This window comes from Marinobacter panjinensis (assembly GCF_005298175.1).
Lineage (GTDB): Bacteria > Pseudomonadota > Gammaproteobacteria > Pseudomonadales > Oleiphilaceae > Marinobacter > Marinobacter panjinensis.
Window position 1 is genome coordinate 513,223 of sequence record NZ_SZYH01000002.1, and the last position, 57,671, is coordinate 570,893.

The 57,671-nt window shown below is 58.4% G+C and carries 49 protein-coding genes and 1 tRNA gene (2 of these 50 only partly in view); 39 read left to right on the forward strand and 11 right to left on the reverse strand.

Going from position 1 to position 57,671, the window contains the following annotated elements; translation table 11 throughout:
• Nucleotides 1-1,073 carry the 3' portion of a fumarate hydratase gene (locus tag FDP08_RS18670; RefSeq protein ID WP_137437784.1) on the forward strand. It extends 442 nt beyond the left edge of the window, so only the last 1,073 of its 1,515 coding nucleotides appear in the window; its start codon lies beyond the left edge, outside the window; the stop codon is at nucleotides 1,071-1,073.
• 15 nt (nucleotides 1,074-1,088) lie between these two features.
• On the opposite strand, the gene FDP08_RS18675 is transcribed toward FDP08_RS18670, so the two are convergent.
• Nucleotides 1,089-2,543 carry a protein adenylyltransferase SelO gene (locus tag FDP08_RS18675; protein WP_137437785.1) on the reverse strand — a complete coding sequence of 485 codons (1,455 nt, stop codon included), beginning with the start codon at nucleotides 2,541-2,543 and terminating at the stop codon, nucleotides 1,089-1,091.
• A 119-nt stretch (nucleotides 2,544-2,662) separates the two neighbouring features.
• Here FDP08_RS18675 and FDP08_RS18680 point away from each other — a divergent pair, with 119 nt between their 5' ends.
• From FDP08_RS18680 to FDP08_RS18705, 6 genes are read left to right on the forward strand one after another with little or no spacing between them, the layout of a single operon-like run.
• Nucleotides 2,663-3,610 carry a hypothetical protein gene (locus tag FDP08_RS18680; RefSeq protein WP_228263390.1) on the forward strand — a complete coding sequence of 316 codons (948 nt, stop codon included), beginning with the start codon at nucleotides 2,663-2,665 and terminating at the stop codon, nucleotides 3,608-3,610.
• Nucleotides 3,611-3,621: 11 nt separating this feature from the next.
• Nucleotides 3,622-4,425 carry an HAD-IIB family hydrolase gene (locus FDP08_RS18685; RefSeq protein ID WP_137437786.1) on the forward strand — a complete coding sequence of 268 codons (804 nt, stop codon included), beginning with the start codon at nucleotides 3,622-3,624 and terminating at the stop codon, nucleotides 4,423-4,425.
• A 31-nt stretch (nucleotides 4,426-4,456) separates the two neighbouring features.
• Nucleotides 4,457-5,677 (forward strand): glycosyltransferase family protein, encoded by a 1,221-nt coding sequence (locus FDP08_RS18690; RefSeq protein WP_137437787.1) that lies wholly within the window; start codon nucleotides 4,457-4,459, stop codon nucleotides 5,675-5,677.
• Nucleotides 5,678-5,709: 32 nt separating this feature from the next.
• A complete protein-coding gene (locus tag FDP08_RS18695; RefSeq protein WP_137437925.1) occupies nucleotides 5,710-7,407 on the forward strand; it encodes a sugar phosphorylase in 1,698 nt (565 codons plus the stop codon).
• 15 nt (nucleotides 7,408-7,422) lie between these two features.
• On the forward strand, nucleotides 7,423-8,544 hold the full coding sequence (locus FDP08_RS18700; RefSeq protein WP_137437788.1) for a tRNA-queuosine alpha-mannosyltransferase domain-containing protein: 1,122 nt from the start codon (nucleotides 7,423-7,425) through the stop codon (nucleotides 8,542-8,544).
• Nucleotides 8,545-8,576: 32 nt separating this feature from the next.
• Nucleotides 8,577-9,542 (forward strand): NAD(P)H-quinone oxidoreductase, encoded by a 966-nt coding sequence (locus FDP08_RS18705; RefSeq protein WP_427901863.1) that lies wholly within the window; start codon nucleotides 8,577-8,579, stop codon nucleotides 9,540-9,542.
• A gap of 26 nt (nucleotides 9,543-9,568) precedes the next feature.
• Here the strand turns inward: FDP08_RS18705 and FDP08_RS18710 are convergent, their stop codons facing one another.
• Nucleotides 9,569-10,594 carry an NADP-dependent oxidoreductase gene (locus FDP08_RS18710; protein ID WP_137437790.1) on the reverse strand — a complete coding sequence of 342 codons (1,026 nt, stop codon included), beginning with the start codon at nucleotides 10,592-10,594 and terminating at the stop codon, nucleotides 9,569-9,571.
• A gap of 181 nt (nucleotides 10,595-10,775) precedes the next feature.
• Here FDP08_RS18710 and FDP08_RS18715 point away from each other — a divergent pair, with 181 nt between their 5' ends.
• From FDP08_RS18715 to FDP08_RS20545, 4 genes are read left to right on the forward strand one after another with little or no spacing between them, the layout of a single operon-like run.
• Entirely contained in the window at nucleotides 10,776-12,851 is a 2,076-nt protein-coding gene (locus tag FDP08_RS18715; RefSeq protein ID WP_137437791.1) for a type VI secretion system Vgr family protein, read from the forward strand.
• A complete protein-coding gene (locus FDP08_RS18720) occupies nucleotides 12,848-13,678 on the forward strand; it encodes a DUF4123 domain-containing protein (protein WP_137437792.1) in 831 nt (276 codons plus the stop codon). Before FDP08_RS18715 ends, FDP08_RS18720 begins: the two co-directional genes overlap by 4 nt.
• A complete protein-coding gene (locus FDP08_RS20540) occupies nucleotides 13,675-17,157 on the forward strand; it encodes a toxin VasX (RefSeq protein WP_228263391.1) in 3,483 nt (1,160 codons plus the stop codon). Before FDP08_RS18720 ends, FDP08_RS20540 begins: the two co-directional genes overlap by 4 nt.
• Nucleotides 17,157-18,284 (forward strand): sugar porter family MFS transporter, encoded by a 1,128-nt coding sequence (locus FDP08_RS20545; protein WP_137437793.1) that lies wholly within the window; start codon nucleotides 17,157-17,159, stop codon nucleotides 18,282-18,284. The genes FDP08_RS20540 and FDP08_RS20545 overlap by 1 nt, the downstream gene beginning before the upstream one ends.
• Nucleotides 18,285-18,438: 154 nt before the next feature.
• Here the strand turns inward: FDP08_RS20545 and FDP08_RS18735 are convergent, their stop codons facing one another.
• Nucleotides 18,439-20,337, reverse strand: coding sequence for an MFS transporter (locus FDP08_RS18735; RefSeq protein ID WP_137437794.1), 1,899 nt, complete (start codon nucleotides 20,335-20,337; stop codon nucleotides 18,439-18,441).
• Nucleotides 20,338-20,532: 195 nt separating this feature from the next.
• Between FDP08_RS18735 and FDP08_RS18740 the strand changes: the two genes are divergently transcribed.
• Nucleotides 20,533-21,594, forward strand: a complete 1,062-nt coding sequence (locus tag FDP08_RS18740) for a GGDEF domain-containing protein (protein WP_137437795.1) — start codon at nucleotides 20,533-20,535, stop codon at nucleotides 21,592-21,594.
• On the opposite strand, the gene FDP08_RS18745 is transcribed toward FDP08_RS18740, so the two are convergent.
• Nucleotides 21,591-22,499 carry a DUF1853 family protein gene (locus FDP08_RS18745; protein ID WP_137437796.1) on the reverse strand — a complete coding sequence of 303 codons (909 nt, stop codon included), beginning with the start codon at nucleotides 22,497-22,499 and terminating at the stop codon, nucleotides 21,591-21,593. The genes FDP08_RS18740 and FDP08_RS18745 overlap by 4 nt on opposite strands.
• A gap of 31 nt (nucleotides 22,500-22,530) precedes the next feature.
• On the opposite strand from FDP08_RS18745, the gene FDP08_RS18750 reads away from it, so the two are divergent.
• The 4 genes from FDP08_RS18750 to FDP08_RS18765 all read left to right on the forward strand — a co-directional run bounded on the left by FDP08_RS18750 (nucleotide 22,531) and on the right by FDP08_RS18765 (nucleotide 26,283).
• Entirely contained in the window at nucleotides 22,531-22,971 is a 441-nt protein-coding gene (locus FDP08_RS18750) for a VOC family protein (protein WP_137437797.1), read from the forward strand.
• 98 nt (nucleotides 22,972-23,069) lie between these two features.
• On the forward strand, nucleotides 23,070-24,476 hold the full coding sequence (locus FDP08_RS18755; RefSeq protein ID WP_137437798.1) for a mannose-1-phosphate guanylyltransferase/mannose-6-phosphate isomerase: 1,407 nt from the start codon (nucleotides 23,070-23,072) through the stop codon (nucleotides 24,474-24,476).
• Between the two features lie 48 nt (nucleotides 24,477-24,524).
• The gene (locus tag FDP08_RS18760; protein WP_137437799.1) at nucleotides 24,525-25,934 is read left to right on the forward strand and encodes a Clp protease N-terminal domain-containing protein; all 1,410 of its coding nucleotides are present in this window, start codon (nucleotides 24,525-24,527) and stop codon (nucleotides 25,932-25,934) included.
• Complete coding sequence (locus FDP08_RS18765; RefSeq protein ID WP_137437800.1) at nucleotides 25,906-26,283, forward strand: hypothetical protein; 378 nt, start codon at nucleotides 25,906-25,908, stop codon at nucleotides 26,281-26,283. The genes FDP08_RS18760 and FDP08_RS18765 overlap by 29 nt, the downstream gene beginning before the upstream one ends.
• Nucleotides 26,284-26,344: 61 nt before the next feature.
• Here FDP08_RS18765 and FDP08_RS20610 read toward each other — a convergent pair whose 3' ends face one another.
• Nucleotides 26,345-26,929 carry a cold-shock protein gene (locus FDP08_RS20610; RefSeq protein ID WP_137437801.1) on the reverse strand — a complete coding sequence of 195 codons (585 nt, stop codon included), beginning with the start codon at nucleotides 26,927-26,929 and terminating at the stop codon, nucleotides 26,345-26,347.
• A 186-nt stretch (nucleotides 26,930-27,115) separates the two neighbouring features.
• Here FDP08_RS20610 and FDP08_RS18775 point away from each other — a divergent pair, with 186 nt between their 5' ends.
• Entirely contained in the window at nucleotides 27,116-27,334 is a 219-nt protein-coding gene (locus FDP08_RS18775) for a SlyX family protein (protein ID WP_137437802.1), read from the forward strand.
• A 20-nt stretch (nucleotides 27,335-27,354) separates the two neighbouring features.
• On the opposite strand, the gene dapE is transcribed toward FDP08_RS18775, so the two are convergent.
• Genes dapE through map form a run of 6 tightly spaced genes read right to left on the reverse strand, consistent with a single transcriptional unit; the run spans nucleotide 27,355 to nucleotide 34,480 of the window.
• Nucleotides 27,355-28,491 carry a succinyl-diaminopimelate desuccinylase gene (gene dapE, locus FDP08_RS18780; RefSeq protein WP_137437803.1) on the reverse strand — a complete coding sequence of 379 codons (1,137 nt, stop codon included), beginning with the start codon at nucleotides 28,489-28,491 and terminating at the stop codon, nucleotides 27,355-27,357.
• Nucleotides 28,478-29,506, reverse strand: coding sequence for a 2,3,4,5-tetrahydropyridine-2,6-dicarboxylate N-succinyltransferase (gene dapD, locus FDP08_RS18785; protein WP_137437804.1), 1,029 nt, complete (start codon nucleotides 29,504-29,506; stop codon nucleotides 28,478-28,480). Before dapD ends, dapE begins: the two co-directional genes overlap by 14 nt.
• Nucleotides 29,507-29,523: 17 nt before the next feature.
• Nucleotides 29,524-29,868 (reverse strand): ArsC family reductase, encoded by a 345-nt coding sequence (locus FDP08_RS18790; RefSeq protein ID WP_137437805.1) that lies wholly within the window; start codon nucleotides 29,866-29,868, stop codon nucleotides 29,524-29,526.
• Nucleotides 29,865-31,067, reverse strand: coding sequence for a succinyldiaminopimelate transaminase (gene dapC / locus FDP08_RS18795; RefSeq protein ID WP_137437806.1), 1,203 nt, complete (start codon nucleotides 31,065-31,067; stop codon nucleotides 29,865-29,867). The genes FDP08_RS18790 and dapC overlap by 4 nt, the downstream gene beginning before the upstream one ends.
• The gene (locus FDP08_RS18800) at nucleotides 31,064-33,709 is read right to left on the reverse strand and encodes a [protein-PII] uridylyltransferase (RefSeq protein ID WP_137437807.1); all 2,646 of its coding nucleotides are present in this window, start codon (nucleotides 33,707-33,709) and stop codon (nucleotides 31,064-31,066) included. Before FDP08_RS18800 ends, dapC begins: the two co-directional genes overlap by 4 nt.
• A complete protein-coding gene (map, locus tag FDP08_RS18805; RefSeq protein WP_137437808.1) occupies nucleotides 33,710-34,480 on the reverse strand; it encodes a type I methionyl aminopeptidase in 771 nt (256 codons plus the stop codon).
• Nucleotides 34,481-34,766: 286 nt separating this feature from the next.
• Between map and rpsB the strand changes: the two genes are divergently transcribed.
• The 22 genes from rpsB to FDP08_RS18915 all read left to right on the forward strand — a co-directional run.
• Nucleotides 34,767-35,519, forward strand: a complete 753-nt coding sequence (gene rpsB, locus FDP08_RS18810) for a 30S ribosomal protein S2 (RefSeq protein ID WP_137437809.1) — start codon at nucleotides 34,767-34,769, stop codon at nucleotides 35,517-35,519.
• Between the two features lie 95 nt (nucleotides 35,520-35,614).
• A complete protein-coding gene (tsf, locus tag FDP08_RS18815; protein ID WP_137437810.1) occupies nucleotides 35,615-36,484 on the forward strand; it encodes a translation elongation factor Ts in 870 nt (289 codons plus the stop codon).
• A gap of 185 nt (nucleotides 36,485-36,669) precedes the next feature.
• A complete protein-coding gene (pyrH, locus tag FDP08_RS18820; RefSeq protein WP_137437811.1) occupies nucleotides 36,670-37,398 on the forward strand; it encodes a UMP kinase in 729 nt (242 codons plus the stop codon).
• Between the two features lie 29 nt (nucleotides 37,399-37,427).
• The gene (gene frr / locus FDP08_RS18825) at nucleotides 37,428-37,985 is read left to right on the forward strand and encodes a ribosome recycling factor (RefSeq protein WP_137437812.1); all 558 of its coding nucleotides are present in this window, start codon (nucleotides 37,428-37,430) and stop codon (nucleotides 37,983-37,985) included.
• A 75-nt stretch (nucleotides 37,986-38,060) separates the two neighbouring features.
• The gene (gene uppS, locus FDP08_RS18830; protein ID WP_137437813.1) at nucleotides 38,061-38,831 is read left to right on the forward strand and encodes a polyprenyl diphosphate synthase; all 771 of its coding nucleotides are present in this window, start codon (nucleotides 38,061-38,063) and stop codon (nucleotides 38,829-38,831) included.
• A gap of 22 nt (nucleotides 38,832-38,853) precedes the next feature.
• Nucleotides 38,854-39,693, forward strand: a complete 840-nt coding sequence (locus FDP08_RS18835) for a phosphatidate cytidylyltransferase (RefSeq protein ID WP_137437814.1) — start codon at nucleotides 38,854-38,856, stop codon at nucleotides 39,691-39,693.
• Nucleotides 39,687-40,880 carry a 1-deoxy-D-xylulose-5-phosphate reductoisomerase gene (ispC, locus tag FDP08_RS18840; RefSeq protein ID WP_137437815.1) on the forward strand — a complete coding sequence of 398 codons (1,194 nt, stop codon included), beginning with the start codon at nucleotides 39,687-39,689 and terminating at the stop codon, nucleotides 40,878-40,880. Before FDP08_RS18835 ends, ispC begins: the two co-directional genes overlap by 7 nt.
• 48 nt (nucleotides 40,881-40,928) lie before the next feature.
• A complete protein-coding gene (gene rseP, locus FDP08_RS18845; RefSeq protein ID WP_137437816.1) occupies nucleotides 40,929-42,278 on the forward strand; it encodes an RIP metalloprotease RseP in 1,350 nt (449 codons plus the stop codon).
• A gap of 43 nt (nucleotides 42,279-42,321) precedes the next feature.
• Nucleotides 42,322-44,640, forward strand: a complete 2,319-nt coding sequence (gene bamA / locus FDP08_RS18850; protein WP_137437817.1) for an outer membrane protein assembly factor BamA — start codon at nucleotides 42,322-42,324, stop codon at nucleotides 44,638-44,640.
• Between the two features lie 50 nt (nucleotides 44,641-44,690).
• Entirely contained in the window at nucleotides 44,691-45,188 is a 498-nt protein-coding gene (locus tag FDP08_RS18855; RefSeq protein ID WP_137437818.1) for an OmpH/Skp family outer membrane protein, read from the forward strand.
• Nucleotides 45,189-45,239: 51 nt separating this feature from the next.
• Nucleotides 45,240-46,265, forward strand: a complete 1,026-nt coding sequence (gene lpxD, locus FDP08_RS18860; RefSeq protein ID WP_137437819.1) for a UDP-3-O-(3-hydroxymyristoyl)glucosamine N-acyltransferase — start codon at nucleotides 45,240-45,242, stop codon at nucleotides 46,263-46,265.
• 14 nt (nucleotides 46,266-46,279) lie between these two features.
• Nucleotides 46,280-46,717: a 3-hydroxyacyl-ACP dehydratase FabZ gene (gene fabZ, locus FDP08_RS18865; protein ID WP_137437926.1), complete on the forward strand. Its 438-nt coding sequence runs from the start codon at nucleotides 46,280-46,282 to the stop codon at nucleotides 46,715-46,717.
• Complete coding sequence (lpxA, locus tag FDP08_RS18870; protein ID WP_137437820.1) at nucleotides 46,717-47,508, forward strand: acyl-ACP--UDP-N-acetylglucosamine O-acyltransferase; 792 nt, start codon at nucleotides 46,717-46,719, stop codon at nucleotides 47,506-47,508. The genes fabZ and lpxA overlap by 1 nt, the downstream gene beginning before the upstream one ends.
• A 19-nt stretch (nucleotides 47,509-47,527) precedes the next feature.
• On the forward strand, nucleotides 47,528-48,712 hold the full coding sequence (lpxB, locus tag FDP08_RS18875) for a lipid-A-disaccharide synthase (RefSeq protein ID WP_137437821.1): 1,185 nt from the start codon (nucleotides 47,528-47,530) through the stop codon (nucleotides 48,710-48,712).
• Nucleotides 48,709-49,386, forward strand: a complete 678-nt coding sequence (rnhB, locus tag FDP08_RS18880) for a ribonuclease HII (RefSeq protein WP_137437822.1) — start codon at nucleotides 48,709-48,711, stop codon at nucleotides 49,384-49,386. The genes lpxB and rnhB overlap by 4 nt, the downstream gene beginning before the upstream one ends.
• Before the next feature lie 72 nt (nucleotides 49,387-49,458).
• Nucleotides 49,459-49,535: transfer RNA gene (locus FDP08_RS18885), tRNA-Met, on the forward strand.
• Between the two features lie 84 nt (nucleotides 49,536-49,619).
• Complete coding sequence (locus FDP08_RS18890; RefSeq protein WP_137437823.1) at nucleotides 49,620-51,323, forward strand: protein adenylyltransferase SelO; 1,704 nt, start codon at nucleotides 49,620-49,622, stop codon at nucleotides 51,321-51,323.
• A gap of 218 nt (nucleotides 51,324-51,541) precedes the next feature.
• Nucleotides 51,542-52,759: a polyhydroxyalkanoate depolymerase gene (locus FDP08_RS18895; RefSeq protein ID WP_137437824.1), complete on the forward strand. Its 1,218-nt coding sequence runs from the start codon at nucleotides 51,542-51,544 to the stop codon at nucleotides 52,757-52,759.
• A gap of 101 nt (nucleotides 52,760-52,860) precedes the next feature.
• The gene (locus FDP08_RS18900) at nucleotides 52,861-54,777 is read left to right on the forward strand and encodes a PHA/PHB synthase family protein (protein WP_137437825.1); all 1,917 of its coding nucleotides are present in this window, start codon (nucleotides 52,861-52,863) and stop codon (nucleotides 54,775-54,777) included.
• Between the two features lie 90 nt (nucleotides 54,778-54,867).
• Nucleotides 54,868-55,617, forward strand: a complete 750-nt coding sequence (locus FDP08_RS18905; RefSeq protein ID WP_137437826.1) for a CLCA_X family protein — start codon at nucleotides 54,868-54,870, stop codon at nucleotides 55,615-55,617.
• A gap of 38 nt (nucleotides 55,618-55,655) precedes the next feature.
• Nucleotides 55,656-56,777 carry a metallophosphoesterase family protein gene (locus tag FDP08_RS18910; protein WP_137437827.1) on the forward strand — a complete coding sequence of 374 codons (1,122 nt, stop codon included), beginning with the start codon at nucleotides 55,656-55,658 and terminating at the stop codon, nucleotides 56,775-56,777.
• Nucleotides 56,774-57,671, forward strand: the start of a protein-coding gene (locus FDP08_RS18915) for an AAA family ATPase (protein WP_137437828.1). The gene runs 1,760 nt beyond the window's last position; only the first 898 of its 2,658 coding nucleotides appear in the window; the start codon lies at nucleotides 56,774-56,776; its stop codon lies beyond the right edge, outside the window. The genes FDP08_RS18910 and FDP08_RS18915 overlap by 4 nt, the downstream gene beginning before the upstream one ends.

Sequence of the window (57,671 nt, forward strand, 5' to 3'; positions counted from 1 at the left end):
CGGCTAAAGGCGGCGGCTCCGAAGCCAAGTCCAAGTTTGCCATGCTGAACCCGTCGGACTCGGTGGTGGATTGGGTGCTGAAGATGGTTCCGCAGATGGGCGCTGGCTGGTGCCCGCCCGGCATGCTGGGCATCGGCATTGGTGGTACCGCCGAGAAGGCAATGGAACTGGCGAAAGAATCCCTGCTGGACCCGATTGATATCCACGACCTGCAGGCCCGTGGCGCCTCCAACCGCGCTGAAGAACTGCGCCTCGAACTGTTCGAGAAGGTCAACGACCTGGGCATCGGTGCCCAGGGCCTGGGCGGCCTGACCACAGTTCTGGATGTGAAAGTGAAGGATTACCCCACCCACGCGGCCAACAAGCCGGTGGCGATCATCCCGAACTGTGCCGCCACCCGCCACGCGCACTTTGTGCTGGACGGCTCCGGCCCTTCACTGCAGACTCCGCCGAGCCTGGAAGACTGGCCGGAAATTACCTGGGAAGTGGGTGACAGCGTTCGCCGTGTGAACCTGGATACGGTGACACCGGAAGATGTGAAAGACTGGAAGCCGGGTGAAACTGTCCTCCTGTCCGGCAAGATGCTGACCGGCCGCGACGCTGCCCACAAGAAGATGGTGGACATGATCGAGCGCGGTGAGGAACTGCCGGTAGACCTGAAAGGCCGCTTCATCTATTACGTGGGCCCGGTCGACCCGGTTCGCGAGGAAGTGGTTGGCCCGGCCGGCCCCACCACGGCTACCCGCATGGACAAGTTCACCCGCACCATGCTGGAGAAAACCGGCCTCACCGGCATGATCGGCAAGGCCGAGCGTGGTCAGGTGGCCATCGACGCTATTCGCGAGTTTGGCGCTGTCTACCTGATGGCCGTGGGTGGCTCTGCCTACCTGGTATCCAAGGCCATCAAGCACGCGGAAGTGGTTGCCTTCCCGGAATTGGGTATGGAAGCCATCTACGAGTTTGAAGTGGAAGACATGCCAGTCACCGTGGCGGTGGATTCCAAAGGCTCCTCCGTCCACCAGACCGGCCCGGCCGAGTGGCATGAGAAGATCATTGCCGCCAAAGCGGTCTGAAACTCCTGACCGGAACTACGACGAACAACTGATGTTCAGGTGCTTCCCCCAGTCCGGGGGAGGCGCCGCGTATTCCTCGAATTCGGGCTGTTCATCGAACGGCTTTTTCAGCACCTCCAGCAATTCCTTCATCGGCTTGTAGTCGCCGCCCTGCGCTTCCAGGATCACCTGCTGCGCCAGGTAGTTTCTCAGGATGTACTTCGGGTTCACTCTGCGCATCTGGAATTCCCGCTCGTCATGAGCTCGGGTTTCCGATTGCAGGCGCCGCTCGTAGCGCTCCAGCCACTCATCCGCCACGCTGCGATCCACGAACAGGTCACGAATCGGCGCAGAGCCCTTCGATGTCAGATTGGACAGCCCCCGGAAAAACAGGGTGTAGTCCACATGGTGCTCGTGCAGCATGCTGAAGGTATCCATGATCAGGCTCAGATCGGATTCATCCTCCAGGGCCAGCCCCAGCTTGTCCCGCATGTTCTGCAGAAAACGCTCGTTGTAGGCCACCTCATAACGCCGAAGCCCGCGCCGCACATCGTCTTCGTTCATCACAGGAAGCAGCGCATTGGCCAGGTACTGGCAGTTCACAAAGCCGGTGTTGGGCTGCCGGTTGTAGGCATAACGGCCGCCCTGATCAGTGTGATTGCAGATGTAACCGGCATCAAATTCGTCCAGGAAGGCGTAGGGCCCATAATCAAAAGTGTCGCCGATGATCGACATGTTGTCGCTGTTCATCACCCCATGGCAGAACCCGACGGCCTGCCAGTCGGCAACCAGCCGTCCCGTGCGCTCGACCACCTCCACGAACCAGCGCTGGTAACGCTCGTCCTCCGGCAGGTCAATCAGGTGAGGGAAGTGCAGGGCAATCACATGCTCAACGAGGGTTTTCAACGCTTCCTCGCCCTCATGATGGGCCGCAAACTCGAAATGCCCGAAGCGGATATGGCTTTGCGCCACCCGCATCAGCGCCGCCGCCGTCTCAATCGACTCCCGCCGCACCGGATCCTTCGCACTCACCATAAACAGCGCCCGCGTGGTACGAATCCCCAGCGCCGCCATCGCCTCACTGCACAGATACTCCCGAATGGTCGACCGCAGCACCGCCTTGCCATCGCCAAACCGGGAATAGGGCGTCATCCCCGCCCCCTTCAGATGCCAGTCCCAACGCCGCCCGTCCGGACCAACCGTCTCCCACAACAACAAACCACGGCCATCCCCCAGCTCCGGGTTATACATCCCGAACTGATGCCCCGTGTACTTCATCGCCACCGGATCCATCCCTTCAAGCAGTTCCGTCCCGGCCCCCACACCGGTCCACTCCTCCGGATTCCTCGAATGGAACCCCATTTCCCTGGCCAGATCATGGTTAAAACACACCATCCGCGCGTCCTTCAACGGCGTTGGCTGCACCCGGGTATAGAAACTGTCCGGTAGCTCAAGATAACGATGTTCGACTTTAAAACTGTTGCTGCTCATATAACCCCAGTGTCCCAGATAACTCCCAGCTCCCACAAACAAACCGGGCTCCTACCACCTATACTCCAATTGGTACAAAACCTGCAAAACCAAAAACAAACCAACAGGGAACCCACACAGTGTCCGCACCCGATCTGACAACCACCATCAAAACCCTGGTCAACCAGGAGTCCCTCCCCGATTCCTACGCCGACACCGTCAAAAAGACCATCCTCCCCCTGGCCCAACATATCCAGAGTCTCCGACAGGCCAGAGGCGAGCCAATCATCATCGGCATCCACGGCGCGCAGGGCACCGGCAAATCCACCCTCACCCTGTTCCTGAGAGAATTGCTGACCATGCATTACCGCATACCCACCGCCAGCTTCTCTCTGGACGACCTCTATCTTACCCGCGCCGAACGGGAAAAGCTGGCAGAAGACGTACACCCGCTGTTTATCACCCGCGGTGTTCCCGGCACCCACGACATCGCCCTGGGCCAGCAGGTCATCGAGCAATTGAAAGCCGCCGGCCCGGATACGGAAACCCCCATACCCGCCTTCGACAAATCCCGTGATGACCGCTGCCCGCCTGACCTGTGGCCGGTATTCCGGGGCAGGGCGGAAGTGATCCTGATCGAGGGCTGGTGTATGGGAGCCGTGCCGGCAGCCAGCGAGGCGGAACTGATGGCACCGGTCAACGAACTGGAACGGTCGGAAGACCCGGAAGGTACCTGGCGCCAACATGTCAATCGCTGCCTCAAGGGCGAGTACGGCCAGTTTTTCAATCAGGTGGACAGCCTGATCATGCTGCGGGCGCCTTCCATGGAGTGCGTTCTCCAGTGGCGCACTCTCCAGGAGCACAAGCTGCGGGAGCGAACCATTAGCGCACCAAAAGAGGGCGGCAAGCACAGTGAGCCTGCGCAGCCATCGCGCATCATGAGTGACCAAGAGGTCGTCCGATTCATCATGCATTACGAGCGCATCACCCGCGCCAGCCTGGCGGAAATGCCGGCCCGTGCGGATTGCGTGATCAATGTCGGTGAAGACCACAGTTTCGGTGAACCGCTGATCCGTCAGCGCCAGTAGAGGACGCAGCCATGCCAAAACCCCGCCTGATCCTGTTTTCAGACCTGGATGGCACCCTGCTGGATCATGACAGCTACGACTGGTCTCCCGCGAAGCCGGCACTGGCGCGGTTGGCAGCGGGCGAGATCCCGGTGGTGCTTAACTCCAGCAAAACCGCCGGCGAGATCCGTGCTATCAGGGAAGAACTGGGCAACAGCGCCCCCTTTATCGTGGAAAACGGCGCCGCAGTCATTATCCCCGCGAACTATTTTGGACCGGGCCCGGAGCAGGTGCAGAGTTTTGGGGCATCGCGGGACGAGGTGCTGGCGTTGCTGGCGGAATGTCGGGCAGAGGGGTTCCAGTTTCGTAGCTTTTCGGACATGAGCCCGGCTGAGCTGGCCGGGCACTCCAGCCTCTCGGAGGCGGAAGCAGTAATGGCGAAAGACCGCGCCGGAACAGAGCCACTGTTATGGGAAGGAGACGAAGACTCACTGGCCGAATTCCGCCAGAAACTGAGCGAACATAACTGCCGTCTGGTGCAGGGCGGGCGCTTTCTCCATGCCATGGGCACCTTTGATAAAGCCGATGGGGTCCGGTTCTTGCTGGGAAAATACAGGGAACGCCATCCTGTGGAGAGAGTCATTGCCGTTGCGTTGGGTGATAGCCCCAATGATCAGCACATGCTGGAAGAGGCGGATATAGCAGTGATCGTTCGGGGTGAGCAGTCGGAGAGCGTGTCTCTGCCGTCCCAGAGCCGGGCGATACGGTCTATCAAGACCGGCCCGGCCGGATGGAACGAATGCGTGCTGAATCTGCTGATTGAGTACGGTTACTGAAACCGTGTTTTGAAACAACAGGAGAGCCGCCATGGGCGACTTTTATCAGAACGGCATCATCACCACCCTTCATAACCTTTGCCGCCGGCCGGTGGAGGAGCTGGAACAGGAGCTGATGAGCTTTCGCAAAGCCCGGCCCATGTCACTGGTATTGCCGTCGCTGTATTCGGAACTGGAAGGCCCGGCCCTGAAGAACATCGTGAAGGAACTGGTAAAGGTCCCGTACCTGGAGCAGATCGTCATCGGCCTGGACCGCGCCAACGAACAGGAATATCGCCACGCCCTGGAGTACTTCTCCGAGTTACCCCAGCATGTGCGGGTACTCTGGAATGATGGCCCGAGGCTGAGGGCCCTGGATCTCAAGCTCCGGGAGCAGAACCTGGCGCCAACGGAAATGGGCAAGGGCCGGAACGTCTGGTATTGCTTCGGCTTTGTTCTGGCCTCCGGAATGAGCAAATCGGTCGCTCTGCACGATTGCGATATCCTCACGTACTCCCGTGATCTGGTGGCGCGGCTGATTTACCCGGTGGCCAATCCCAACTTCAACTACATGTTCTGCAAAGGCTATTATGCACGGGTAGCGGACAGCAAAATGAACGGGCGGGTCAGCCGCCTGCTGGTCACCCCGCTGATCCGCGCCCTGAAAAAGGTCTGCGGCCCCAGTGACTTCCTGGATTACCTGGACAGCTATCGCTACCCGCTGGCCGGGGAATTCTCTTTCCGCACCGATGTGATCAACGACCTGCGGATTCCCAGCGACTGGGGGCTCGAGGTGGGCGTGCTCTCGGAGATGAAGCGTAACTACGCTACCAATCGCCTGTGCCAGGTGGATATCGCAGACACCTACGACCACAAGCACCAGGAGCTGTCACCGGAAGACGCCAGCCGCGGCCTTTCCAAGATGAGCACCGACATCAGCAAGGCCCTGTTCCGTAAGCTGGCCACCAACGGTGAGATTTTCTCCAATGAGAAGTTCCGCACCATCAAGGCCGCGTATTTCCGCATCGCCCTGGATTTTGTGGAGACCTACCAGAGCGATGCCGTAATCAACGGGCTGAGTTTTGACCGGCACAAGGAAGAGAAGGCGGTGGAACTGTTTGCACAGAACGTGATGCGGGCAGGGGCCTATTTCCTGGACAACCCCATGGACACGCCGTTTATTCCAAGCTGGAATCGCGTTACCAGTGCCATTCCGGACATCAAGGAACAGCTGCAGGAAGCGGTGGAGCTGGACAACGAGGAATATCGCTAGTGAGCAACACCCTGCACCACAAACTCGCCACCATGCTGGATGTGGTCTATCCGGCCATTGATACCGGATTTCTGGCGGAAAAGCTCCTTGAAACCATGGGGCTGGCGCCGGACACTCCCGCACCCCCGGCTCACCAGAATAACTGGGACGAAGCCGATGTCATGCTGATTACCTACGCAGACACGGTCCAGCGCAGCGACGAGAAGCCCCTCAAGACCCTGTTTCAATTCCTTGAAGACTGCCTGAAGGACACGGTCTCGGCGGTGCATATTCTGCCGTTCTTCCCCTACAGCTCGGACGACGGCTTCTCCGTGATGGACTACCTGGCCGTCAACGAATCCCACGGTGACTGGGACGATATCGAACGCATCGCCGGCCACTACAAACTGATGGCGGACCTGGTGATCAACCACATGTCGGCCCGCAGCCGCTGGTTCGAGAACTTCAAGAAGCAGATTGACCCCGGCAAGGACTATTTCTTCGAGGCCCGGCCCACGGATGATCTCAGCGCCGTGGTCCGGCCCCGGACATCACCGCTGCTCAATGCGGTACAGACTGACGATGGCGAACGCTTCGTATGGTGCACCTTCAGTGAGGATCAGGTAGACCTGAACTTTGCCAACCCGCAGGTGCTGAACGAGTTTGCCGGCATCATCCGTTATTACCTGGAGCGGGGCGTCAGCATCTTCCGGCTGGATGCGGTGGCCTTCCTGTGGAAAGAGGTGGGCACGCCCTCTATCCATCTGCAGCAGACCCACGAGCTGATCAAGATCCTGCGCCTGCTCATCGAGCATCACACCCCCCATGGTGTGGTGATTACCGAAACCAATGTTCCCAACCGGGAAAACCTGACCTACTTCGGCAACGCCAATGAAGCCCATGTGATCTACAACTTTTCACTGCCGCCGCTGCTAATCAACACACTGGTCACCGGCAATTGCCGCCACCTGAAAACCTGGCTGATGAGCATGCCCCCGGCCCAGATGGGCACCACTTACCTCAACTTTATTGCTTCCCACGATGGCGTGGGCCTGCGCCCGACCGACGGCCTGCTTACCGAGGAGGAAAAGCAACGGTTGATCAACACCATGGAATCCTTCGGGGGCAAGGTGTCCTACCGGCGCACGCCGGACGGCAAGGACCAGCCCTATGAAATGAACGTGGCGCTGTTCGATGCGTTGAAGGGGACGGCAGAACGGGGTGCGGACCATTGGCAGCTGCACCGGTTTATCTGTGCCCACACCATAATGCTGGCGTTGGAGGGCATTCCGGCATTCTACATCCACAGCCTGCTGGGTACGGAAAACGACCGCGAACGGGTAGAGCACACCGGTCGTTTGCGCTCCATCAACCGTGGCCAGTGGAACCTGGACAGCCTGGAGGCCGAGCTGGCGGACCCTTTGAGCCATCACCACAAAGTCTTCTCCGAGCTCAAGCGGCTGATCGCCATTCGCCGGCGGCAGACGGCGTTTCATCCCAATGCCACCCAGTTCACCCTGCATCTTGGGCTGCAGTTGTTCGGCTTCTGGCGCCAAAGCATGCGTCGGGATCAGTCCATCTTCTGCATCCACAATATCAGTGATGAGGTCCAGCAGGTCTCTCTGGGAGATATCAATCTGATTGGTACAGACCAGTGGCAGGATCTGATATCGGGCCTGAAAATCGATGATTTGTCCGGAAGCCTGACCCTCAAGCCCTACCAAAGTGTGTGGCTGTCCAACCGGGAATGATGGCAGAATGCGCGGATGTCATCGCACCTTCCATACCACCGGCCCCGCATCCTGCTTCTATCCGCCTACGACGCCGGCAGCCACCAGCGCTGGCGTGAACAACTGGTTGCCAGCCAGCCGGATTTTCACTGGGAGGTGCTGGCCTTGCCACCCCGGTTTTTCCGTTGGCGGATTCGCGGCAATGCATTGACCTGGCTGCAGGAGCCAGCGCTCAAAGCCAGCCATGATCTGCTGATTGCCACTTCCATGGTGGACCTTGCCTCCCTGAAGGGATTTCATCCCCATCTGGCTCTTACCCCCACCATTCTCTACATGCATGAGAATCAGTTTGCCTACCCGGATTCCGGCCGGCAGCATGCCAGCGCTGACCCCAAAATCGTCAACCTGTATAGCGCCGTGGCAGCTGATCTGGTGCTGTTTAACAGTGTCTGGAACCGGGACAGTTTTCTGGAAGGGGCTGGCCAATTCCTGGAGAAGATACCGGATGGGCTTCCCGACGGCCTGATCAGCAGCCTCCGTGAAAAATCCCACGTAGTTCCTGTGCCCATCGAGGACCGGCTGTTTCTGGAGAGGAGCACGGCCTTCAACGTACAATGCCCCCATCTGCTGTGGAATCATCGCTGGGAGTACGATAAGGCACCGGACCGGCTGCTGAGGTTGCTGGACACATTATCAGCCGCAGGCCAGGACTTCCGGCTGAGCGTGGTGGGTGAGCAGTTCCGTAATCAGCCTGACGCTTTTAATCTGATACACGAGCGGTACCGGGAGCGTATTGTGCACTGGGGATTCCTGGAAAGCCGGGCGGACTATGATCGCCTGCTGGCAGAAGCGGATGTGGCTATTTCTACCGCCCTTCATGATTTTCAGGGGCTATCTGTGCTGGAAGCCATGGCGTCTGGCTGCATGGCATTGACGCCGGACAGGCTGGCTTATCCCGAGTATGTGCCGGCCAAGCAACGATACACCAGTTATCCTGATGATCCGGTGGCTGAAGCCGATGCCGCAGCGGGTCTGCTACGCCAGTTGTTGCAGCAGCCTCCAGAGTCTTGCGTGCCGCAAGCCTGGCGACTCAGCGAACTGCAAAAGAAATATTACAAAGTGATCAGTGCAACCCTGGGCCAGCTGACGGTATCCTGAGCCTGACTTAACACATGGAGTAAGCGCAGATGATGAGAGCCATCAAGGTCAGTGGCGACACGTTGAGTTGGGAGGCGTATGACATCCCTTCCGAAGTGCCCGAAAATCATGTGGCTATTGATATTGCGTGGACCGCCATCAACCGTGCGGACCTGATGCAGCGGGCTGGCGTCTATCCGCCACCACCCGGTGCTTCCGATATCCTGGGCCTGGAAGTCAGCGGAACCATCTCCGAAGTGGGTGAGGGTGTGGATCACCTCAAACCCGGTGATGAGGTTTGCGCCCTGCTCACCGGAGGTGGCTATGCCACTCATGTGGTGGTGCCGGCAGTTCAGGTATTGCCGATTCCGAAGGGGTACAGCCTGGAAGAAGCCGCGGCGATTCCTGAAGTGTTTGCCACCGCCTGGCTGAACCTGTATCACGAAGCCGCGCTCAAGCCCGGTGAGAAGGTGCTGGTTCACGCCGCTGCCAGTGGCCTGGGCACGGCGGTCATTCAGTTGGCTACCGCGCTGGGTAACCCGGTGTTCGCCACCGCCGGGGATAACGACAAGCTCGAAATCTGCAAAAAACTCGGCGCCAGTGGCGTCTGGAATCGCAAGGACGGTTCGTTTGTCGATGCCGTAAAGTCCTGGGGTGGTGTGGACATGGTGCTCGACCCGGTCGGCGGTAACTATATCGCGGACGACCAGAAAGTGCTGAACATGGATGGCCGGATCATACTCATTGGCCTGATGGGTGGCCGCATGGCGGAAGTGGATCTGGGGCTGATGCTGATGAAGCGCCATCGCCTGATTGGTTCAACCTTGCGGTCACGGCCAGTGGCCGACAAGGGCGACGTAATGAGCGCCCTGTACAAGCACGTCTGGCCGCTGCTCAGCGCCAGGCAGATTGATCCGGTGATCGACAGTTCCTGGCCCATCGAAAAGGCCGGTGAAGCCATGGCCTATGTGGCGGAAAACCGCAATATCGGAAAGGTGTTGCTGCAGGTTGCCGGGTAAACCTCCTTCCCTGGAGGTTCAAGGCATCAGTCGGCGATACGCACCAGCTGTTTGCCGAAGTTCTTGCCTTTGAGCATGCCTTTGAAGGCTTCCGGCGCGTTTTCCAGACCTTCGGCGATGGTCTCGCGGTATTTGAGTTCACCGGAGGCGATGCGGTCCGTCAGGATATTGGTGATCTCCTGGTGCTTGTCCTGCCATTCCGTTACCAGGAAGAAGCGGTGCTCCGGCACCGGGTCCAGCGCCTTCAGCACGTGGAAGGGTGTTTCCACCGAGTTCATGTCTTCTGCGTTGTAGGCTGAGACAAAACCACATATGGGAACTCGCGCGCCCGGGTTCAGCAGGGGCGCCACGGCCCGGGTTACGGCCCCGCCAACGTTCTCGAAGTAAATGTCGATGCCATCAGGACAGGCGGCTTTCAGGTCCGCTTCGAGATTGCCGGCCTTGTAATCGACACAAGCATCAAAGCCCAGTTCGTCCACCACATAGCGGCACTTCTCCGGGCCACCGGCAACGCCGACCGCGCGACAACCTTCCTTCTTGGCGGTTTGACCGACCACAGTGCCTACAGGGCCAGAAGCAGCGGAGACCACCACGGTTTCACCCGCTTTCGGCTTGCCCACGTACATCAGACCGCAGTAGCCGGTACGGCCTGGCATGCCAGCCACACCCAAGTAGGTCTGCAGTGGGACATTGTCCTTCTGGTCAATCTTGTAGACCATCTCGGCATCGCCGGGGAACACTGCGTACTCCTGCCAACCGGAGTAACAGGTGACCAGGTCGCCCACCTTTAGGTTGTCCGAACGGGACTCGACAATTCGCGCAACGCTCTCGCCGACGATCACCTCGCCAAGGCCGATAGGGTCCATGTAACCCTTGGCGTCGTTCATGCGTGGACGCATGTAAGGATCCAGGGACAACCACAGTACTTTGGCCAGGACTTCGCCATCCTCCAGCTCGCGGACCGGGCGCTCTTCCACCACCAGGTCGCCCTCCTGAATCTCGCCCTGGGGGCGCTGGTTAAGAATGATGGCTCGATTGGTAAAGTTGCTCACAAATGATCTCCGGTTGCGTAATGAAACCAGATTAGGGTGCAGCAGAATCGTTTTGAGGTCAACATCCCGGCTTGGCGAACGCGGGGTTACATTCTCCGGACTGATCGTTATAATCACCCGGGCTCAGGATGAGCCGTTTGTTGATTGACTCACATTCCAGACCTCTTCAGGGATCGAAGACATGCCCCAGGCAACCGGACTGCAGTTCACGGCCACCCTTGGCCAACTCCCCAGAGACCTGTTCGCGGTCGTCCGCTTTGAACTGACCGAAACCCTTTCGAAGCTGTGTCACTGCAAGCTGGAACTGGCCAGTACCTCGCCGACTATTGCACCCGAAGAAGTGCTGGAGCAGCCCGTGGAACTGGTGGTCTGGCAGGACGGCGTGCCTCTGCGGCGCTTCCACGGCGTGGTCAACGAATTCGCCCGGGGCGACACCGGCCACCGCCGCACCCGCTACGAAGTTATCGTCCAGCCCCCACTGTGGCGCCTGGGCCTGATGCACAACAGCCGCATCTTCCAGACGCAGGGCACCGACGACATCGTGCGTACCTTGCTGGAAAAGCGGGGCATCATTGACACGGTGTTTGACCTGAAACGCACCCCCGAAGAACGGGAATACTGCGTCCAGCACCGGGAAAGCGAGCTGGCCTTTGTCGAGCGACTAGCTGCCGAAGAAGGCTGGCATTACCGATTTAATCACGGTGATGTGAATGGCGAAGAACCACCCGCCCTGATCATCGCCGACCACCACGGCGACGCCCCCAGGCTCGACCCGGTGGAATATAACGGCAAGGCCGGTGGCAGCAGCCGCCAGAGCGCCGTCTTCCAGTTCAGTTACCGGGAACGGGTCAGGGCCGCCTCCGTGGCCATGAAGGACTACACCTTCAAAAATCCTGCTTATGCCCTGATGCACGAACACCAGGCCGATAAACTCGACGCCCAGCGCGAAGACTACCAGCACTACGACTACCCCGGCCGCTTCAAGGCCGACGCCAGCGGCCAGCCCTTCACCGAAAGTCGCCTGGATTCCCTCAGGAACGACGCCACCACCGCCAACGGCCAGAGCAACCGTCCCGACTTCACCGTCGGCGCCAAAGTCGAGCTCACCGACCACGACAACCCGACCCTGAACCGGGAATGGCTGTTCACCAGCATCACCCACACCGGCCACCAGCCCCAGGCTCTGGAAGAAGAGAGCGGCGGTGGTGCCACCACCTACCACAACGCCTTCAACGCCATTCCCGCGGACCGCACCTGGCGCCCTCAAGTGGAACACCGCCCGCTGATGGATGGTCCCCAGATCGCCATTGTCACCGGCCCGGACGGGGAAGAGATCCACTGCGACGAACACGGAAGAGTCAAAGTAAGGTTCCCCTGGGACCGCTACTCCAAGAACGACGAACACAGCAGTGCCTGGCTACGAGTCAGCCAGGGCTGGGCTGGCGGCCAGTACGGATTCATGGCACTCCCGAGAATCGGCAATGAAGTCATCGTCTCCTTCCTGGATGGCGACCCGGACCAGCCCATTATTACCGGTAGAACCTACCACGCCACCAACACACCGCCGTACGCGCTGCCGGAACACAAGACACGCACCACCCTCAAAACCCAGACCCACAAGGGCGAGGGTAGTAACGAACTGAGGTTTGAAGACGAAGCGGACAAGGAACAGATCTACATCCACGCCCAGAAAGACCTGGATCTGCTGACGGAAAACAACCGCACCGAGGTCATCAAAAATGACAGCCACCGAACGGTGGAGAGCAACCAGTTCAGTCACATCAAGGGCGACGATCACTGCACCGTAGATGGCGAGAAGCGCGAGTCCATCGGCGGCGACTGCAGCCAGAACATCGGTGGTACCTTCCACCAAAAATCCGCACAGGGCACCCTCAGTGAAGCCGGCACCGAAGTCCACCACAAGGCGGGCGCCAAGGTAGTGCTGGACGCCGGCGCGGAACTTACCATCTCCGCCGGTGGCAGCCTGCTGAAACTGGACCCGAGCGGTGTGACGCTGGCGGGCCCTGGCATCAAGATCAATTCCGGTGGTTCGCCGGGCAGTGGTTCAGGGCAGGGTGTGGTGATGTCGGAAATGCCGCAGGTGATTGAGGGTGACCAGCCCCACGAGCCCAAGCAGCAGGCACTGGCGGAGGTTAAACAGCGGGAGAATGCTCCAGCACTCAATGTAGAGTCCCAGGTAGCGGCGCTCAGGAAGGGGAACGCAACCTGCCCGGTTTGTGAGGAGCAGAACTCATGAATAAGGATTGCTGGCCCTTGTCGGAGTCGCCATTTACCCATGTTCACTGGCCTGACCATCACCCGGTTGGGCTTGTCCTGGATGGTGTCGCTATCCCGGGACTCGGTGAACAGATATACCAGTGGGCCGGTGGCCAGCCTTTTAACGCGGAATGCCTGTACGTTGCGACGCGTTGGGAGGCGGTTTCGGACCTGTCCCCCTGGCTTGTATGGCTCAGTGGGCCGGAAGACCCGGTACTGGAAGGGTTCCTGGAGCAGGGGGCCGTGCAAGAGCAGGGGTATTTGCTGGTTTCAGCCACAGACCGTGCTACCTGTACCCGCTGGATGCGGTCCCACCTGCAGGTAGAGATGGCGCCGGACTGTGAAGAACTGGTGCGCATTTCCCACCCGGCGCTGGCCAGGACGGTGATCGGGGGCAGCCTGTCCCGATTCCCCATCAGGGCCGTGGATCGGCTGATTGTTCCGGATCGTATCAGCGGACAGTGGCATCTTGTCGAGGCTCCGGCTGTTCAGCCAGGTAGCACAGGTGACCAGCCCGAAAAAATGATGATCTCGCCGGATTTGAGGGGTGCTTTCGAAGCCTTCAATCGGCGCAAAGGCGCACTGCAGATATGGCACAGCCTGGATGGGTCGGTGCGTAACCAGTTGGGAGGCCCTGATTTGAGGGATACCTACCCGGCACTCGGGAGAATGCTGGAAGAGGCGCTTGGCAGCGGGTGCAACAACTTGCGTGAGGTGATGCAATTCCTGTTCGCAACATTGCCACGACAAGCCGATAGCAATGCCGTGACGGAAACGGCATCCCATTGGATCAAGGATGAACAATGACACGGAAACAACGCCCCACTGACGACCGGACAAGCAGCGATCTGTTGTGCTGGGAACAGCCAGGCACCCCCATTGATGAGCCCGCTTCATGCCCACTGCTAAAAACCGTGCACCTGCTGCCCATTCGGTACGGCAGGGTGGAAGTTGCGCCCGCTGATACAGACCCCGGGTACCCTTACTCACTGACGTCCCGCCCCCTTGGCTACCGCCTCCTGAGGCGTGGCTATATTTATGTACTGGACGCGGATGCCGGGGAGCTCCACGAGTACTTACATGAAGACGGTGAACTAACGGGCCATAACGACGGCAAGCTGGAGTACCCGGTATCCCATAGGCTGTACCTTGCCTTCTCGGAACTGGCATGGACTGCCCGCAAGAAAGCACAGGTATTGGACGACCCACAAGAACGTGATGCGCTGCTGCAGAGAGTCGACCTGACCAGCGCTTCACCACTGAGCGGCGGTGAATACCTGCTTACCCCGGACCAGGTCAGGGAATGGGTGGCCGAATTTGCCGAGGACTACACGCCGGGAGCCCCCGACGGCGCCCACCCGCAGGAAGGTGAATCCTACCACTGGGAGAATCAGCTCTATTACCACAAGAGCCGGTTCGGCAAGCTGATCAAACAGCAGTCCATCGACGATGTTTCCAATTGCCTCTGCCTCGTCCTGAGGGACGACGTGGGCGTGATGCTGGACCTTGCCCAGCACCAGGACGATGTGGTGGGCTGGATCGAAAGCTGGACAAGCGAGGGAGACGACGAGCGAGACTATTTTCTTGGCGCACTGATTGAGTCCATGACCCAGCTGGACGAACAGGGACTGGATGCCATGGTAGCCAATTCGGACCACCCCGCCATTGTCTCCATGCGGCAGGACCTGGAAGCCATGCCGGAAAGTGACCGTTCAAACACTCAGTCGGCATTGCTGGCAGCGTTGAGACAACTTGAGGATGAAGCGAGACCCGGCCCCAATGATGCGTCGCTTCCCCATGACGTTAAATCAAGGGTTGAAGAGATCCAGAGTACCGCCAATCGAACCAACGCCTACGGCATCCTTCCCAAAATGCAGAGAGCGGTGGACGAGTGGTACCTGCGGCAAGCCATGGAAGGGGCCAGGCCGGATTTTTTGGACTCCCACATAGAAGGCATTGTCGCCTTGGAGAAGGAGCACCGTGATAACCTGAAGGCGGCTCTGGAAGGGCGCGGTTTTGGCCACCGTGGAATCAACGACCTGATCGACCGTGAGGCCATGGACCAGTACATGGCCGGCCAGCGTGCGAAGCTGGCCCGCTGGCAGTCACTGCTGACGGATATAACCAGTGATCGTATTCAACTGCTGACAGACAACCGCTATCACCAGGCCACGTGGTATTTTGACCCGGAAGACGAAGTGCAGATCGAGGCGGCCCTGGATTTGGAATACGCCTGCCGAAAAGACATCTGCCGTTCCGACGAGGCGAGTGACGGCGTGCTGGAGTGGCTGAAACAGAACCCCCAATACAGCCGCCCCCTGTTCCAGACGCTGCCAAGGAATGACCGCTCCGAAGACGGTGAACTGGCCAAGACCTATGTGGCGGTTGGCTCCGCTGGCTACGCCGTGGTTACCAAGGCGGCGGAGTGGGTCCAACGGGTAAAAGCGGCAGAGCAGGGTAAGCTTCCGGATTATTCCCACTACTCGGAGCAAATCCAACAGAAAGCAGAGGGGGTGGGGGACACCCTCGCCCCGGCTATTGCCCGGGCCAAGGGGCGCGCTGTTGGGGAGCTCTACAAGGCCATCGACAGCCAGACCCTGCCGGAGCTGGATGACCTGTTCCGGGACCTGCCGTATTTTTTCAAGCGGCGCATGCTTGACGCCATAGGCCAGGGTAAGGCGGAATTCCGCTTTGCTTCTGCAAGCGAGTTGGCGACCTTCCGAGACAACCTCAGGCAGATGCTGCAGCTGGATCAACGGATGAAACAGCTCCAGAACCAACACGATGTTGCCAAATCCACCCATGGCCATCTTTCCGAAAAAGCCCAGGGATTGGTGGCTGAATTCAAGGCCACCCGCGAAGAGCATCGTGAAATCGGTAAACGCGTGGCCGCTGCCCTCAGCCCGGTTGAGGAAACCGACACCGGTCTGAAACTGGAACCGGCCACCACTGGCCGTGCCGGCATAACGTTGGTTCCGCCGCCATTGGCCCAGCAGGAAGTTGGACGACTGGTTGGGCATTTCCGGCAGGGCTTGGCCTCGGCTCCCCGGATGAACCTGATGGGGGATGGGCTCGGGGTTTTGGTATTTGCGGTTCAGTTGGCTATTTTTGGAAATGCGTTGGGCGAGCTTTTTTCAACGGATAAAAAGCAGAGGAATTTGCAAGATAACCTGAAACGTCTGGGTGAGAGTTTTTGGGCCACCTCGGCGGCAGGTTTTCTGGCTGGCCAGGGCATCATGGACACCGCTTATGGGGCCAGGGCAAAGGCTCTAGCCGGTGCTTGGCAGCGTACTGCTGTGACTGGTGTGCATGTCCGGATGGGCAAGTTGCACGTTAGGCTTGGTGGTCCTGCGTATTTGTTTGGAGCGGTCAGCGCCGGAATAAGTGCCTATAAGCATCGGGAAAACTGGCTGAGAGCGGTCCAGACCGGCAATGCCGAAGCTCAAGCTGGTGCAGTACTGGGTATGATAGGCAGTGGTGGTCTGGCGGGTATTAATGCTTACGGGGTTTACCGGACTGGTCAGTCGCTTATTCAGGCACTTGCCGCACGAGGAGCTGAAAACAAGGCCGTGGCGTGGGCTACTGCCGGTCGGACCTTGTCCGGTCTGTTTGCCCGCCTGAACGTGGCGGGGTTGGTGTTGACGGTTTTTGAGTTGGGCGGTACCTGGCTGTATAACCGTTACAACCTGAGCGAGCGGGATAAATGGTTGCAAACCACGCCCTGGTCACGGGAGCCCGAGCAGGTCCACAATGGCTCGCTTGACGACTATGTAGAGGCCTTTGCCCGGATTGGCAACAGTGTCACCCTTGACGAAGTGCCCGGCGAGGATGATGAACCTTCCAGGTTACGGTTAAACTGCCACGGTTTGCCGGCGGACAGCCTGATGGAGCCCCTGGAAGGCAAGGCGCCCCACCGGCTATCCATCGCCGCATGGCGCATCCAGCCGGGGCGACGGGGTATGTTCTCCCTCAAACCGGAAGCCTGGGTATCCTGTACCGGTGCCATCCTGGGTAGCCTGGAGCAGTCAGTCGATACCGGTCACCTGCAACTGGCCTTCAGGCCACCGTCCCATGAGAAGACCCAACATGGCCTCCGCACCCGGGATCTGGGCTTGATGGTCAAGCTGGAAACATTGCAGGCAGATGGGGCCTATACCGGTGCCGTTTATATGCTGAAGGTTTCTCCCGATAGTCAGTATCCCCTGACGCCCGTGCAGGAGGCACCGAAAGCAGAGATTACCTGGTGGCGACTCCGCCAGCCACTCATAGTGACGGATGGACTTTAATGGACTCCAAGAATGCCCAGTCAGAACAGCCGCCCCGAGCCGGGCGTTCCGAGCCCTTCCCGAGTGGCCGGCTGACCTTTTTATCCCCCAACCCCCTGCCAACCGGCCTGCCGCCAGTGGATCATGGCCATGCGGTGGGGGAAGTGAATAATAGCTATCTGGATTTTGGAGCGGGGGCGACCTCGGTGTTCGGTTGGCAGTCCACGCTGGGGATACCGTTTTTTTGCTTTTTGCTTGGTGCTTTCTTTTTTCCTTTCGTTGTGTTTCTTGGAGGGTTTACTTTTGGTAATGGCTGGGAGGATGCTCTTTGGGGGTGGCGAGTAACCTTTGATTTTGCCTTCTGGATTGCTGTTTGGGGAGGGCTCTTTGGCTTCTTCATGCTCTCCCTACCTCGCTGGCAAGCTTATGCCAAATTAAAGAACGTGGTCCCCACCCGCTTCAACCGCCAACGCCGAGAAGTGTGTTTCGTGCCGGAGGGGCAGAAAGAACCGATCTTTATCCCGTGGGAAGAACTGGTCGCCTGGGTGACGGAAGCCCAGGGCGTTACCGAGTATGGCGTGCAACGCCAATACGGCTTTGGCATTGGCTTCTATCACCCGGACACGGGCGAGAAATACACCCTGGAGTTTGAAACCTACGGCCAGCCCCAGGCCATCAGCACCTGGGAGGCTATTCGGGCGTACATGGAGTACGAAGTGCATACCCTGAAAGAGATTCAGGATCCATTGGAACTTCAGGGCCCGGACGATCCACCCTGGGAGGGTGTCCATGTTTTCCACAATGCCCGCAAACGCCTTCATGAGGAATACCGGGAAGGCAAGCGGGGAGTGCTCTACCTGACCGGCTGGTACCTGTACCACCTGATGACCTTCTGGACCCTCCCGAACCGGTTGGTGGAGTGGGAGGTCAGGAAGATCAAACGCATGAGCCGGAAAACGATGCCCAAGGCCATGGTGGAGTGGTCTGAGTCTATCCCCGAAGATCAGTGGGTGGCACCGACTGAGGAGTTAAAGCACCAGAGCAAGCGTGTGCTGGAACTGAAAAAGTCGAATCCACAAACACCCATCACGCAAATTTTTGCGCAGGTTACGGAGGAATCTGGAGCAAGCGCTTCCATGACTGCTTGAAACCAAGGCACACGGCATTGCTCTAGCCCATCGAACACATTAAGGCCGACTGACCCGGCACCGGCTGCAATGGTCACCAGTAGCGGAACCTCAATGCCTCATCTGGCCAGATCGCTCGCGATCCGAAGAATACGATGAAGCATTGGTGGTATCCCTATTGTTCATATGCAGGTTTGGTGGGGCTCCTTCCCATCAGGTGTTTCACTCTCTCCTCCAATACCTCAGCATTCGCCTGGTCCGCTGGCAGTGGGTCGTCGGCCAGCAACTCGATCCGCGACCAGAACCGCCTGGGAAAATGCCTCAGAGCCGGGCCGCCGCAGTGGCTGAAAAAGCTGCCCCAAAGCCCACTCAGCGCCATGGGAACAACGGGCACGGGGCTGCGCTCCAGGATAACGTCAACCCCGCTGCGGAAGGTACCCACTTCGCCATCGGTAGTCAGCCGGCCTTCGGGGAAGATGCAAACCACGTTGCCAGCCTCCAGCTCTTCATCAATGCGTTCGAAGGCGGCCTCATAGATCTCCGGTACGCGGTTACGGGAGCCGATGGGAATGGTTTTGGCGAGCCGGAACAGGGCACCCAGTAGCGGCGTTTTGAAGATCCGGTAATCCATAACGAAGCGGACCGGTCGCCTTACCGCGCCAGCGATGACCAGCGCGTCCATGTAGGTGACGTGGTTACAGACCAGCAGCACCGGGCCTTCCTCCGGAATTCGGTGCAGCCCTTCGTGGCGAACCCGGTAGATGGTGTGTGAGAGCACCCAGACGATAAACCGCAGGGCGAATTCCGGTACCTGCTGGTAGACAAACCCTGCCACCACCAGGTTCATGATCGACAGAACCAGGAAGAACTCAGGAACACTGAGGCCGATAACCCCCAGCATCAGGATGCCCATGATGGCACTGACCACCATGAACAGGGCGTTGAAGACGTTCAGGGCCGCAATCACACGGGCCCTCCGGTCCTCCGGGGTTTCCCGTTGTACGAAGGCGTAAAGCGGTACGATAAACAATCCGCCAAAAAAGCCGATGCCCAGCAGGTCAATGGCCACCTGCCTGTGCTGGCTGTCGCTGAGAATCATCCACCAGTCGGTCGGTACCGGGTTGGCGGGCATATTGAAGTAGAGGTCAAGCCCGAACAGGCTGATGCCCAGGGAACCTATGGGCACAATGCCCAGCTCGATCCGGTGGCCGGAAAGCCGTTCACAGGCTACGGACCCCAGTGCGATACCAATGGTGAAAACAGCCAGTAACAGAGTGACAACGGTTTCGTCGCCCATGAGGTCGGTCTGGGCAAAGCCGGGAAACTGGGTGAGGTAGGCGGCACCCAGGAACCAGAACCAGGAAATGGCCATAATGCACAGCAGCACCGAATGGTTTTCCGCTGCCAGTCGCATCAGGCGCCAGGTTTCCTGCAAGGGTCGAAGGCGTACCGTCATTTCCGGATGGGTGGCCCCGGTAACGGGCACCTGCCGTGCGGCGATATAGCCAATTACCGCCAGGGCCAGAACGCCGATTGCTGCAAGCTTCTCGGGCTGGCTGCTGGCCATCAGCAGGCCCGCAGTGATAGTGCCCACCAGAATCGCCACGAACGTTCCCATTTCCACCAGGGCGTTGCCGCCCACCAGTTCGTCTTCCCTGAGCACCTGGGGCAGGATGGCGTACTTGACCGGGCCAAAAAACGTGGACTGCACACCCATCAGGAAGAGCAGCAACAGTAGCGATTCGTACCATCCGGCCCAAAGCCCGGCGGCAGCCAATACCATGATGGCGATTTCTGCCAGTTTGACCCAGCGAATCACCCGGGATTTCTCGTACTTGTCTGCCAGCTGGCCGGCGATTCCGGAGAACAGGAAAAAGGGCAGGATGAACAGGAAAGCGGCCATATTCACCACCACATCAGTGGGCAGGCCCATAAGGCCACCGGTGGTGTAGGTGATCAGCAACAGCAGGCTGTTGCGAAACAGGTTGTCGTTAAATGCGCCAGAGAACTGCGTCAGGAAGAACGGCAGGAATCGTCGCTCGGAAAGTAGCCGGAACTGGCTGTGATCGTCCATGATTGGTGTCCATCATCGGCTTGTTGACCGGGAATATTCTGCCACAAATTGGTCAATGGAACAGGGCATTGGCTGTGAGGGAAGGCCCGCTGTGCCTGTTGCTTACAAAGATTTTCAGTATTTAACGATTGCGGTGAGCAGGTTTGTGAATTCCGTCGTAATCTAAGCCTAATTATTCTGAAGAATGCCAGCTCTATGAGTCATCCCGGGACCACGTCTGCCAGAGAGCCCTTCAGGGAGCGTCGCCCGCAATTCTGGCAGGTTGCCAAGCGCTGCTGTCAGATCGCGGCTTCGGTTGATGTGGCATTTTTCTTTCTTTTCCATCTTCTGGGCTCCCCCATCCTGGCCTGGGTCAATGTGGTCAGCGTTGCCATGTATGTGGTGGCTTACCGGGCGCTGGGGAGACAACAGAACGGCCTGGCCATCAGCCTGATCTGGGCGGAAGTCATTATCCACGCCGGGCTTGGTATTGTCCTCATCGGCTGGGAGGGTGGGTTTCATTATTACCTGTTGATGTTCATTCCCGCCCTGTTTGTCAGTATGCGATTGCGCGCAGCGGTGATTGCGTTGGCGGGGCTGTGGAGCTATTACGTCGCGCTTCACCTTTTGATGTGGTTTATTGAGCCCCTGCAACCCATTGCGCCTGGTGCCCTGCTTGGCGTTTACCTGTTCAATCTGAGTGTGGTGTTTGCCATGTTCAGTTATCTGTCTTTTTTCTACCTCACCATGGTGACCGCGGCAAACAGGAAGTTGCGGCGAATGGCGACTACGGACTCGTTAACGGGCCTCTTTAATCGCCGGCATATGACATATCTGGTAGAGAAAGAACTGGCCCGTTTCCAACGAAACGGTAATCCGGTGGCGTTTCTGGTGCTCGACATTGACCACTTCAAGGCGATCAATGATCAGTACGGCCACGAACTCGGCGACCGGGTGCTGGAAGATGTCGCCGGTATTATCAAGGCACAGTTGCGCACCCAGGACCTGATTGCCCGCTGGGGTGGGGAAGAGTTCCTGGCCGTACTTCCGGACACCAGAATACAGAGCGCCCAGGCCAGCGCAGAGCGGGTACGGGAAGCGCTTATGACCCACGACTGGCGAGCACCCAACGGGGAGCGCATCGATATTACGATCAGCGCTGGTGTCAGCGAGTTCCGCAGGGACGATGACCTGAATTCTGCCATCAGCAGGGCGGATCGCGCGTTGTATCGCAGTAAGGAGCGTGGCCGTAACCGGGTAGAGCTGGAGACGGTTTAGCCTGGCCAAGTGCCCGGCACCACGAAAATGCGCGATGCTTCCTGCCAGTAGCCGTCGACCGGTGATGGTTCCAGCACGGCAAACAGGCGGGGAATACCGGCTGAACGGACAACCCCCAGTGCCTCTTCGGTTTCCTGGTAGTCAGGGTCCTCCCTCTGACGCCAGGGGCCCAGCCAGTGTGGCTTGATCAGAGGAACCCATCGCTTTGAGTCATCTGCCATCTTGTCCAGTTCGTCTCTATAGAGCCAGTCACCTCTCAGGTGGTCTGCCGGCACATCAGTAGGTGGTGCCAGCGTTTGGTCCAATGGATAAAAAAGATAGCCAGGCATGAAGATCCGTGGCCGTGCCGGTGTCCTGATTCCCAGTGACTCGAGAAGGTTGCGGGCTTCGGGCCTTTCCGTCATCTGGCTCTGGTGGCTGATCAGCCGCTGAGTTTTGATATCCAGACGATCCTTTGCATTGGGTCCGTACCAGAGTGGTGTGTCCGGACCACCGTCACGATAGCCAAGGTAGAACTTCACGGCGATTTCATGATGTTCAATGGCGTTATCGGCAGGGTTGCGGACTACAAAATCCAGCTCGCCCAGGGTGATGCCGTTGTTTCTGACGGGCTGGTTTTTAAGCAGAATCTCCCAGCCGAGCAGGTCTTCCAATAGGCATTGGTACAACCGCTCAAAGTAATGGCCAAGGCGCCGGGCAGGTTGCTCGGTCAGCACGGCCGGACCTATATGGGGGGCGTTGTCCCAGGCCCTCAGCCGTTCCTCGAAATCTTCCGGCAGGTATTTTTCCGGAACAAATCCCATGGGAGAGCTGATAAGCTGGGGGGCATGACACATCCACGCCAGATGGCGCACGGCTGGAACCCGGTATTGAAGATGGGCTGTGGTTTCAGGGCGTTGGCTCATGGTGGCAGGATAACCCAAGAGGAGAAGCAATATGCAGTATCTTCACACAATGATCCGGGTGAGCAACCTGGATGAGACCCTGCACTTTTTCTGCGACTTGCTCGGCATGGTCGAAATCAACCGCAAGAGCAGCGAAAAAGGCCGCTTTACCCTGGTGTTTCTGGCAGCCGCGGACGATGAAGCGAGGGCCAGAGAGGACAAGGCCCCAATGATCGAACTCACCTACAACTGGGACCCGGAAGAATACACCGGTGGCCGCAATTTCGGGCACCTGGCCTATCGGGTGGATGATATCTACGGGTTGTGCAGTCACCTGCAGAGCAATGGTGTTACGATCAACCGGCCACCCCGCGACGGCCACATGGCGTTTATCCGGTCACCGGACGGCATATCCATCGAACTGCTCCAGAAAGGTGAAGCCCTGCCGCCGAAGGAACCCTGGGCAAGCATGGACAATACCGGCACATGGTAACGGTGGTGCCCAAAGTGAAACCGGTTTAATCGCCGCTGGCGGGACAACCCGGCGGCCTTTGGGGTAAAATTCGCGCAAATTCAAGACAAGGACGACCCATGCTTGCAGTGATTCTTTCTGGTGGTTCCGGTACCCGCTTATGGCCGCTTTCCCGTGAAGCCTATCCCAAGCAGTTTCTGCCGGTGGTGTCTGATGAAACCCTGTTGGCGGAAACCATTGACCGTGGGCTGGCTCTCGATGAAAAAGCCCGGGTAATGGCGATCACCAACGAGGAACATCGATTCGTTGTGGCCGCCCACTTGCAGGCCCAGGCGCCAGAGCGCACGGCCGGCATCATCCTGGAACCGGTTGGCCGGAACACCGCACCGGCAATCGCCCTGGCAGCCCTGGCGGCGGCCGAGGAGAATCCCGAGGAATTACTGCTGGTCATGCCATCGGATCACGTGCTGAAGAACCAGGCCGTCTTTCGCCAGGCCGTCAGCCAGGGCGCAGAAGCGGCCCGGGCGGGAAAACTGGTCACTTTCGGCATCGTGCCCAGCGCACCGCACACCGGTTACGGCTATATCAAGGCAGGCCAGGCCCACGAAGGCTTCAACGATGTCGCTGCCTTCGTGGAAAAGCCGGACGAACAAACAGCTCGCCGGTACCTGGAAGAGGGCGACTATTTCTGGAACAGCGGTATGTTCCTGTTCCGGGCCGACCGTTACCTGCAGGAGCTGGAAAGCCAGCAACCCGGGATGCTCAAAGCCTGCCGCGCTGCCTGGAAAGAGCGCAATGCCGACATGGATTTCACCCGGGTGGGAAGCGAGGCTTTCAAAACCTGCCCGGACGACTCGATTGACTACGCAGTGATGGAAAAAACCCGGGATGCCGTGGTGGTTCCTCTGGACGCCGGCTGGTCAGATGTCGGCTCCTGGTCTGCACTCTGGGACATCCAGCCCCACGATGAGAATAACAACGTGTGCCGTGGAGATGTCATCACCGAAGACGTTTCCGGTTCCTATATCCACTCTGAAGGCCGCCTGATTGCTGCGCTGGGCATCACCGATCATGTCATCGTTGAAACCGATGATGTGGTGCTGGTGGCAGACCGTAACCGGGTTCAGGATGTCAAAAAGCTGGTTGCCCAGGTCAAGGCCCAGGGTCGCCATGAACACCGGTTCCACAAGAAGGTACATCGTCCCTGGGGCACCTATGAGGGCATTGCCATGGGCGAGCGCTTCCAGGTCAAACGCATTACCGTCAAGCCCGGCGCGTCGCTGTCATTGCAGAAGCACCATCACCGTGCCGAGCACTGGGTTGTGGTCAAGGGAACGGCAACAGTCAATCGTGGTGACGATGTGTTGCTGCTGACCGAAGACCAGTCCACCTATATTCCGTTGGGCGTCACCCATCGGCTGACCAATCCGGGCGTGATTCCTCTGGAACTGATTGAAGTGCAGACCGGTAGCTACCTCGGTGAGGACGACATCGTACGTTTCGAGGACACCTACAACCGGGTCTGAACGGATCGGCATCAGGAAGATGCCATCGACGAACACAAGGAGAAGTGAATGGAAGACTGGCAAGGATGCCTGAGCCCCCTCTGTCAAACTGCACTGCAACGGGCACGGGACAACGTCGCCCAACGCGGTGGCTATGCCATCACCGTAGAGGATTTCCTGCTGTCGCTGCTGGATGGCGAGCCCATCATCTGCGATTTCCTCCGTGGTTGTGGCGTCGACCTTGATGAACTGACCCGCACCATCCAGTGTGAACAACCCATCGTCACCGAGGTGGGAGGCGAAGGCCTGCTGTCCTCGCAACTTATGTACTGGTTTTCGACTGCCCGTGAACTGAGCGATGCCCCCTGGCTGGATTGGCCAATGCTGTTATCGGTACTGACACGCAATGCCGAGCGGTTGCAGGAAAAAGCCTACGTTGCCGTGCTGGAACTGGTGAGCCGTTGGCCGGCAACCGATGAAAGCCTGTGCGAGGTTGACGATACAACCGTTCCCGGAGATGCACCGGTGGTCATCACCGACCTTGAATGGCTGGCGTTGGCTGAAGATGTGGCGATTACCCTGGCTTCGGTGCCCGGGGCCCTGGTGTGGGTCCGGGGCGCAAGGGGCAGTGGAAAAACCAGCTGGTTGCAGGCGTTGCTGCCATTTCTGGAGTCCGGATTTGTCAGGCTCGATCTTCGTAACGAGACGGAAGTGATGGCCAGCGACAGCCCGGCTCTGCCGGCCAATGGCCGAGATCGGCGAGGCTGTCCGGCTCTGATTCTGGACAACATTTCCCCGGATGACCTGGCTGCGATGATGTCATCGGACCATGGTCTGGCCAGAGGCCTGGTAACCGGCTACCCGGGCCCCGTCATCATGCTGGGACCGGACTCACCACGAGTTGGCGAAGCCTTTGAGCAGCTGGAGCGCTCCCTGGGACGGGATTTTGATGTTTTCGACATGCCTGTCACCAGCCCGGGGCAGAAAATGGCCATTCTCACCGCCCATCAGCCGGCCATCGAGCGGCACTGGAACATCGAATTATCCCCGGCACTTATCCATTATGCGGCGTCGAGCAGGAGCCGGCTGGTGGGTAGTCCGGGTGGTATGCTCCAGTGGGTTGAACGGGCTGCTGCCAGGCTGAAGCTGTTTGCCGATCGCGGCTCCGTTGAAAGCCTGGCATTGGCGGGAACAACGGATACGCTCAGGCGCCAGGCCCTGGTGGCAATGGCGCGACAGCAGCCGCTGGAAGGTCTGGAACGGTCCCTTGAAAGCGTTGCCATTGAGCGGGCAGCGGCGGAAGTGGCGTGGCATGAACGTGAGGCGGAGGGAACGCTTCGTACGTTGAAAGTGGAAGACCTTCGCCATGAACTGGAGCGTTGGGTTGCAGCCCGTCCCGGCCCGGTTCACTATGTTGTCCATTGTGACCAACCGGCGGGAGAAACAGAGGGTGCGGGATCTCGAGATCTATATTCGTGACCTGGAGTCATCAGCAGTATCGGACTGGCTAGCCAGCCATCTTGATGAAATTGAGCTTGCAGATGATTCGCTGGGTGACCGGGCAGTGAAGGGTGTGGCCCGGTACAGGGGAAATAGCGTGCGGGTCAGTCTGTATCCGGGGGCTGGCGGCAAGCGGTATACGTCAGTGATTCTGGAAGGGGAGGACCTTCCCTGGGCGTCGGACCTGGATTGTGCCCGCAGTGCATGGCGAGCCATGGACACCGAGATACGTTGCAGCCCTGGTGACTGGAAGGAAGGGGAGCCAGTAGAGGACGAGCGCTGGTGGCGGCTGGACCAGCGGGGCGAACAGCTGGCGGTCTGGAACTGATGAAACAAAAAAAGGGGTAGCCAATGGCTACCCCTTTTTCAATGCATAGAGCCTTCGAAAATCAGTCGTCGCTCAGGATAGACACGTTGTCTGCCTGAAGGCCCTTGTCCGCTTCCACCACACTGAACCGGACCAACTGGCCCTGGCGCAGAACCCGGCGGCCGCGGCCACGAATCGCACGGAAGTGCACGAAAACCTCATCGCCGCTGTCGCGAACGATAAAACCAAAGCCTTTCTTGACGTTGAACCACTTCACGGTACCCTCTTCGTCGCCTTCGGGGGTCGTGTCGTCGAAATCATCATCCTCGTCGTCGTATTCAGGCTGGGCTTGCTTGCGTGGTGCGGCTTGACGCGGTGCTGCACTGGCGCGGGAGGTTTGCTGTTTTACGGCTGACGGCTTTTTGGCGGCCAGGGCCACTGTCAGGAATCCCGCCAGGCCGAAAAGAACAACAGCAATAATATAGGCTGCAATGCCCTGAGGGCTGCCCAATACAAACGTGGTACTGGTTGCATCCTCGCTAGTGCCGGTCTGTGACAGAATCTGGAAGAGTTCCGGGGTGAAAGTCACCAACAGAAAGCCGAGGATAAACGGTGACGGAATGGCGACCAGGAGAGCAAGAACGATCGCTTTTGCTGGGTTTTGCATGGACTGAAGTTTCTCCATTAATCAAACGCTAACGATAAAGAACCGGATATCGGGTAAAATCGGGTCTCCGGTCGGTGAAAACCGCCAGGATTTTGTGAGGCATCAAAAATGCCTTGGAAATCCCCCGGCGGGCAAAAGCGGCATGATACCAGATAACAGGGAGCGCTGACCAAGCGGCATGAACACATGAGCGATAAAGATCTACAAGCCAGGCTGGACGAGCTGGAAACGCGGCTGGCATTCCAGGACGACGTCATCCATACCCTGAGCGAGCAGGTAGCCCGTCAGGAACTGGACATCCGGGAACTCTGGGAAGCGAAGAAGCAACTGAATACACAGCTGAAAGAAGTGTCGTCCTCAAATATCAGAACGGAAGAGGACGAAACGCCCCCTCCCCATTACTGATTTGCCCATTACTGATCTGATCAGGCAAGCAGCTCTACAAGAACCTGCTCGTAGATCTCTGACAACGTATCCAGGTCCGCCGCCTTCACGCACTCATTCACCTTGTGGATGGTGGCGTTGATGGGGCCGAGCTCCAGAACCTGCGCACCCGTCGGTGCGATAAAGCGCCCGTCCGAGGTGCCGCCGGAGGTGGACAGCTCGGTTTCCCGGCCGGTGACGGTACGGATGGCATTTTGCGCCGCCGACACCAGTGCGCCCCGGTCCGTGAGGAACGGGCGGCCACTCAGGTGCCATTGCAGGTCGTAGGTCAGTTGGTGGCGGTCCAGTACCGCAACCACCCGCTCTTCCAGGCTTTCAGCCGTGTTTTCCGTGCAATAGCGGAAATTGAAGTGCACCAGGCATTCACCGGGGATGATGTTGCTGCCGGTACCGGCCTCGATTTTGGTGATCTGGAAGGTGGTGGGCGGAAAGAAGTCATTGCCGTTATCCCAGAATTCGTTCGCCAGGGCATCCAGCGCCGGGGCCACGGTATGCACCGGGTTCTCCGCCAGATGCGGGTAGGCCACGTGGCCCTGGGTGCCGTGCACCGTCAGGTAGCCATGGAGCGAACCCCGGCGGCCGTTCTTGATGACATCCCCCACCTCACGGGTGCTGGATGGCTCACCAATCAGACACCAGTCGATCTTCTCGTTCCTGGCCTCCAGGGTTTGAACCACTTTTACGGTGCCGTCCTGCGCGGGGCCTTCCTCGTCGCTGGTGATCAGCAGGGCGATAGAGCCCCGATGGTCCGGATACTTGTCCACGAAACGCTCGCAGGCAGTCACAAACGCCGCCAGGCTGCCTTTCATATCTGCAGCGCCCCGCCCATGGAGGTAACCATCGTCAATCACCGCATCGAACGGCGGATGGCGCCAGTTCTTCTCCGGGCCAGTGGGGACAACGTCCGTGTGGCCGGCAAAGGCCAGCAGCGGGCCCTCCGAACCCTTGCGGGCCCAGAGGTTATCGGTCTCACCGAAGCGCAGGGCCTCTCCCTTGAAGCCGAGAGCAGAAAGCCGCGACATCATCAGCTCCTGGCAGCCGGCGTCGTCCGGAGTAACGGACGGCCGACGGATCAGGTCAATGGCGAGGTCAAGAGTGGGGGAATTAGTTGTTTGCATGCAGCTCTTCGTTCAGCTCAATGGCGGTCTTGTTGGTTTTGCATTCAACCGCGCCGGTCTGGCTGTTACGGCGGAACAGCAGGTCCGGCTTGTTGGCCAGGTCCCGTGCCTTGATCACCTCAACCAGATCGTTGTTGTCATCCAGCAGGGCCACCTTGGTGCCGGCGGTGATGTACAGACCGGCTTCCACCTTGCAGCGGTCTCCCAGCGGGATGCCAATACCGGCGTTGGCGCCGATCAGGCAGTTTTCACCAACGGAAATGATGATGTTGCCGCCACCGGATAGGGTGCCCATGGTGGAGCAGCCGCCGCCCAGGTCGGAGCCCTTGCCGATCATTACGCCGGCAGAGATGCGGCCTTCAATCATGCTGGTGCCTTCGGTGCCGGCATTGAAGTTGATAAAGCCTTCGTGCATTACCGTGGTGCCTTCGCCCACATAGGCGCCGAGGCGAACACGGGCAGTGTCGGCGATGCGTACGCCCTTCGGCACCACGTAGTCGGTCATCTGCGGGAACTTGTCCACGGACTTCACTTCCAGGGTGCGGCCTTCAATCCGCGCATTGAGCTGGCGGTCCGGCAGTTCGTTCAGGTCAATGGCACCCTCGCTGGTCCACGCCAGGTTAGGCAGCAAGCCGAAGATGCCGTCCAGCTTCAGTTCGTGGGGCCTGGCCTGGCGGCTGGAGATCAGGTGCAGCTTGAGATAGACCTCCGGAGTGCTGGAGGCAGTGTCGTCGGTTTCCAGCAGGGTAACCACAACCGGGCGGCGGCTGTCAGCGGCTTTGCCCGCCAGGGTTGACTGCTCCATCTGGCCAAGCTGGCGCAGGCCGTCCGAGAGTGACTTCAACTGCTCTGGTGTTACCGATACCGCCTGGTTGCCGCCGTGGTATTCAAGTACGTTCTGAACCACTTCGATGAGACCGTTATCGGGGGTGATGACCGGCTGCTGGTAAAACACTTCCAGCCACTCGCCCTTTTTGTTCTGGGTGCCGATACCAATTCCGAATGCAAAACTCATTGATGTGCTCCTGGTTCTCAGTGTTTGAATCGTTCGGCCCATTCACCGGCGCTAAAGCCGACGCTGACTGTGTTGCCGTGCTCAACCACGGGCCGCTTGATGATGGACGGGTTGTCGAGCATCAGGCGATGGGCGGATTGGGCGCCAATATTATCACGAACCTCATCCGGAAGTTTGCGCCAGGTGGTGCCGCGGCGGTTCAGCAGCACTTCCCAGCCGGCTGACTGCTCCCATTGGCTGAGCCGGTCAGCATCCAGGCCATCCTTCTTGAAGTCATGGAATTCGTAACCGATACCAGCGTCATCCAGCCATTTGCGGGCTTTTTTGACAGTGTCGCAGTTCCTGATGCCGTAGAGCTTCATGCCTTGTTCGCCTTAACAAATGTCACAATGCGTCTTGCGGCTTCGACGCATTCCTCGATTGGGGCCACCAGGGCCATGCGTACCCGGTTCTCACCCGGATTATGATCATCCACCGTGCGGGACAGGTAACGGCCCGGCAGTACATGCACATTCTGCTGTGCCGACAGTTCCCGGGCGAAGATTTCGTCGTCCATCGGAGTGCGCGGCCAGAGGTAGAAGCCGGCATCGGGGAAGTCCACGTCCATTACTTCCCGCAGGATGGGTACCACTGCCTCGAATTTGGTGCGGTAGGCGGCCCGGTTTTCCCGCACATGGTCTTCATCGTTCCAGGCGGCAATGCTCGCCAGCTGGTTGTGGATGGGCATGGCACAGCCGTGGTAGGTGCGGTACTTGAGGTAGCCCTTCAGGATCTCCGCATCGCCGGCCACGAAACCGGAGCGCAGTCCCGGCAGGTTGCTGCGCTTGGACAGGCTGTGGAACACAATGCAGCGGGCAAAATCATTGCGGCCGATGGCGGCGCAGGTCTGTAGCAGCCCTTCCGGCGGCCGGCTTTCATCGGGGTAAAGCTCGGAGTAGCACTCGTCGGACGCGACGATAAAATCATGCCTGTCTGCCAGCTCGATCACTCGAGTCAGAGTTGCCCGGGGAATGACCGAGCCACTGGGGTTGCCCGGCGAGCAGAGGAACAGAACCTGGCAGTCTCTCCATACCGAATCCGGCACTTTGTCGAAGTCCGGTATGAAATTGTTGCCGGCATCGCAGGCCAAATAATGGGGCGTTGCCCCGGCAAGGAACGCGGCGCCTTCGTAGACCTGATAGAACGGATTCGGGCTGACCACGGTGGCGGGCCGGGTCGAATCCACCACCGACTGAACCAGCGAGAAAATGCCCTCCCGGGTGCCATTGACCGGAACGATGTGGTGCTCCGGCGTCAGCGTTCCCGGTGTCAGTTCAAAGCGCCGGGTGGCCCAGCGTGCAATGGCCTGGCGCAGTTCGTCGGTGCCTTTGGTGGTGGGGTAATTGGCAAGCTTGTCCAGGTTATCCGCAATCACCTGTTTCACGAATTCCGGGGAGGGATGCTTGGGCTCGCCGATCCCTAATGAAATCGGGCTCAGGTCTTGCGGAACACGGATGCCGGCCTTCAGTTTTGTCAGCTTCTCGAAGGGGTAGGGGTGTAATCTGTCCAGATCCGGGTTCATTGGGTGTCGTCCAGCATTTGGCAAAGATCCTGCTGCAGAGCCTGGCAGGCAGCAGGATCACTGATCTGCTCGCCATGCTCGTCGGTTACAAAAAATACGTCTTCTACCCGCTCGCCAAGGGTGGCTATCTTGGCGTTGGTCAGCCGCACGCGATGCTCCAGCAGCACCTGCCCGACCCGTGCCAGCAAGCCCGGGCGATCCGGGGTGACCACTTCCACCACCGTGCGCTGGTTGACGGTGTCGCTGGAGAAGGTCACCTCGGTGGGGAAGGCAAAGTGCTTGAGCTGCCTGGGGGTGCGTCGGTGGATGATATCCGGGTAATCCTCAGGGTCATCCAGTTCCTCGATCAGGCGCCTGCGTACACGGTCCTTCCGGGCCGGGTCGATACCCAGCGGCTTGCCTTTCTCGTCCAGCACAATGTAGGAGCTGATGGAGAAGGGGCCTTCGCTGGAACTGATGCGGGCATCCACGATGTTCAGATTCAGTTGCTCCAGCACCGCAGTGGTGGCGGCAAACAGATCGATGCGATCGCTCATGTAGATGATGATCTGGGAGTAGCCGTCCGTGGGCCCGCCGCGGGTATCGCGGATCAGTACCAGCGGGTCCGGGTCGTCGCCGTGGCGGATAATGGCGGCGGTTTGCCAGGCGATATCCACCGTGGAATCCTGCAGGAAGTAGTCTTCGTCCAGGGTGTCCCAGATGTTGTCGATCTGCTCGTCGGTCATATTCTGGGCGTGGAGAATTTCCCGCGCTTCGGATTGGGTGGCCCGCACCCACTCCTGACGGTCTACCGGTGTTTCCGAGCCGCGCCGCAGTGCCCGTTTGGTCTCGATATAAAGCTGACGCAGCAGCGACGCTCGCCAGGTATTCCAGAGTTTCGGGTTGGTGGCGCTGATGTCGCACACCGTCAACACATAGAGGTAGTCCAGGTGAATCTGGCTGGGCACCGACTGTGCAAAGCCGTGAATGATATCAGGGTCGGAGATGTCCTTGCGCTGGGCCGTCATGGACATCAGCAGGTGATTTTCCACCAGCCAGGAGGCCAGCTGGGTGTCCCGCTCACTGAGATGATGGCGTTGACAGAAGTCTTCCACGTCGATGGCGCCCAACTCTGAATGGTCGCCGCCCCGGCCCTTGGCCACGTCGTGGTAGAGGCCGGCGATATACAGTGTTTCCAGCTTCGGCAACCGGTGAATAAGCCGGGACGCCAGGGGGTAATCATTGCGTGCTTCGGTACTGTCCAGCCGCACCATGTTCCGAATCACCCGCATGGTGTGGGCGTCGACTGTGTAGATGTGGAACAGGTCGTGCTGCATCTGGCCGATGATCTGGCCAAATTCCGGTAGGTAACGGCCAAGCACGTTGTATTTCTTCATCGCAGACAGAGTCTGGTCGAGAGCGTGCGGGGTGCGCAGTAGTTCCATGAACAGGGAAGTAACCGCCAGGTCCGAGCGGAAGGCGTCGTCAATCAGGTGCCGGTGTGCCCGCAGGGAACGGATCGTGGTGGCCCTGATGCCCTTGATCTCCGGGTGCTGGGCCATCAGCACGAAGATTTCCATAATGGCATAGGGGGCGTAGGCGAAAACCTGGTTGTTAACCGCCTCAATATAGTAATTGCGGATCTGGAAGCGTTTGTTCAGGGGCAGTATGTCGTCGTCACTGCCTGAACCCAGAATGGCCTCGTCGTAGTACTGCAGGATCACATCCGCCAGCTCGGCCAGCGCCAATACCGTGCGGTAATAGGACTGCATCATCAGCTCAACACCAAGCCGTTTGCCTTCATCCCGGTAACCCAGCATCTCGGCAAGGGCGCGTTGATGATCAAACAGCAGGCGGTTTTCATTGCGGTCGGCGATCAGTTGCAGGCCATATCGCAGACGCCACAGGAAGGTTTCGCCCTGAAGCAGAATCTGGTGTTCTTCCTCGGTCAGTATGCTGAAGCGGGTCAGATCGGCGATGTTCTGCAGGCCGAAGTGCCGCTTGGTAATCCAGCCGATGGTCTGTATATCCCGCAGGGCCCCGGGAGAGCCTTTCACGTTTGGCTCCAGGTTGTACTCCGTGTCCCCGTACTTCGCGTGCCGGCGTTTCTGCTCTTCCCGTTTGGCGATGAAATAGTCGCGGTCGGAACTGATGGCGTCGGAATACACCTGTTGGCTGAGTTCGTTGCGCAGTTCATCCGGCCCGGCAATGGTGCGGGTTTCCAGCAGGTTGGTCAGGATGGTGACATCTTCCCGGGCGGCGCTCAGGCTCTCTTCGATGCTGCGAACGCTGTGGCCAATGTCCAGCTTCAGATCCCACAGCAGGGTCACGAAGGCGCCCAGATCTTCCTGCCAGCCCTCTTCTATACCGTTGCGGGTCAATATCAGCAGATCGATATCAGAATGGGGGTGGAGCTCGCCCCGACCATAGCCGCCGACGGCGATCAGGGAAATGTCCGGGGAGGAGGCAAAGGCATAACGGTTCCAGATCAAAGCCAACACCGTGTCCAGAGTGCCGGATCTGGAATGCACCAGAGCACGAACGTCAGCTCCCTGCCGGAACGCTTCCGCATCTGCGTTGTAGCGTTCCTTCAGTAGCTCCCGGGCTGCCCGCACGGGCGAGGCATCATTGCTGATACTGGCTTCAAGTTCGCTGAAGTCCACCTAGAACGACTCTTCCGTACGTTTGGTCAGTACCTCGTGGCCGTCTGCGGTGACCAGTATGGTGTGCTCCCATTGCGCCGAGAGTTTGTGATCCTTGGTGACCACCGTCCAGCCATCCGGTAACAGCTTGGTGTGGTACTTGCCCTGATTGATCATCGGTTCGATAGTAAAGGTCATGCCTTCCTGCAGCTCCATACCGGTTCCCGGCTTACCGTAGTGCATTACTTGAGGGTCTTCATGGAAGACCTGGCCAATGCCGTGGCCGCAGTAGTCCCGCACCACGGAATACCGATGTTTTTCGGCATGCTGCTGGATAACGTGGCCGATGTCCCCGAGCCGGGTGCCCGGTTTCACCAGTTCAATACCTTTATATAGGCATTCCTGGGTAATCTGGATCAGGCGCTCGGTGCCCGGCTTGGGCTTGCCGACAATAAACATCTTGCTGGTGTCGCCGTGCCAGCCATCCTTGATGACGGTGACATCAATATTGAGGATGTCGCCTTCCTTTAAAACCTTCTTTTCGGAAGGGATGCCATGGCAGACCACATGGTTCACCGAAGTGCACACTGATTTCGGGAAACCCTTGTAGTTCAGCGGTGCAGGAATGGTCTTCTGCTCGTTCACCATGTAGTCGTGGCAGATGGTGTCCAGTTCCTCGGTGGTTACGCCGGGCTTGACGTGTTCGCCAATCATCTCGAGAACGTCGGCAGCCAGGCGGCCGGCGACGCGCATCTTTTCGATTTCTTCCGGAGTCTTGATCGATACCTGCATTGGGTTTCCCGTTGATTTGGATCAAACAGGCATTTTAAGGGGGAGTGTGGCCCGGTACAAGGAAGAGGCGGTCGCAGACCTATTACCCGAGCCACAAATTAATGGAATCAGGCGGCCGATTTATGGTATAAACGCGCCCGCTGGAAACAAATCCGGCAAATTCGCACACACGTCGGCACGTTGTCCCAGGGTGCCTGCTTCTGTTGCTCACATAAAAAAGCAGCGGGTTCAGGTTGGGTCAATCGGACGTGTGGAGGACTAACCCGAAGCTAAAAAGGTAAATATCATGGCTCAGGTAAATATGCGTGACCTGCTGAAGGCAGGCGCTCACTTCGGTCACCAGACCCGTTACTGGAACCCGAAAATGTCGAAGTTCATCTTCGGCGCCCGTAACAAGATTCACATCATCAACCTTGAACAGACTGTTCCTGCGATGAACGATGCGTTGAACTTCGTTCATAACCTCGCAAACAGCAAGAACAAGATCCTGTTCGTTGGCACCAAGCGTGCAGCGGCCAAGATCATCAAGGAAGAAGCACTGCGCTCCAACCAGCCTTACGTGAACCATCGCTGGCTCGGCGGCATGCTGACCAACTACAAGACCATCCGCCAGTCGATCCGTCGCTACCGCGACCTGGAAGCACAGAGCCAGGACGGTACCTTCGACAAGCTGACCAAGAAAGAAGCCCTTGATCGCACCCGCGAAATGGACCGTCTTGAGCGCTCCATCGGCGGCATCAAGGACATGGGCGGCCTGCCGGACGCCTTGTTCGTTATCGACGTGGACCACGAGCGTATCGCCATCAAGGAAGCCAACAAGCTGGGCATTCCTGTTATTGGTGTTGTTGATACCAACAGCGACCCGGACGGCGTTGATTACGTGATCCCGGGTAACGACGATGCCATCCGCGCGATCCAGATTTACGTGCAGGCCGTTGCTGATACCTGCCTTGAAGCATCCCAGGCAGGTGCTGCCGGCGCTGACGAGTTTGTAGAAGTCAGCGAAGGCGCGGAAGGTGCTGCTCCCGCCGCGGAGTAATACCTTCTTCGCAAATGGGTTTTAGGGTGTGCCCGTGGCTTACCGCCGGGCACACCGGTACAGAATTTGGATTGGAACAGTTAAGAGGAATGAACATGGCTGCAATTACTGCCGCAATGGTCAAAGAGCTCCGTGAGCGCACGGGCCTTGGCATGATGGAGTGCAAGAAAGCACTGGTAGAGGCTGAAGGAAGCGTTGATGCTGCAATTGAAGAGCTGCGCAAGTCTTCCGGCCTGAAGGCTGCCAAGAAAGCGGGCCGTACCGCCGCTGAAGGTGTTTCCCTGATTAAAGTGTCTGACGACAACACTGTCGCCTACATCCTGGAAGTGAACTCCGAAACTGACTTCGTTGCCCGTGATGACAACTTCATGAACTTCGCCAACGACGTTCTGAATGTTGCTTTCGAAAACGGCAAAACCGACGTTGCCGAACTGATGGAAGGCGATCTGGAAGCCAAGCGTGAAGCGCTGGTTCAGAAGATTGGCGAGAACATCACCGTTCGTCGCATCGTGCGGGTGGAAGGCCCGGTTGTGGGCGCTTACGTACACAGCACCAACAAGATTGCCGCTGTTGTGGCTCTCACCGCTGGTGACCCGGAAGTTGCACGGGACGTTGCCATGCACGTTGCCGCTGTTAACCCCCGGGTTGGCAAGCCGGAAGACATGCCGGCCGACGAGCTCGAGAAAGAAAAGGCCGTCATCAAGGCCCAGCCGGACATGGAAGGCAAGCCTGCCGAAATCGTCGAGAAGATGATGGGCGGCCGCATCAAGAAGTTCCTGGCGGAAAACAGCCTGGTCGAGCAACCGTTCGTCAAGAATCCTGACCAGACCGTCGGTCAGCTGATCAAGGAAAACGGAGCCGATCTGGCCAGCTTTGTCCGTCTGGAAGTTGGCGAAGGTATTGAGAGGGAAGAAGTGGACTTCGCTGCCGAGGTCGCTGCTGCAGCGGGCACCGGTAAGTCCTGATCCTTCTGACAGGTGCTGAAGCATGCGCTGACGCACCGTTCGAGTCTGCCACGTTGGCTGGAGTAGTCCGGCTCTCGTGGCGGGCTTGTATCTGAGATACCCCTTTTTTCGAGGAGTATGTCAAATACAAGCCTGACAAGCTTGTCCTGCCAGACATCAAGCCAGACACACAGAAGGGGATCCTCATGCCGAAGTCGTCCAATACCCAGCCCAGATACAAACGTGTTTTGCTCAAGCTCAGTGGCGAAGCCCTGGTGGGCGACCATGGTTTTGGTATTGACCCCAAAGTGCTTGATCGTATGGCGCTGGATATTGGCTCCCTGATTGGTATTGGTGTCCAGGTAGGCCTGGTGATCGGTGGTGGTAACCTGTTCCGTGGTGCTGCTCTGAACGCGGCCGGCATGGACAGGGTGACAGGCGATCACATGGGAATGCTGGCAACCGTGATGAACGGGCTGGCCATGCGCGATGCCCTTGAGCGCTCCAACATTCGTACCCGGGTTATGTCTGCCATCCCCATGAGTGGTATTGTTGAACATTACGACCGCCGCCGCGCCGTACGCGATCTGAAAGACGGCGACGTGGTGATCTTCTGTGCGGGTACGGGAAATCCGTTTTTTACAACCGATTCAGCGGCTTGTCTGCGCGGCATCGAGATTGAAGCTGATGCGGTGCTAAAAGCCACCAAGGTTGATGGTGTTTACTCCGCGGATCCCTACAAAGACTCGACCGCGGAAAAATACGAGCACCTCACTTACGATGAAGTGCTGGACAAGAAACTGGGCGTGATGGATCTGACCGCCATCTGCCTTGCCCGGGACCATGGCATGCCCCTTCGGGTCTTCGATATGAACCGGGCTGGCGCGCTGACCCGGATTGTAACCGGGGAATCTGAAGGCACATTGATTGAGTAATTTTGAACAACGAATCCGAGGATGCTGCAGTGATTGACGATATTAAAGCTGATGCCGAAAAGAAAATGAAGAAAAGCCTTGAGTCCCTGAACTCGGCTTTCAACAAGATCCGTACCGGTCGTGCCCACCCCTCCATTCTGGACAGCGTAATGGTTGATTACTACGGCCAGGAGACACCGCTGAAGCAGGTTTGTAGCGTGAACGTGGAAGACAACCGTACTTTGTCAGTTTCGCCCTGGGAAAAGCCGCTGCTGCCGAAGATCGAGAAAGCGATCATGATGTCGGATCTGGGCCTCAACCCGTCGAACAACGGTGAAGTCATTCGTATTCCCATGCCGATGCTGACCGAAGAAACCCGTAAGGAAATGGTCAAGCAGGCCAGGGCAGATGCGGAACATGGCAAGGTTTCCGTCCGCAACGCGCGTCGGGATGCCAACAGCACGCTGAAAGAACTGCTGAAAGAAAAGGAAATCAACGAAGACGAAGAGCGCCACGGTGAGGAGGAAATCCAGAAATTGACCGACCGCTATATCGCCGATATCGAGAAGCAGCTAAAGGCCAAGGAAGAGGACCTGATGGCTGTCTGAGCAGCTGGTCAATTTCAGCAACATGATCAGCCAGCATCGGCACCGTTGCCGGGTGCTGGCTGGACAGGGGATTGCATGACGGAAAGTGTATCCGCAGAGATTCCGGTAGCGGCTGGCAGCCAGCCCCGGCATGTGGCCATTATCATGGATGGAAACAACCGCTGGGCCAAAGCCCGGCGGTTGAAGGGCGTTGCCGGCCATAAGGCCGGTGTTAAGGCCGTCAGGTCAGTGGTGGAAACCTGTGCCCGGGAAGGGGTGGAGGTATTGACACTTTTCGCGTTCTCCAGTGAGAACTGGCGCCGCCCCGAGGACGAAGTGTCGGCGCTGATGCGTCTGTTCCTGTTTGCCCTGGAGCGGGAAGTGAAAAAGCTCCATCGCAATGATATCTGCCTGCGCATTATCGGCGACCGCTCGGCCTTCAGTGCGAACCTTCAGGAACACATGAACCGTGCCGAAGAGCTCACCCGTGACAATACCCGGATGACTCTGGTCATAGCCGCAAACTACGGTGGCCACTGGGATATCACCCAGGCCAGCCGCAAAGTGGCCGAGAAGGTCCGCAAGGGTGAACTGGCGCCTTCGGATATCACCGACAACCTGATACAGCAGCACCTCTCCATTGGCGATTTGCCCATGCCCGACCTGATGATCAGGACGGCAGGTGAGCAGCGCATCAGCAATTTCATGCTCTGGCACCTGGCTTACACCGAGTTGTACTTTTCTCCTGTTTACTGGCCGGATTTCCGTGAACAGGAAATGAGCCAGGCGCTACAGGCGTATGCGGGCCGGAAACGCCGGTTTGGTCAGACTGACGACCAGATCGCCAGAGTGTCATCGGAACAATAACGACAAAATAGCGAACGATACCGTGCTTAAAACCCGTATTATTACTGCGCTTATACTGGCGCCTATTGCCATCGGCGGCATTTTCTTCCTGCCACCCCTGGGCTTCGCCCTGTTTACCGGTGCCATCATCACGATTGGCGCCTGGGAGTGGGCCAATATGTCCGGCATAGTGGCGCCTGCGGCCCGTGTAGCCTATGCCCTGGTGGTTGCTGCGGTTCTCTATGGTCTGCTGAATGTACCGGCCGTGGCCGTTCTCTGGCTGGCGCTGTTCTGGTGGGTTCTGTGTTTTGTGCTGGTGCGCGGCTATCCGGCCGGTTCCGAGCGTTGGGGCAGTGTGCCGGCCCGGGCCATCATGGGGCTTCTGGTACTGGTTCCCGCCTGGGTCGGGCTCAACCATATCCGCACCGGCGGCTTCCAGTTTGGTGACAGCACCAACAGTCTGCTGGTGATTCTCTACGTTTTCTGTGTGGTGTGGGTAGCGGATATTGGTGCCTACTTCTCTGGCCGTGCATTCGGCAAGGCCAAGCTTGCGCCACGTGTCAGCCCTGGCAAGTCCTGGGCCGGCGTATGGGGTGGCCTGGTGGCAGTTGCCGTGTTCGCGGTCATTATCAGCACGCTGGCCTCGGCAACGGCGGCCCAGTCTGGTCTGCTGGTTATCGCCAGCCTGGTGACCGGTGCGGTTTCAGTGCTGGGCGACTTGCTTGAGAGCATGCTCAAACGTTTCCGCGGCATCAAGGACAGCAGTCAGCTGTTGCCGGGCCACGGTGGCATCATGGACAGAATCGACAGTCTGACGGCAGCCATTCCTGTATTCGCGCTTCTTATTACGCTGCTTGGTTGGCTGACCACGGGGCAATGGTGACCTCTGTGAAGCGATCCATAACGATACTGGGTGCAACAGGCTCCATAGGCCTGAATACGCTGGACGTCGTCCGCCGGCATCCGGATCGTTTTTCGGTGCATGCGCTGACCGCCAGTACCAGTGTCGAGAGCATGGCGGAACTGTGCCATGAATTTCGCCCCCGCTATGCGGTGATGGCGGATCAGCAAGCTGCCCGGGCATTAAGCGAAGTACTTTCCGACCTGCCATCGGTCACCGTTCTCAGTGGTAAGGAAGCGCTGGGCCAGGTGGCGGCAGATGCCGAAGCCGATACCGTCATGGCCGCCATTGTTGGCGCGGCCGGCCTGCCACCCACATTGGCGGCTGTGCGGGCTGGCAAGCGTGTATTGCTGGCCAACAAGGAAGCGCTGGTGATGTCCGGCAAGCTGTTCATGGACGCGGTCGCTGCCTCCGGGGCGGAAGTGCTGCCAATCGACAGCGAGCACAATGCGATTTTTCAGTGCATGCCCCCCGACAAGATCCGCAATACCGGCGGCGCAGGCATCACCCGCATTCTGCTGACGGCATCGGGTGGCCCTTTCCGTACCCATTCCGCCGAGGCGCTGCGTCATGTGTCGCCGGCAGAGGCCTGTGCGCATCCCAACTGGTCGATGGGCCAGAAAATCTCGGTGGATTCGGCAACACTGATGAATAAAGGGCTGGAATTGATCGAAGCCTGCTGGCTGTTCAATACCACGCCGGAAATGATCGAAGTGCATGTGCACCCGGAAAGCATCATTCACTCCATGGTTGAATACGCCGATGGCTCCGTGCTTGCCCAGCTCGGCAGCCCCGACATGCGCACGCCGATTGCCAACGGCCTGGCCTGGCCTGAGCGAATCGACGCCGGGGTGGCACCGCTGGACCTTTTCCGTATCGGGCAGTTCAATTTCGAAAGGCCCGACCTTGAGCGCTTCCCCTGCCTGCGGCTTGCTGCCGAGGCGTTTCAGCAGGGTGGAACCGCGCCAGCGGTACTGAATGCGGCGAATGAAGAGGCGGTGGCAGCGTTTCTTGCTGGTAAACTGGGTTTTGCCGACATTCCCTCTATCATTGAGCAGACCCTGGCGGCCACCGAGGTTGTGCCGGCCGACAGTTTCGATACCATCTTTGCCAAGGATACCGAAGCCCGCGCCCTGGCCCGGGAACAGATCCTGAGGCGGGCTGTCTGATTCAGGCGGGCCTGGCGGGCGGGCTGATCAAACTCAACAGAGAACACTATGCAGATAGTTGAAACCATACTGGCGCTGGTACTGACGCTGGGCATTCTGGTAACCCTTCATGAGTTCGGTCACTTCTGGGTGGCGCGGCGCTGTGGGGTAAAGGTGCTGCGTTTTTCGGTGGGTTTTGGCAAGCCATTATTCTCCTGGTACGACCGGCAGGGTACCGAGTTTGCGGTTGCTGCCATTCCGCTTGGTGGTTATGTAAAGATGCTGGACGAGCGGGAAGGGCCGGTACCTGAGGACGAGAAGCATCTGGCCTTCAACTCCAAACCGCCGTCAAAACGCATTGCCATTGCAGCGGCCGGCCCAGTGGCGAACTTCCTGTTTGCCATTTTTGCGTACTGGCTGCTCAGCGTAGTGGGTTTCACCACCGTCGCGCCCATCATCGGAGAGGTCAACGAGGGCAGCGTTGCTGACCGCGTGGGGCTCGCCTCTGGTATGGAGATCCACGAGGTTGACGGGCACCGGGTAACGTCCTGGCGTGACGTGAACATGCGCCTGCTTGAGCGTACCGGCGAGTTCGGTGAAATAACCATTGATGTCTCCCGCGACGGAAGCCGGGGCACGCTGACAGGGTCCCTGGACGGATGGCGCCTCAATGACGAGAACCCTAACCCTTTGGGTGAATTCGGCGTCACGCCCTGGCGGCCGGATGTACCGCCTGTCCTGGGACAGATTGTCACTGGAGGAAGGGCTGAAGCTGCGGGCCTGAAGTCCGGCGACCGGGTGGTTGCTGTGGATGGAGAACCGGTGTCTGACTGGTTCGAACTGGTCTCGTTTATTCGGGAAGCCCCCGAAACACCACTGGAGCTAACGGTTGAGCGCGACGGTCGCACCCAGCAGATTGTGGTAACACCTGCAGAAAACAAGGCAGACGACGGCACGGTTACCGGGCTTGTGGGGGCCGGCGTCAGTGAAGTGACATGGCCCGATGAAGTGCTGCGGGATGTCAGCTACGGGCCCCTGGCCGCGATCCCCAACGCCGTGTCCGAAACCTGGGGTGACACCCGGCTGACCCTGGTTGCCATCAAAAAAATGGTGACCGGGCTGCTGTCTCCCTCTAACCTTAGTGGCCCGATTACCATTGCAAGGATAGCCGAAGCCAGTGTAAGTTCCGGCTTTGAAGATTTTGTACGTTTTCTTGCCTACCTCAGTGTCAGCCTCGGGGTGCTGAATCTGTTGCCAGTACCGGTTCTGGATGGTGGGCATATTGTCTATTACACCATCGAAGCCATCCGTAAAAAGCCGCTTTCCGAACAGGCACAGGCTTTCGGGTTACGTATTGGTATGGCAATGATCCTCACATTAATGGTGTTTGCACTTTACAACGACCTGATGCGGTTGTGAGAATTGCGAACTCCTTACGCGCATCAACAGGCGAAATTATTGAATGAGACGTTCTTTTCTGGGTTTAGCTGTAGGTTTGGCAATCGCCACTTCCGCCATGAAACCGGCTCTGGCTGATGAATTCACCGTATCTGACATTGAGGTAGAAGGCCTTCAGCGGGTATCCGCAGGAACGGTATTCTCTGCATTTCCCGTATCCATCGGCGAGCCTGTTGATGAAGTTGAACTGGCTTCCGCCATCAAGGACCTGTTTCGTACCGGGCTGTTTACCGATATCGAGGCGAGCCGGGACGGTGGTGTGCTGATCCTGACCGTCAAGGAACGGCCATCAATCACCTCCATCGACATTGATGGCAACAAGAACATCGAAACCGACATGCTGATGGACGCGCTGTCCGGTGCCGGCCTGCAGGAAGGCCAGGTGTTTCGCCGCGCCACCCTGGAGCGGCTGGAACTGGAGATTTTGCGGTCTTATATCAGTCAGGGCCGTTACAACGCCCGCGTAAAGGCAACGGCCGAAGATCTCCCGCGCAACCGGGTTGCCATCCGGCTGGATATCAATGAAGGCACAGTGGCAGCCATTCAGCATCTCAACATTGTTGGCAACGACGCCTTCGACGATGAAACCCTGCTGGATCTGTTTGAGCTGAGAACCACCAGCTGGTGGAATTCCATCACCAACTCCGACAAGTACGCCCGAGAGCGCCTGAGTGGTGACCTGGAGTCCCTGCGGTCTTTCTATCTTGACCGTGGCTATATCGACTTCAACGTTGAATCCAGCCAGGTGTCCATCTCGCCTGACAAGAAGCAGGTGTTCATTGCGATCTCCCTGAATGAAGGGCCCCAATACACGGTTTCCGACGTCAATCTGCGTGGCGAACTCATCGTTGATGAGGAAGAGCTGCGCGAGCTTATCCCGATTGAAGAGGGCGACGTATTTTCCCGTTCCCGCATGACGGCGATTTCCGAGTCGCTGTCCAGGCGCCTCGGCCGTGAAGGTTATGCCTTTGCCAACGTGAACGCCGTGCCGGAGCCAGGTGAGGATGACACCGCATCAGTCACCTTTTTTGTGGAACCCGGCAAGCGGGCCTACGTCCGGCGCATCAATTTTGATGGCAACGTTTCTACAAGAGACGACGTGCTGCGCCAGGAGATGACCCAGATGGAAGGCGGTGTGGCGTCAACAGACAGAATCGAATTCTCCAAAACACAACTGGAGCGGCTTGGTTTCTTCAAGACCGTGGATGTGGAGACGGTTCCGGTCCCCGGTACCGACGACCTGGTAGACGTCAACTACTCGGTGGCGGAGCAGGCAACGGGCAGCCTCTCGGCGTCTGTTGGCTTCTCCCAGGCTTCCGGCGTTATCCTCGGGGCCAACGTGTCAGAGAACAACTTCTTTGGCAGCGGTAAGCGGGTATCCTTTGGCGTAAATGTCAGCGACTCCATCAAGAGCGCCAACTTCTCCTACCTGGACCCTTACTACACCGTGGACGGCGTAAGCCGGGGCTTCAGCGTGTTCGCCCGTGAAACCGATTTCGAAGAGCAGGATATTTCATCCTATCTGCTGGATGAGTATGGCGGCCGGGTCACTTTCGGGTATCCCACCGACAACGTCACCCGGCTGAACTTTGGACTTGGTTATACCCTCTCCAAGGTCAAGGAGGGCGCGTTTACCTCCGAGGAAGTGCGAACCTTTATCGACGAAGAAGGTAACGACTTCAACAACTACTTCCTGTTCGGTTCATGGCGCCGCAGTACTCTGAACCGGGGCGTTCTGCCGACTGATGGTTACAGCGTTTCCCTGTCCACGGATATTGCCGTGCCTGGCAGTGACCTTACGTTCTATAAAGTGAACCAGAAAACCGAGTTCTATCAGCCATTCAATGAGAACCAGACCTGGGTCTTCCGCGCACGTTCAGAAATCGGCTATGGTGATGGTTACAGCGGGCGAACGGTGATGCCGTTTTACGAGCACTTCTACGCCGGCGGTTACGGTTCGGTGCGCGGATATGAGGCAAACTCTCTGGGGCCTCGGGCCACAAATGCGCCTAACGACTTCTCTGACCCGGACCCGTTCGGCGGCAGCCTGCTGACGGAGGGCAGTCTTGAGCTGATCTTCCCCACGCCGTTTGCCGGCGATACCCGCTCAATGAGAACGGCATTCTTCGTGGATGCGGGGCAGGTGTTTGACGCTGACCGCAACTTTGACCCGGCTCTGGATGAAGTCCGGGTGTCGGCTGGTGTAGGATTCCAGTGGATCACAGCGGTTGGTCCGCTGGCATTCAGTCTTGCCAAACCTCTGAACGACAAGAGTGGCGACGATACCCAGATATTCCAGTTCTCCCTGGGGCAGACGTTCTGATCAGAGAGCGAATGGAAACGCGGTAATAACTGAAAAACAGGAGAAATAACATGTTCCGATTGTCCATGGCAGTATTGTTGGCTGCTTTGATGGCAACCACCACGGTTGCCGCTGAAACTCGTATTGGCGTGGTTGATTTGCGCCAGGCACTGTTCTCGTCCAAAGATGCAAAAGCATTCAGTGAGCAGATGCAGCGGGATTTTTCCGCTGAGGAAGCAAAGGTCAGGGAGGCTCAGGAGGCCGCCCGAAATCTGCAGGCGCGCCTGGAGAAAGACGGCGCCATGATGAATGAGTCTGAACGCACCAAAATGACCGCGGAATTCCAGGAAAAGGTCAAGGAATTTAACTTTCTCAAGCAACGTCTGGATTCCACCGTGGCAAACCGCAAACAGCAGTTTCTGGAAGACGCTCGCCCGGAAGTGGATGCAGCCGTCAAGGAATTACTGGACGAGCATGATCTCGACCTGATTCTGCCCAGTGAGGCCGTTGTGTACGTCAAGCCCGACATGAACCTGACGGAAGAGCTACTGGAGAAGCTGGACCGCTGATAACGGCGGGACTGGTAATGGCCAGCCCGGAAAAACCTTGTGGAGCTGATAATGACTAAGCGTTCATACCGGCTGGGCGATATTGCCTCTGAGCTTGGGGCGGAACTCAGGGGCGATCCCGATACCGATATCGGCGGGCTTGCCACGCTTCAGGCGGCGGCTCCGGGCCAGATCGCATTCCTGGCTAATCCCTCCTACGCACGCTATCTTGCAGACACCAGGGCTTCGGCGGTTATCGTCTCTCCATCGGTCGCTGATCAGTGCTCTACCAATGTCCTGTTACTGGACAATCCTTACCTTGGTTATGCTCGTCTGAGCCACTGGTTTGATCCTGCGCCTGTACCACGGCCTGGTGTTCACGAGTCTGCGGTGGTTGACCCGTCAGCGCAGGTGTCGCAAAGCGCCAGTATCGGGCCACAGGCTGTTGTCGAGGCCGAGGCGGTTATTGGTGACCACGTGGTGATCGGTGCCGGCAGTATCATTGGCGCCCGCTGCACGGTTGGTGAACATTCAGTGCTGCGCCCGCGCGTGACCCTGGCTCACGACATTGTGCTGGGCAAGCGCTGTCATATTCTGAGTGGTGCCGTAATCGGTTCGGACGGCTTCGGGTTTGCCAATGAGAAAGGCGCCTGGCACCGGATCGCGCAACTTGGCCGGGTAATCCTTGGCGATGATGTTGAGGTCGGGGCGAATACCACGATTGATCGCGGTGCGCTCGACGACACCGTCATTGGCAACGGGGTGAAGCTCGATAATCTCATTCAGATAGCACATAACGTCAGTATTGGTGATCACAGCGCCATGGCGGCAATGGTTGGAATTGCCGGCAGCACCCGGGTCGGCAGCCATTGCGTCTTCGGTGGCCAGTCGGGAGTGGCGGGCCATCTGACGATTGGTGATCAGGTACACCTGACGGGCATGACCCTGGTTTCGAATGATATAGCGGAACCTGGCGTGTATTCATCGGGAACCAGCGCGGACACCAACCGGCAATGGCGCAAGAATGCCGTACGTTTTCGTCAGCTTGATGCCATGGCGCGTCGGCTAAAAGAACTGGAAAAGAAAATACAAGGCTGAGGCCGTTACTGATGATTATGAACATCAAAGACATCATGGAATACCTGCCCCATCGCTACCCCTTTTTGCTGGTTGACCGGGTGACCGAGTCGGAAAAGGGGCAGTTCATCAAGGGGTACAAGAACATTTCCCTGAACGAGCCATTTTTTAACGGCCACTTTCCAAACAATCCCATTATGCCGGGCGTGCTTATTATCGAAGCCATGGCGCAACTCTCGGGCATTCTCGGCTTCCTGACGGTTGGCCGGAAGCCGTCGGATGGCGTGGTACAATACCTCGCTGGTTCCAGCAAGGCGCGCTTCAAGCGCCCGGTTGTGCCAGGGGACAGACTGTGCCTGGAATCCCGGATGATCTCGGGTAAACGTGGAATCTACAAATTCGAGTGCCGCGCACTTGTAGATGACGAAGTCGTCTGTGTGGCAGAAATACTGACCGCTGAGAGAGAAGTCTGATGGCGACAAAAGAATGGTCGGGAGTCCATCCTCAGGCGATCGTTGATCCGTCTGCCAGGCTGGCTGACAACGTCGTTGTTGGTCCCTGGAGCTATATTGGCCCGGATGTGGAGATCGGTGAAGGTACCGAAATCATGTCCCATGTGGTGATCAAGGGCCCCACCAGAATTGGCTGTAATAACCGCATATTCCAGTTCTCCAGTGTGGGTGAGGAGTGCCAGGACAAGAAGTACGCGGGCGAGCCGACCACGCTGGTGATTGGCGACGACAATACCATCCGTGAAAATTGCACCATTCACCGGGGGACTGTCCAGGACCGGGGTGAAACCAGTATTGGTAGCGGCAACCTGCTGATGGCCTACGTTCATGTCGCCCATGACTGCATCATTGGTGATAACACCATCCTGGCCAACTGTGCCACTCTGGCCGGGCATGTATCGGTAGGTGACTATGCCATCCTTGGCGGCGGCACCATGGTCCATCAGTTCTGCCACATCGGCACCCACAGCATGAGCGCCGGCGGAAGCATCGTACTCAAAGACATTCCCGCCTACATCATGGCCAGCGGACAGTCCGCCCAGCCATTCGGCATGAACGTGGAAGGACTGCGGCGCCGTGGCTTCAGCAAGGAAGTTCTGCTGATTCTTCGTCGCGCCTACAAGGTTATCTATCGCCAGGGCCTGACAACGGAGCAGGCGGTAGTGGAATTGGAAAAAGCCTATTCCGACATCCCCGAAGTGCTGCCACTGATTGAATCCCTTCGCGGCGCACACCGCGGCATTATCCGCTGACCAGGGAGCGATTACCCCGGTGACGGACCATCCTGAGCACTCTGTTGTCAGTACCCGTAAAGCTACCTTTGCCATCGTGGCCGGAGAGGCCTCCGGCGATATCCTCGGCGCGGGCCTGATTCGCTCGCTCCGGCACCGATATCCCCATGCCCGTTTCGTGGGCATTGGCGGCGAGGAAATGGTGGCTGAAGGCTTTCACTCGCTGGTGCCCATGGAACGACTTTCCGTTATGGGGCTGGTGGAAGTGCTTGGCCGCATCCGTGAGCTGTTCAGCATTCGTGCCCGGTTGATGGACTATCTGCTGGCAACGCCGCCGGATGTGGTGATCGGCATCGATTCCCCGGATTTTACCCTGGGCATTGAACGGCGATGCCGTGATGCCGGCATGCTCACCGCCCACTATGTCAGCCCCTCGGTCTGGGCCTGGCGCCAGAAGCGTATCTTCAAGATTGCCAAATCCGTCAACCTCATGCTGACGCTGTTTCCCTTCGAAGCGCGATTCTACGAAGAGCACAATATCCCCGTGGCCTTTGTGGGCCACCCCCTGGCAGACCGAATCCCGATGACGCCGGATACCGCAGGCGCCCGCAAGGCCTTGGGTCTGCGCGACGACGCACCGGTGCTGGCCATCCTGCCCGGGAGCCGGGGAGGGGAGGTTGAACGCCTTGGCACCCTGTTTCTGGAAGCCGCACGCTGGATCCAGGGCAAACGCCCTGACCTGCAACTGGTGATTCCGTGCGTCAACCGGGAGCGCGAGCAGCAGGTTCGGGCGCTGGTGGAGGCCCTCGATGTGAAGCTGGAGGTGACCATTGTGCGTGGCCGTTCGCGGGAAGTGATGGCGTCGTCGGATGTGGTCCTGCTGGCCTCCGGAACCGCAACGCTCGAAGCGATGTTGCTCAAGAAGCCCATGGTTGTCGGGTACCGGTTGAGCGGCCTCAGTTTTGCGTTGGTATCGCGGCTGGTGAAGGTGCCCCACGTGGCGCTGCCCAACCTGCTTGCCCGTGAGCCTTTGGTGCCGGAATTGCTGCAGGATGACGCCACACCAGAGACCCTGGGCGAAGCCGTTCTCGAACGCCTGGAAAACGAAACCGAACGCGCCCGCCTCACCGACGCCTTCTCCCTCCTGCATGAACAGTTGCGGCAGAATGCTGACGAGCAGGCAGCAACTGCCCTTTCAGCATTGATCGAAGGTAAGCAGCCATGAGCAAAAGACCGCTACCGCCCTTTGAGTGTCGTTATCAGGGCCGGCTTCTGGCCGGCGTGGACGAAGTCGGGCGTGGGCCGCTGGTCGGCGCCGTGGTAACAGCAGCCGTGATACTGGACCCGGAAAAGCCGATACCGGGCCTGGCGGACTCGAAAAAGCTGACAGAAAAACGCCGTGAGGCGCTGTACGAACAGATCATCGAACGCGCCGCTTCCTGGAGCCTTGGCCGCTGTGAAGCCGACGAGATCGACCGTCTGAACATCTTCCGTGCCACCATGGTGGCGATGGAGCGGGCGGTAGCCGGGCTTCATATTCCCCCCGAATACGTGCTGGTGGACGGCAACCGCTGCCCGAACTGGCACTGGCCATCGGAGCCGGTGATAAAGGGCGACAGCCGGGTGGAAGCCATCAGCGCGGCTTCCATACTCGCCAAGGTAACCCGCGACCGGGAGATGGCAACACTTCATGAAACCTATCCCCACTACGGATTTGCCAGCCACAAGGGCTATCCCACGCCAGTACACCTGGAAGCTCTCGGCAGGCTGGGGGCCACTACCCAGCACCGGCGTTCATTCAGGCCGGTTCAGGAAGCCATAGAGGCGGTCGGCATGATCACCACGGGCCCCGCCGACGAACTGCTGTATCCTTCCGACCTCTTTGAAAATATCGATTGACACACTGCCAGCGGATCCTTACTATACGCGCACGTTGATCGGGGGTTGCCTCGAAAACAACAGCCAGTTTATTGCGGGGTGGAGCAGTCTGGTAGCTCGTCGGGCTCATAACCCGAAGGTCGTAGGTTCGAATCCTGCCCCCGCTACCATATAAAAGAAAGGCAGATCAGTATTATACTGGTCTGCCTTTTTTCGTTTCTGTCTCCAGAACTTCCTGACCAGGAGAAGCCCTGATGGAGAATCGCTCACCGCGAACAAAAAGCCTCGAAGTCACCAGCCTCGAAGAGCTGGCGCCGATGGCAGACTACTCGCTGATAAATAATCTGAACTGTGATCCCGATGCAGATCCGGATGGCGTCGACCACATGCCGAGGCAGGTCTTTACGGGGCATTATGTGCCAGTCAGGCCAACGCCAATTGAAGCCCCTGAATACGTTGCTCACAGCGAAACTCTGTTCAGCGAATTAGGCTTTGCTGATAGTTTGGCTCAGTCCACGGACTTTATCCGGATGTTCTCTGGAGACCTGGCACAGGTTCCGGAGCCGATGCGCAAGGTCGGTTGGGCGTGTGGCTATGCGCTGTCCATCTACGGCACCGAATACACCCAGCAGTGCCCGTTTCAGACCGGCAATGGCTACGGTGATGGGCGTGCAATTTCGGTGCTTGAGGGTGTTTTCAACGGTCGACGCTGGGAGATGCAGTTAAAGGGTGGCGGCCGGACACCGTACTGCCGCGGCGCTGACGGCCGGGCTGTGCTCAGATCGAGTGTTCGCGAGTTCCTGGCACAGGAGCATATGCACGCGCTGGGCGTACCGACCTCCCGATCCCTGAGCCTTTATGTATCTAAAACCGAAAAGGTGATGCGGCCCTGGTATTCGGAGGGCTCCCGTATGAGGGATCCGGACCAGATGATTGCCGAGCCAGTCGCGATATCCACCCGTGTCGCACCGTCATTCATCCGGGTGGGCCAGCTCGAACTCTTCAGTCGTCGCGCCCGGAGGCAGGAACATCCCAAAGCGATGGAGGAGCTCGAGCAGCTCGTGCTTCATCTGATCGATCGGGAGTACGCTGATGTCATTGATCAATCACTCGATACTCCCTCAAAAGTCGTGATGCTGGCGCGTGAGTTTCGCGGCCGTCTCGCCTCTCTGGTTGCGAACTGGATTCGTGTCGGTTATTGCCAGGGCAACTTTAATAGTGACAACTGCGCCGCTGGCGGCTTCACGCTGGATTATGGTCCTTTCGGGTTCTGCGAAGTATTTGACCCTCTCTACCAACCATGGACCGGTGGGGGACAACACTTCTCCTTCCTGAATCAACCTGTGGCAGCGGAACGGAACTTCAGGATGTTCTGTTTGGCCCTGCAGCCTCTGCTGACTGCCCGTCAGGGGGAACTGGCTCAGCTAGAGGAGATTCATTCAGGTTTCCCGGAGGTGATGAAGGCGGAGCTGGAAAAGATGTGGGCAGCCAAGCTGGGGCTTGACGCCTTTGACGCCGGCCTCTTCAGGGAGCTTATGGCGCTGATGACGCAAACGCCTGTGGATTACACCCTCTTTTTCCGGGAGCTGTCGTCGATACCTGACGACATTGAGCCACTCAAGAAGAGTTTTTACAGGCCGCCGAATGAAGCAGGGGCAGCCGATTCAGCAGCGCTGTTCATGCGCTGGGCACAATGGCTCACTGAGTGGAAATCGCGTATCGGGCCCACCCGGGAGATGAAACTCGTCAATCCAAAATACACGATGCGGGAGTGGTTGGTGGTACCTGTCTATCAACAGGCAGCCGAGGGTCACTACCAGCCACTCAGAGCGCTGCAGGGCGTATTGACACAACCATACGCCGAGCAGTCAGAAAGGGCCGAGGAGCAATACTACAGGCTGAAGCCGTCAGAGTTGTTCGATCTCGGCGGATTTTCCTATTACAGCTGTTCGTCGTAACCAGCCAATTTAGAACAGGATTATCCTTAGCCGCTGTATGGAGGCGGGATAGCGACAAAGCCAGGGGTGGGCAGTCTTCGCGCTGATCGCGTAATAAGCGTAAGATGACGGTACTGTCCGCACTGGTCGGCTTGGCAAGCCCGAGAAAACAGTATCCAAAGGAGCGGAGTAGCGACAAAGATCCAGATCAACCTAACTCACTCAGGATAACTCGCGCCATGATGTATTTAACGCACGAAATGAGCCGCCTTGCACTGACCCCGGCCCGCATGCTGGCGAGTGGCCATAGCAAAATCCTTCGGCACCCGCTGAATCCCTGGTCCAGGGTTCCTGGCACCCGCAGTATTGCCTCAGCCCTCAACGTGTTTGGGGATCTAACCAGGCGTTATCCCAAACCGTCCTTCAATCTGGACACAACGGTTTGCGATGGAGAGACGGTTCTGGTCAACGAAACCATCGTCAAGCGCAAGCCCTTTTGTCAGTTGAAGCATTTCCAGCGTAACGTTGATCGTCCGGATGACCCCAAGTTGCTTATCGTAGCGCCGCTGTCCGGCCATTATGCGTCGCTTCTCAAGGGCACTGTAGAAACCATGTTGCCGGGCCACGATGTGTACATTACCGATTGGCGTGATGCCAGTATGGTGCCCATTTCGGAGGGCAATTTCGGGCTCGACGACTATATTGATTATGTGATTGATTTTATTAATCACATCGGCCCCGACACACACGTTTTGGCGGTCTGCCAGCCGGTAGTGCCGGTGCTCGCGGCCACCGCCCTGATGGCCCAGGATAATCATCCGTCAGCGCCGCGTTCTCTGGCGCTGATGAGCGGCCCGGTAGACGGACGGGTTGATCCGACAGAGCCCTGCGAACTGGCCAAAAAACACAAACTCTCGTGGTTCAAGCGCAACCTGATCCATACCGTGCCGGCGCCTTACCCGGGCACCATGCGCAAGGTCTATCCCGGCTTTTTGCAGCTGACGGGGTTCATCAACATGAACTTCGACCGCCATCTGGATGCCTATCGGGGACTGTTCAGGTCCATTCGGGATGATGACGCGGAAGAAGTCACCCGCCACAGGGAATTTTACGACGAATATCTGGCGGTGATGGACCTTCCTGACGCCTACTACCTGGAAACCATTGAGCGGGTATTCCAGGAATTCCATCTGGCTCGGGGCTGTTTCAAGCATCGTGGCAGGCTGGTAGACCCCAGTGCTATTGAGAAAACCGCGTTGATGACCATAGAGGGCGAAAAAGACGACATTTCCAGCCCGGGCCAGACCCGCGCAGCCCACAAACTCTGCACCAATATTCCCGACGACCGCCGGGCGCACCACTTGCAGCCGGGAGTTGGCCATTATGGCACTTTCAACGGCCGCCGCTGGCGCGACGAAATCGCCCCCAAGTTGCAGAAGTTTATTCGCAGCGCCTGAGCAGACCATCGCTCAGGTATCTTGTTGCCCTTGCTTCCCTCTGCTAATTTGAGGGCAGTGCTTTCAACAATATAGCAGTGGTGAACCGAGGGAATGTGTCCATGTCCACTAAACCTGTCAAGTCGCCGTCCGGCGGTGATGAACAACAAACGGTGCCCAAAGCCCTGGTCAGTGCGGGGGTATATGGCACCCGCCTGATCACGCGCTCAGTGTTAAGGCGCCTGAAAGGCGGCCGGCCCAATCCGGTCAGCCTCAAGAGCATGGCGAAACCCTTCGTGCGTTTCACCATAAAATTTGCCACTCAGCCGGATGCGGTCATTACTTCCCAGATGCGCCTGGTGCAGAACGCGGCCATCCTCGGTACCGGTGCGGCAATGAGCCTGATCAGCCGGGAGCCGATGCGAGTGACGGCCCCGGAGCGGGGTGACGGTCGCTTCAAAGACATCGCCTGGACCGATCGCGCTTTTTTCAACTTTATCCAACAGGCTTACCTGATGTCGGATCGCTGGATCATGGACACCATTGATGATGTTCGGGGTCTTGATGAGCACGACCGCCATAAAGTCCGCTTCTTTACCAGCCAGGTTACTGCAGCGTTGTCACCCAGCAACTTTGTTCTGACCAATCCCGAGGTGCTGCGCACGACTGTGGACACCAGGGGTCGCAACCTCGTGCGTGGCCTCGCCAATTTTTTGCGGGATCTTGACGACGCCGATGGCCAGATGTTCTTCAGAATGTCGGACCCGAAGGCGTTCGAGGTTGGCAGAAACCTGGCCGATACGCCGGGCGATGTCATCTACCAGAATGATCTGATGCAGCTCATACAGTATCGACCAACGACCGAGACAGTGCATCGTCGGCCGCTTATGGTCGTACCGCCCTGGATCAACAAGTATTACATTCTGGACCTGGGTGCGAAAAAGTCGTTCATCCGCTACTGGGTCGAGAAGGGCCACACGGTTTTCGTCATTTCCTGGGTAAACCCGGGCAAGGAGCATGCCGACAAGGGCTTCGAGGACTACATGCTTGAGGGCCCGGTAGCCGCCCTGGATGCTATCGAGAAAGCCACCGGTGAGCGTGAGGTCAATGCCGTCGGCTACTGTATTGGCGGCACACTGCTGGGTTGCGCGCTTGCCTGGCTGGCAGCCCGTGGCGACGACCGGGTGAAGAGCGCCACCTTCTTCAACAGCCTGTTGGATTTTTCAGACGTTGGCGATATAGAGGTCTTCATTGATGAAGACATGATCAGCAAGATGGAAAAGGCCATGAAGAAGCAGGGCTATCTTGATGGCGTCTCCATGGCCACTGCGTTTAGCATGCTGCGCGCCAACAGCCTTATCTGGTCCTTCTATATCAATAACTACCTGCTGGGCCGGGAAACACCCCCCTTCGACCTGTTGCACTGGAACACAGACTGCACCCGGCTGCCCGGTGCCATGCACAGTTTCTACCTGCGCAACATGTACCTTGAGAACCGCCTGGGCGAGCCCGGTGGCATCACCCTTGCCGGAACGCCGATTGACCTCTCGCAGGTGAAGGTGCCCGCCTACTTTGCCTCAGCTATTGAGGATCACATTGCCCTCTGGAAGTCCTGCTACAAAGGATCACGCTATCTGGGTGGGCCGGTTCGCTTTGTGCTGGGTGGCTCTGGCCATATTGCCGGAATTATCAACCCGCCTTACCAGAACAAATACGGTTATCGGATAAACGAGAACACCGACCTGTCACCGGATGAGTGGCTCTCCGGAGCGGAGGAATTCGAAGGCTCCTGGTGGCCGGACTGGGTCAAGTGGGCAGAGCAGTTCAGTGGCGGTGAAGTGCCGGCGAGAATCCCGGGCGACGGAGAGCTACCTGTTATCGAGCCTGCGCCCGGCTCCTATGTGCGCAATGAGCCGGCTCCGGAGGCACCCAAACCACGCAAACGCAAAACCACCGCCGCCGAGCGCACAACCGGCAAGCCGGCAGAGGGCAAATCCCCCCAGCGCCAGAGAAGCCGAAAACCCGCCAAAACGGGTTGACCCGCTGCCTGTTGCCATCCAGAATACTGTACATATAAACAGTATTCCGGGTGGCCGGTGTTTGCAGGCGCTCAAGCGGGGAGAATGGTCATGGCAGGGCAAAGCCCGGTTTCGTTTGTCACGGTAAGGCGCCAGTTCGAGTTCCGCAGCATCGAAGTTGGTCGCTGGGTAACTCCGCAGGAACGGGACAGGGCAGCAGGCCGGTTTTACCAGGCGCTGTGTGACCTGATGACGATCCTTCGGGGCCCGGAAACCCTGATTTCACTGCGCAGTACCCTGGGGCTGCAATACGGCATTGGCGGCCGGCCGGGGGTAGCGGCCCACTATATCCCCGCAACCCGACAACTGGCCCTGGCCAAGAACGCGGGCGCGGGCAGCCTCGCCCACGAGTGGTTCCACGCCTTTGATCATTACATGGGGAACAAGGCGTTCCGAAAACTGGAGCAGCACGGTTTTGCCTCCAGCGCCTGGCTGAGCAGTGCGAACCAGAAAGACCACCCGCTGAATGAACGCTTGAGTGTCTGCTTCCAGGCCATCCTCCTCAACGAAGACGGCACCGCACCCAGCCCACTGTTCCGTGCATCACAAAAGGCGGATGCAGGGCTGAAAGTCCTTTACTACGCCAGGCCGGAAGAGCTTTGCGCCCGTGCCTTTGAAGCTTTTGTGGAAGGTTGCGCGCCCCGAAACAGCTTCCTGGTACGGGGTACGGTGTATTCCGACGAGGCAAAAGCGGGCCTGTATCCGGAAGGTGCCCAGCGACAGCGGATCAACGATGCTTTCAGGCACTATTTTGAAGCACTGGGCGCTGCGTTGTTTCGGGAACAGGCCAAAGCCGGCTAAACTTGCCCACGATTTCGAAATGATCCGGGGAAGGTTGCATGCCAAAGTTTTTACACACGGCAGACTGGCAAATGGGGCGGGCGTTCAGCCGCTTCGAAACAGAAGACGGTGCCGCTCTGGTTGAGGCCCGCTTTGAGGCCATTGAAAAACTCGCACGGCTGGCCAACGAGCACCAGTGCGATGCGGTGCTGGTGGCCGGGGATGTCTTTGATGCCCAGACTGTCGCCGACCGGACCATTCGCCGCGTGTTCAATGCCACCAGAGCATTCACCGGCCCGTGGGTAATGCTGCCGGGCAACCATGATGCCGCGCTGGCGGAAAGCGTGTGGACCCGGGCCAGGCGCCTGGACGCGGTGCCTGACAATGTCCATCTTGCCCTGGAGCCGGGCGTGATCAACCTGGAGCCACAGGGCCTCGCGCTCCTCTGCGCCCCTTTGACGCAGCGCAATACCTACAGTGACCTTACCGAAGCCTTCAATAACTGTGAAACCCCGGAAGGTCTGGCCCGGGTTGGTCTGGCCCACGGCAGCGTGCAGGGACTGCTGCCCGACGAGATCGACTCCACCAATCCCATATTACCGAACCGTGCAGATACCGCCCGCCTGGACTACCTCGCCCTTGGCGACTGGCACGGCGCCAAACAGATGGATGAACGTACCTGGTATAGCGGCACACCGGAGCCGGAACGGTTCCGCAACAACGGTGCTGGTTACGCCCTGATCGTCAATGTGCCGGGGCCGGGTGAATCGCCAACCGTCACCCCCATTGAAACCGCGCGCTACCAGTGGCACCAGTGGCGGGAAACCCTGACCGTTGAATCGGATCTGGACCAGCTGCTGGACAGGCTACAGGCCTTGCCCGAGCCCTCCGTGGTGGATCTTCGCCTGGAAGGCTCGGTGACCCTGGCCGGTGAAGAAAAACTGATCAATGCGCTGTCCGTGGCCGAGGCCAGATTCCGCAGCATCCAGTGTGATCGCAGCGGACTACAGCTCGAGCCCACCGATGACGATATTGCCGCCCTGAAGGCGGATGGCTACGTAGGAGAGGTGATCGAACATCTCCGAATCCGACAGCAGGATGACGATGCCGAAGTCGCGCGGGATGCACTCGCGATTCTGGCAGGCTTGCTGAAAGACCGGAAACAGGAGGCCAGCGAATGAAACTCCGTCGCCTGCAGGTGGAGCAGCTTCGCCAGTTCCGGCAACCGTTTGTCCTGGACGACCTGCAGCCGGGGCTTAACCTGATCCACGGCCCCAACGAGTCGGGCAAGAGCACGCTGGTGCGAGCGATTCGTGCGGCCTTCTTCGAACGTTATCGCACCAGTTCCGTTGATGACCTTCGCCCCTGGGGTGATTCTGCTGCCGCCCCGACCATCACGCTGGACTTCGACGCCCAGCAGAAATCCTGGCACCTGGTAAAAAGCTTTCTCCAGCGCAAACGCTGCGACCTCAAGATCGACTCGGACAGCTACAGCGAAGACGAGGCCGAGGAAAAACTCGCCGAACTCCTGGGCTTCCAGTTCTCCGCCAAAGGCGTCAGCAAGCCCGAGCACTGGGGTGTGCCCGGGTTGCTGTGGGTCGAGCAGGGCACCGGCCAGAATATCGAGCAGGCGGTAGAGCATGCCGGCGACCACCTCAAATCCGCGCTCAATTCCCTGGTGGGCGAAGTGGCCAGCACCGGTGGCGACGAGCTGATCGAACAGGTCAAAGCCCGCTGGAGTGACCTGTTTACCCCCACCGGCAAACCCCGTGGCGATTACCAGAAGTTGGAGAAAGAGCGGGAAGAACACCAGCAGGAAATCGACGAACTGCAGGCCCGCATCCAGAAATACCAGGAGCAGGTAGACCGGCTGGGCAAGCTCACCCAGGACTACGAGCGCACCCAGCACGAACGCCCCTGGGAAGAGGCCGAGCGGCAGCTTGAACAGGCGAAGGAACGCTACCGGCAAGTCGAGAAGCTGGAACAACAACAGGCCCGGGAAAAAGAAACCCTGACCCACCTGCAGAACAACCAGCAACTGTTACGGCAGAACCAGGAACAGCTGCAGAGCCTGA

Excerpts from the sequence above, each read along its gene's own strand:
- FDP08_RS18675 (WP_137437785.1), bottom strand. The coding sequence starts at position 2,543 with ATGAGCAGCAACAGTTTTAAAGTCGAACATCGTTATCTTGAGCTACCG.
- FDP08_RS18685 (WP_137437786.1), top strand. The coding sequence starts at position 3,622 with ATGCCAAAACCCCGCCTGATCCTGTTTTCAGACCTGGATGGCACCCTG.
- FDP08_RS18690 (WP_137437787.1), top strand. The coding sequence starts at position 4,457 with ATGGGCGACTTTTATCAGAACGGCATCATCACCACCCTTCATAACCTT.
- FDP08_RS18695 (WP_137437925.1), top strand. The coding sequence starts at position 5,710 with ATGCTGGATGTGGTCTATCCGGCCATTGATACCGGATTTCTGGCGGAA.
- FDP08_RS18700 (WP_137437788.1), top strand. The coding sequence starts at position 7,423 with ATGTCATCGCACCTTCCATACCACCGGCCCCGCATCCTGCTTCTATCC.
- FDP08_RS18705 (WP_427901863.1), top strand. The coding sequence starts at position 8,577 with ATGAGAGCCATCAAGGTCAGTGGCGACACGTTGAGTTGGGAGGCGTAT.
- FDP08_RS18715 (WP_137437791.1), top strand. The coding sequence starts at position 10,776 with ATGCCCCAGGCAACCGGACTGCAGTTCACGGCCACCCTTGGCCAACTC.
- FDP08_RS18720 (WP_137437792.1), top strand. The coding sequence starts at position 12,848 with ATGAATAAGGATTGCTGGCCCTTGTCGGAGTCGCCATTTACCCATGTT.
- FDP08_RS20540 (WP_228263391.1), top strand. The coding sequence starts at position 13,675 with ATGACACGGAAACAACGCCCCACTGACGACCGGACAAGCAGCGATCTG.
- FDP08_RS20545 (WP_137437793.1), top strand. The coding sequence starts at position 17,157 with ATGGACTCCAAGAATGCCCAGTCAGAACAGCCGCCCCGAGCCGGGCGT.
- FDP08_RS18735 (WP_137437794.1), bottom strand. The coding sequence starts at position 20,337 with ATGGACGATCACAGCCAGTTCCGGCTACTTTCCGAGCGACGATTCCTG.
- FDP08_RS18740 (WP_137437795.1), top strand. The coding sequence starts at position 20,533 with ATGAGTCATCCCGGGACCACGTCTGCCAGAGAGCCCTTCAGGGAGCGT.
- FDP08_RS18745 (WP_137437796.1), bottom strand. The coding sequence starts at position 22,499 with ATGAGCCAACGCCCTGAAACCACAGCCCATCTTCAATACCGGGTTCCA.
- FDP08_RS18750 (WP_137437797.1), top strand. The coding sequence starts at position 22,531 with ATGCAGTATCTTCACACAATGATCCGGGTGAGCAACCTGGATGAGACC.
- FDP08_RS18755 (WP_137437798.1), top strand. The coding sequence starts at position 23,070 with ATGCTTGCAGTGATTCTTTCTGGTGGTTCCGGTACCCGCTTATGGCCG.
- FDP08_RS18760 (WP_137437799.1), top strand. The coding sequence starts at position 24,525 with ATGGAAGACTGGCAAGGATGCCTGAGCCCCCTCTGTCAAACTGCACTG.
- FDP08_RS20610 (WP_137437801.1), bottom strand. The coding sequence starts at position 26,929 with ATGCAAAACCCAGCAAAAGCGATCGTTCTTGCTCTCCTGGTCGCCATT.
- FDP08_RS18775 (WP_137437802.1), top strand. The coding sequence starts at position 27,116 with ATGAGCGATAAAGATCTACAAGCCAGGCTGGACGAGCTGGAAACGCGG.
- dapE (WP_137437803.1), bottom strand. The coding sequence starts at position 28,491 with ATGCAAACAACTAATTCCCCCACTCTTGACCTCGCCATTGACCTGATC.
- dapD (WP_137437804.1), bottom strand. The coding sequence starts at position 29,506 with ATGAGTTTTGCATTCGGAATTGGTATCGGCACCCAGAACAAAAAGGGC.
- FDP08_RS18790 (WP_137437805.1), bottom strand. The coding sequence starts at position 29,868 with ATGAAGCTCTACGGCATCAGGAACTGCGACACTGTCAAAAAAGCCCGC.
- dapC (WP_137437806.1), bottom strand. The coding sequence starts at position 31,067 with ATGAACCCGGATCTGGACAGATTACACCCCTACCCCTTCGAGAAGCTG.
- map (WP_137437808.1), bottom strand. The coding sequence starts at position 34,480 with ATGCAGGTATCGATCAAGACTCCGGAAGAAATCGAAAAGATGCGCGTC.
- rpsB (WP_137437809.1), top strand. The coding sequence starts at position 34,767 with ATGGCTCAGGTAAATATGCGTGACCTGCTGAAGGCAGGCGCTCACTTC.
- tsf (WP_137437810.1), top strand. The coding sequence starts at position 35,615 with ATGGCTGCAATTACTGCCGCAATGGTCAAAGAGCTCCGTGAGCGCACG.
- pyrH (WP_137437811.1), top strand. The coding sequence starts at position 36,670 with ATGCCGAAGTCGTCCAATACCCAGCCCAGATACAAACGTGTTTTGCTC.
- uppS (WP_137437813.1), top strand. The coding sequence starts at position 38,061 with ATGACGGAAAGTGTATCCGCAGAGATTCCGGTAGCGGCTGGCAGCCAG.
- ispC (WP_137437815.1), top strand. The coding sequence starts at position 39,687 with ATGGTGACCTCTGTGAAGCGATCCATAACGATACTGGGTGCAACAGGC.
- rseP (WP_137437816.1), top strand. The coding sequence starts at position 40,929 with ATGCAGATAGTTGAAACCATACTGGCGCTGGTACTGACGCTGGGCATT.
- bamA (WP_137437817.1), top strand. The coding sequence starts at position 42,322 with ATGAGACGTTCTTTTCTGGGTTTAGCTGTAGGTTTGGCAATCGCCACT.
- FDP08_RS18855 (WP_137437818.1), top strand. The coding sequence starts at position 44,691 with ATGTTCCGATTGTCCATGGCAGTATTGTTGGCTGCTTTGATGGCAACC.
- lpxD (WP_137437819.1), top strand. The coding sequence starts at position 45,240 with ATGACTAAGCGTTCATACCGGCTGGGCGATATTGCCTCTGAGCTTGGG.
- lpxA (WP_137437820.1), top strand. The coding sequence starts at position 46,717 with ATGGCGACAAAAGAATGGTCGGGAGTCCATCCTCAGGCGATCGTTGAT.
- rnhB (WP_137437822.1), top strand. The coding sequence starts at position 48,709 with ATGAGCAAAAGACCGCTACCGCCCTTTGAGTGTCGTTATCAGGGCCGG.
- FDP08_RS18890 (WP_137437823.1), top strand. The coding sequence starts at position 49,620 with ATGGAGAATCGCTCACCGCGAACAAAAAGCCTCGAAGTCACCAGCCTC.
- FDP08_RS18895 (WP_137437824.1), top strand. The coding sequence starts at position 51,542 with ATGATGTATTTAACGCACGAAATGAGCCGCCTTGCACTGACCCCGGCC.
- FDP08_RS18900 (WP_137437825.1), top strand. The coding sequence starts at position 52,861 with ATGTCCACTAAACCTGTCAAGTCGCCGTCCGGCGGTGATGAACAACAA.
- FDP08_RS18905 (WP_137437826.1), top strand. The coding sequence starts at position 54,868 with ATGGCAGGGCAAAGCCCGGTTTCGTTTGTCACGGTAAGGCGCCAGTTC.
- FDP08_RS18910 (WP_137437827.1), top strand. The coding sequence starts at position 55,656 with ATGCCAAAGTTTTTACACACGGCAGACTGGCAAATGGGGCGGGCGTTC.